This is a genomic window from Umezawaea sp., assembly GCF_057122925.1.
Genome location: NZ_DBNGPQ010000010.1, coordinates 55,952 through 104,144 on the forward strand (window position 1 = coordinate 55,952; position 48,193 = coordinate 104,144).

Here is a 48,193-nt window from a genome sequence, read left to right on the forward strand (position 1 = left end):
CCGGTCGCCCCGCACGCGGCGGCGAGCGCGGCCACGTGCTCGCCGGGGTCGTCGCGGTCGTAGTCGGAGCGCACGGTGGCGTTGAGGACCCAGTTCCGCTCGCCGAGGCCGCCACCGTGCACGGCGGACGAGATCGCCAGCCACGGCCGGTCGGCCCGCCACAGCAGCACCGGTCGGCCCTCGACCTCGTGGTGCTCCAGCCTCACCCGGCTCCCCCCGCCCGGACCCGGAACGCCCGGTGGGCGAGCAGCACGCGGGCCGCCGTCCAGCCCGGCATCTCCGGGAGCGGCACGAAGGCGGTGCCGCCCAGCGGCAGCGGCACCGTGACGAGGCCGCTGACGGTGACGAACGGGGACTCGCGGGAGCAGGCCGTCATCCGGGCCCGGTCGGGTCCTCCGCAGGTCGGCGGCGGCTCGCCGAACGGGAAGCAGGCCTGCACGGCCGAACCGCCGGCCCCACCGCCGACGTCGAGCAGGCGCGCACCGCGTCCGAGCCGGGCCCGCCCGCCCACGGCGTGCGGCGCCGCGCCGGGGAGGTCCTGCGTGCGGTGCTCCGGCGCGAGGTCCTCGGTGGGGCCGGCGGCGGTCACGCCCGGAAGCCGAACGACGCGACGAAGGCGAAGTTCTCGGACGAGTTGCTCAGCCGCACCAGCAGGAAGTCGTCGTACAGGCCGGGCGGCACGTCGGTGTCGACCTGGACGCGGACCCCGACGAAGGCGGGGAACGCCAGCCCCGAGAGGTCGACCTCCACCTCCTTGACGTTGTCGTCGGCGCTGGTGAGCCGTTCACGGGCCAGGACGGTGCGGTTGGCGTGGTTGGGCTGGGTGGGGTCGGGCACGTAGGCCGCGACGGTGATGAGGTGGCCGGGGTAGCCCTGGAACGTCTGCACGTCCCTGGTGCGCACGACGAGCGTCGTCGTGTCCGGCGCCGACTGGTCGGTCTTGTCTAGGGTGATGGGCAGTTCGACGCCAAGGCCGCTGTAGGCGGCGTCGCCGTGGATCCCGGGCTCGTCGCCCAGGTGCGTCCGGCCCTGCCAGATGAGTTCCGCCTGTGCGCTCAACGCCATGATGTCCTCCTGGTTCCGTTGTCAGGTACCTGTCCGTCGTCGGGGTGGGGTCGGGCCGCCGCCGGGCAGCCGCGCGGGACCGTCGGCGCGGGTGCGGTGTTCCACGGCGGGCCTCCTCGGGGTCAGCGGGTCCTGACGGGCACGACCACCGGCCGGTCGTCGGCGTCGATCACCCGCACCCTCGCCTGGTAGTGGGTGGCGAGCACCTCTTCGGTGATCACCTCGCGCGGTGTGCCCTCGGCGACCACTCGGCCACCGGCCAGCAGCACGACCCGGTCGGCGTACGCGCCCGCGGTCGACAGGTCGTGCATGGTCGTCAGGACGGTCAGCTCGTGGTCGTGGCGCAGGTCGTCGACGAGGTCGAGCACGTCCTGCTGGTGGCCGATGTCGAGGGCGCTGGTCGGTTCGTCGAGCAGCAGGAGCCGCGTCTGCTGCGCGAGGGCGCGGGCGAGGAACACCCGTTGCAGCTCGCCGCCGGACAGCGTCACCAGCACGCGGTCGGCGAAGTCCAGCAGCTCCAGCCGGACCAGGACGTCGCGCACCACCTCCAGGTCGGCCCGCGACTCGCGGCCGAACCGGGGCAGGTACGGGGTGCGGCCGAGCAGCGCGTAGTCGAGCACCGTGATGCCCGGCGGCACGATCGGCGACTGGGCGACCGAGGCCAGGACGCGGGCCCGGTCGCGGTGCCGCATCCGCCGCACGTCCCGGCCGAACAGCCGCACGTCGCCGGTCGCGGGCACCAGCCCGCTGACCGCGTTGAGCAGGGTCGACTTGCCCGCGCCGTTGGGGCCGATGACGGCGACCCACTCGCCCGCGGTGACGGTCAGGTCGATCCCGTCGAGGATGCGGCTGCCGCCCAGCTCCACCCGCACGTCACGGGTGGCGATCACCGGTTCGGGGGCGGTCACGACCGCGTCCCCGTGCTGGTGCGCAGCACCAGGACGAAGAACGGCGCGCCCAGGAACGCGGTGACGACGCCGATCGGGATCTCGGCGGGCGCGGCGGCGGTGCGCGCCACCAGGTCGGCCAGCACCAGGAACGCGCCGCCCACCAGCATCGAGACCGGGAGGATGGTGCGGTAGCCCGCGCCCGCGAGCAGCCGCACGGTGTGCGGCACGATGATGCCGACGAACCCGATCAGGCCCGAGACCGACACCGCCGCCGCGGTGCCCAGCGACGCCACCGCGGTCAGCACGTACCGCGTGCGCCGCGGGTCCAGCCCCAGCCCGGAGGCCTCGGCGTCGCCCACCGACAGCACGTCCAGGTCGCGCCGGTGCAGCAGCACGACCACGGCGGTCACCACCGCGTAGGGCAGCACCAGCAGGACGTCGCGCCAGCCCGCCGTGCCGAGCCTGCCGAGCAGCCACGAGTAGACCTCGCGGATGGCGTCGGCGTCGCGCTGCATCAGGAACGTCTGCCCGGCGGACAGGAACGCGGACACCGCGACGCCCGAGAGGATCAGGGTGGCGGGCGACCGGTCGCCCGCCGCGCCGCCCCGCGCGGCCAGCGCGTAGGTCAGGGCCACGGCGGCGACGGCGCCGACGAACGCGGCCAGCGGGGTGGCCAGCGGCAGCACCGTGGCCGCACCGCCGTCCGCGCCGCGGCGCAGCGTGATCACCGCGGTGACGCCGAGCCCGGCGCCCGCCGCCACACCGAGCAGGTGCGGGTCGGCCAGCGGGTTGCGGAACACGCCCTGGTAGCAGGCGCCCGCCAGGGCCAGCAGCCCGCCGACGAGCAGGCCGAGCACGACCCTGGGCAGGCGCAGGTCGAGCAGCAGCGCCCGTTCCCGCTCCGACAGGCCGCTGTCCAGGTCGACGCCCGGCAGCAGGCTGAGCAGTTCCGCGGCCACGGAGCCGGGCGGCAGGGTGACCGGGCCGGTGCTCACGCCCACGAGCAGCGCGGCCACGACCACCACCAGACCCGCCACCAGCCACACCGCGCGCAGCCGAGGGGGCCGCAGCGGGACCGGAGAGGGGACCCGCCGCGCGGACGTGCCGTCCGCGAGCGGCTTCACCACGACGAGCGGCCGTTCATCGGACCTCGCCCGCCGCGTCCGCGATCGTCCGGACCAGGTCCACCACGCGCGGGCCCCAGCGCGAGGCGATGTCGTCGTCCAGGGGCACGACGCGGTTCGTGCGCACCGCCGTGATGCCGCTCCAGCCCGGCCGGGCCTTGACCGTGTCCGGGGTCTGCCCGCAGCACTTCGTGTCGGCGAGGAAGATCAGGTCCGGATCGGCCTGGAGCAGGAACTCGGCCGACAGCTGCGGGTAGCCCCCGTTGACCTGGCTCGACTCGACCGCGTCCGCCACGTTGACCAGCCCCAGCCTGCCGAACAGCTCCCCGATGAACGTCTGCCCGGTCACCGAGTACAGCGCCTGGTCCAGCTCGTAGTAGTAGGTGGGCTTGTCCTGCCGCTGCGGCGTGTCCGCGACGATCTTGGCGATGTCGTCCTTCATGCGCGTGACGACGTCGGCCGCCTCGGCGGTGTGGCCGGTGAGCCTGCCCAGCTCGGTGATCTGGGTGTAGCTGTCGTCCAGGGTGCGGGCCGGGGGCGCCAGGTAGACCGGGATCCTCAGCGTGCCGAGCTGGTCCACGATCTGGTTGAGGTCGTTGGAGATCACGACCAGGTCGGGTTCGTGGCCCGCGATGGCCTCGGCGCTGGGCTGGAAGCCCGACAGCGCCGACCTCGGCGCCTCGGCCGGGTAGGTGGAGTTGTCGTCGACCGCCTCGACCTGCTCGCCCGCGCCGATCGCGAAGAGCATCTCGGTCGCCGACGGCGCCAGCACCACGATCCGGGTGGGCTTCTCCTCCAGCGTCAGCGTGCCCGCGGTGACCGGGAACCCGGCCGACCCGGCGGGTGGCGCGGGCGGGCGCGCGGGCGTGGACGAGCCGCACGAGCCTGCCAGGACGGCCAGCGCCACCACGAAAGCGGACACGCGGACGTGCTTCACCATCGGAACGTTCTCCCCCTGTCGAGCCGACCACCGCGAATCCTCACGGACCGGGTTCGCCACGTCGACACCTCCCCGAGCACGTCATCATCCCCGATCGGATCCGGCGGTGCCACTTCGGTTCGGCCTACTCACCTTCGCCCGAACCGACGCCCCGCCCGTGGTCGGAGCCGTGCGACGCGGTGGTGCGGTTCCGCACGTACCGTGTGCCGGACCGCTCAGCCGTCCCGGAGGTTCGACGATGCACTCGTTCCGCACGCCCGACGGCGTCACGCTGGGGGTCGAGCACTTCGGCGACGCGTCGGACCCCCTCGTCCTGCTCGCGGGCGGCACGACCATGCTCTCCTGGCCCGACGCGCTCTGCGGGGCGCTCGCACTCGGCGGGCGCCACGTCGTGCGCTACGACCTGCGCGACTCCGGCACCTCGACGACCGTCGACCCCGAGGCGCCCGCCTACTCGCTCCGCGACCTCGCGGCCGACGCCGCCGCGCTCGCCCGCGGCCTCGACGACCGGCCCGCGCACCTGGCGGGGATCGGCGTCGGCGGGATGGTCGCCCAGGTCGCCGCGCTCGACCACCCCACCGCGTTCTCGGCGCTCACCCTGGCGGGAACGCGGCCCGTCGCACCTGGTCCGGTCGACGACGACCTGCCCGACCACGACGCGGCGGCGATGGGCCCGCTGTTCGCCCTCCCGATGCCCGACTGGTCCGACCGCGGCGCCGTGGCGGAGTTCGCCGCCGCGAGCGCGGAGGTCCTCGGCGACGACCCCGCCGCGGCACGGGCGGTCGCCGAGCGCGTCTTCGACCGCACTCCGGGCACCGACCCCGCCGTCCGGGTGGCCAACCACCTGGGCGTGGTGTTCTCCAGGCTCGACTGCGCGCCGCGCTGGCGCGAGCGGCTGCCGGAGATCGCGGTGCCGACGCTCGTCGTGCACGGCCGCCGAGACCCGTTCTTCCCGCTGGGCAACGGTGAGGCGCTCGCCCGCGAGATCCCCGGCGCACGACTGCTGGTGCTCGACCGGGCCGCGACCGCGATCCCCGGCTCGGCCGCCGACGAGGTCGCCGCGGCGATGCTCGCGCTCTAGGCCTCCACGTCCGTGACCAGGCGGTCTCAGAGCGCCAACCGTCCGGCCCGGTGCAACGTCCGCACCGCTTGGACCGTGGCGTAGCCACGCCACTCCAGCGCGGCGGCCGGGGAGAAGCTGGCGAAGTCGACCTCCCAGCCGCCGTCGTCCCGCTGCCGCTCGGCGAGCCGGTCCAGCTCGGCCTCGATCACGCCGGGGCGCAGCAGCGCGCCCGCCGGGGTCCCCGGTACCGGCGCGAAGTTCAGCGCGCGCATGGTCTCGCCCTCGCTGCCGCCCGCGACCGGGGCCAGCCCGGTGTCCGGCACGAACCTCCCCAGCCGTTCCAGCAGGGTCGCGGCCTCCGGGTGGCGGTCGTGGGCGGCGTCGAGGAACCGGATGGCGAACGACAGCTCGATCGCGTGCGGCCGGGCCTCCACCGCGGCGATGGCGTCCAGGCAGAACGCGGTCGCCCGCGCCAGCCACGGGTGTGCGGCGACGGCGGGGTCGTGCGCGGCGACGCGGTGGGCGACACCGGCGGCGAACGCGGTGCTCTGCAAGGCCGACACCGACGGGTCTGCCTGGGCCCAGAACGTCGCGCACCCCGTGGCGTCGGCGACCGGCAGCGCGAACGGCAGCCCGCCGTCCGGCAGCGTCACCGAGTCCAGCCAGTCGCACAGCTCGACCGCGCGCGGGGTCGTCACCGGCGCGACGTCCTCGAACACCTCGAAGGCGTGCAGGGCTCCGGCGGGCTGGCTCTCCGGGGCCCGCAGGTCCGGTTCCAGTCCCCAGCCGTAGCCGCCGTCGGGGTTGCGGTAGCCGTCCACCGCGGCCAGCACCGCGTCCGCACCGGCACGGCCCAGGAGCAGGTCGAGACAACGGCGGTCGAGCACCCGGCCGTGGCCTGCCAGGAACGCCGCCGCGCGGGAGAGGTCAACAGTCATGACGCCAGCATGGGCCGTCCGGCGCGCGGGTGTCTTGAACGAAACGGACGTCGGACCGGTCGTGATGCGGTGGTGACGCGCTCGCGACGCGTCGGGTGCGATCGTTCGGGGCGCTCCAGGGCTGTGACAGGAGGAGCCGCACCGGATGCCCGTTCCCGTGAAGGCACGTGCGCCCGCGACCTCGGCGACGCCGTCGCCCGAGGCGGACGTGGCACGGGCTCGGGTGCCGTCGGGCGGAACGGCGATGGCGCGCGGGTCGAGCGACGTGGTGGCGGCGCGGGCGTGGGTCGGCAACGCGGCGGTGACCTCGGTGCTGGGGGCCTCCGCGCCGGGGGTGCTCCCCCGCGGAACCGGGCCGGACCCGTCGGGCTGGACCGGGCGGATGATGCTGGCCGGGCAGGACCTGGTCGGCAACCAAGTGGTCGCGAGGCAGGCCACCGCACCGTCCCCGGTCATCCCGCGACGGCCCGCACCATCCGTTCAGCGCAGGGCGAAGGTGCCATCCGCACCCGCACCGGACCCCAAGGACCTGCGGCGCGAGGAGAAGGCGGAGGGCGCGGAGAAGGAAACGAGGGGCAGGACGGGGACGCGGTCCCCCAGCGCCGATCCGAAGTTCCGGGCGCTCAAGCGGGACGTGCGGGCGACGACGAAGCGGATCGGGTCGAGCCACCCGCCCGCGGCGGCGGAGGCGGGCGCAGCCCAGGCCGCGTCCGTGCCGCCCGCCGACGACCGGGAGGCACGGGGCAAGGCCGCGCACGCCGAGGACATGGACGCCGCGAAGCCCAGGGAGTTCGACAAGGCCGCGTTCGTCAGGGCGGTCGAGGACGCCATCGCGAAGCGGGCGCCGAAGAACCTCGACGAGGCGGACGAGTTCGGTGGGTCCGGCAAGGCCGACGAGGTCAAGGCTGAGGTCCAGGGCGAGGTGGAGGCGGGCAAGGAGGGGTCAGCCAAGGAGATCGCGGACACGACCGCGGCCGTGCCGGAACCCGCGCCGGACGCCAAGCAGGTCGTGCCGCTGACCCCGGACCAGCGGCCGGGCAAGCCTGCCCCGCCGAACCCGACCCAGGCCGTGCCGGACGCGTCGCCACCGTCGGCGACCGACATGTCGGCGGGTCCAGCGCGGGTCCAGGGCCAGATGGCCGCGGCGAACGTCACGGAGCAGCAGTTGGCGTTCACGAACTCGCGCGAACCGGCGTTCGACGGGGCCGTGCGGGACAAGAAGGCGATGGACGCGCACGCGGCGACCGCTCCCGGCGAGCTGCGCAAGGGCGAGGCGCGGGAGTTCGATGAGGTCAAGAGGACGGCGGCGGCGAGCGGGGCGACCGCGGTGGGCGCCATCCACGCCACCCGCGCACGGACCGGCGATCGGGTGATGACCGGCAAGGTCGACCGCAAGGGGCAGGACCAGGACAAGCGCGCCCAGGTCACCGCGCTGCTCCAGACGGTGTTCGACCGCACCAAGACCGACGTCGAGAAGATCCTGTCCGACCTGGACGGAACGGTCGACCAGCAGTTCAGCAGGGAGGAGAAGCGCGCCCGCGACAGGTTCACCGAAGAGCACACCGAGGGGATGCGCGAGTACAAGAGCCGCCGCTACTCGGGCCTCGACGGAAAGGCGCGCTGGGTCAAGGACCTGTTCGCCGACCTCCCCGAGGAGGCGAACCAGATCTACGTCCGGGCCAAGGACAACTACCTGACCGCGATGCGCGGTGTCATCTCCGGCATCGCCGACACCGTCGAGCGCGAGCTGCGCAGGGCCAAGGACCGCATCGCCAGTGGCCGCGAGGAGCTGAAAGCGGCCGTCGACAAGCTCCCCCAAGACCTCCGGGCGATCGGACGCGAGGCGGCGGCGGAGTTCAACGGCCGGTTCGACGAGCTGCGCGACTCGGTCGACGACAAGGGGACCGAGCTGGTCGACACGCTCGCGACGAAGTACACCGACGCCGTCAAGGCGGTCGACGCCGAGATCGCCGCGGAGAAGGAGAAGAACAAGAGCCTGTGGTCCAAGGCCGCCGACAAGATCGGCGGTGTCATCAACACCATCAAGGAACTCGGCCGCCTGCTCCTGGGCGTGCTCCGCAAGGCCGCGACCGCCGTCGGTCTGATCCTGCGCGACCCCATCGGCTTCCTCGGCAACCTGATCACCGGTGTGGGTGGCGGCCTCAAGCTATTCATGAAGAACGCCGGACGCCACCTCCAGCAGGGTGTGCTGGCGTGGCTGCTGGGCACCGGCGTCGGCGCGGGCCTGCAACTGCCCACGACCTTCGACGTGCTCGGCATCCTGGTCATGATCGCCGGCCTGCTGGGCCTGTCGTGGCCCAACCTCCGCGCCCGCCTGGCCCGCAAGGTCGACCCGCGCGCGCTGGCGGCGGCGGAGACGGGCGCGGACGCCGTTCCCATCGTCGTGGAGGCGAGGAAACGCGGGGTCGCGGGCCTGTGGTCGGACCTCAAGAGCCGCGTGGGCGACCTGAAGAAGGAGCTGATCGGCAAGCTCGTGTCGTACCTGCTGCCGACCATCATCATCGCGGGCGTCACCTGGATCGTGTCCCTGCTCAACCCCGCGTCGGCGTTCATCCGCGCCTGCAAGATGATCATCGACATCATTCGGTTCATCGTGACGCAGGGGCGTCAGATCATCGAGTTCGTCAACGCGGTCCTGGACTCGGTGATCGCCATCGCCCGCGGGGCCACGGGTGGGGTGGCGGCGCTGGTGGAACGGGCGCTGGCCAGGTCGATACCGGTGCTGATCGGGGCGCTGGCGGCGATCCTGGGGATCGGGGGGATCGCGGGGAAGGTGCGGTCGATCTTCCAGCAGTTGGCGCGGCCGGTGAACCGGGCGATCGACTGGGTGATCGACAAGATCACCGGGTTGCTGAGGAAGCTGTGGGCGAAGCTCAAGGCCCGGATGGACCGGCGGAAGAAGCCGAAGGAGCCGAAGGAGCCGCGGAAGGACAGGGACCGGAGGACGGCACGTCCGCGCCAACGCCGGCGGCCACGACGGGGGAGGAAGCCCGGCGCGGACCGGAGGAGACGGCCGGACCGCGAGCGGGACCAGACGCCCACGAAGAAGAAGCGGAGGCTGGACGCCGCCCTCGAGGAGGCGGAGAAGCTCTTCGACGACCGGCTCCCGCCCGCCGACATCAAGGCCGCGCTGCCCTCCATCCGCGCAAGGCACGAGATCACGTCGCTCGTGCTCGTGTCCAGGGATCGCGACGGCGTCTCGTCGCTGCGCGTCAAGGGTCGGGTCAATCCCTCGGACAGCACACCCGAGCACCCGTACGGATTCGAGGTGAAGATCCACATCTACGAGAACGAGGTCTCCGGTGTGGAGATCCTCCGGCAGGTGCGGGCCGAGTACGCGGGCAGGTTCCGCGAGCAGATCGTTCCCCTGCGGAAGAAGGTGGCGGTCATCCGCATGAAGCCCGCGCCGAGCGCGGAGTGGCAGTGGAGGGCCCGCATGGAGGCGTCCGCGGTCTCGGCGCGGCAGAAGGAGCGGATCACCACGGCCCTGGGGTTCATCCCCGAGCACGTGGAGCTGGACCACAACATCCCGGTCGCGGAGTTCGCCGCCGTCATCCGCGGCTACAACTCGGACCCGTCCGTGACGGCGATCATCGTCCAGCTCCCGGTGCGGCAGCGGTACCGGGCGGCCGTCAACCTGATCGACCCCCGCAAGGACATCGACTCCATCCTCGGGCCCGCGCGGTCGGAGTTCCCCGTCGGCGCGACCTCCGAGGGCGTCGTCCGGGTCGCCGAGCCGTTCCTCGGCGACAAGCCGGTGGTCGCCGTGGTGGGCGCGAAGGGGTTCGTGGGCAGGGGCGTCGTGAGCCAGCTCGGGAAGTTCGACGTGAGGATCATCGAACTCGACGTGGGCGACAGCCTCGCGCGGGTCAGGGACGCGGCGGTGGTGATCTCCGTGACGGGGCAGGAGGGGATCCTGACACCGGAACTCGTCCTGCCGAGCCACCGCCTGGTGGTGGACTCCGGCTTCGTGCCGAAGCGGACCGGCCCACCCGCCAGCGACGTCGACCCCAGGGCGAGGCCGATACCCAGGCAGGTCACGCCGGTACCGGGCGGGATCGGGCCGGTGGAGATGGCGATCCTCGCGGAACGGTTGGTGCGCAAGGAGCTGGGCTCGCGCGCGGAGGTGCCGACGTGGCGGCTCACCGACCCGGAGGGCCGCATCCGGAGGTGACGTCAGTAGGTCCAGCCGAGGTCGCCCAGCACGTCGGGCACCGGCGCGAACTCGACACCCGCCAGCAGTCGGGCGGCGTCATCGCCCTCGAGTATGTGGTGATCCTCCAGGTCGCCGTGGTACCGGGCTCCGTCCCAACGCAGGTCCACCCGGTCGAGGTCCTCCGGAGCGGCGTAGGCGTCGTAGGAGGAGAACTCGCCGTAGTGCGCCAGCCAGGTCACGTCCTCCGGCGCCACCTCGACGTCGGGCGGGAGCGCGGCCAGCACCGCACCGGCCACGACCGGGAACTCGGAGCCGATCCCCAGTTCGTCGGGACTGCTCCTGATCTCCGAGACGATCGCCACCGGCCTGGCCGAGAGCTGCACGCGCGCCAGGCAGTGGGCCGGTCCGAACTCGTGCCGCCAGTGCACGACCGCCTGGAACTGCCGTTCACCGGACCGCGTCGTGATCACCCGTGAATGCGGTTCGCCGCCCACGCCCAACCTCACCAACGGACACACGCTCGACAACACCGTTCCGACCGAAAATCCACCCTAATCACGGGTTCGCCCCGAATCAACCGCACCCGAACCGCGAAGCTGGTGTCGCACCCGTCCGAGTGGCGGGACGCCGCGCCCGCGCCGGTCCGGCGCAGCGCGTCACAGCCCCGGCGTGCTCTCCTTCTTCGGCACCGCCATGGGGATCGTGCGCATCGCCGCCCCCGCCACCGCCGCGTTCCCCACCCGGTCCTGGCCCGCCGCGAAGGTGGACGCCACGTGCGAGGGCAGCGTCCTCGCCGAGGAGTCCATGGCCGTCTTCGCGGCCTGGGCGTTGCCGATGACCGCCGGAACCAGGACCAGCGGCTTCTTGCCGTGGTCCGAGGCCGCCGCGGTGCGGAGCTCCCGCGCCGTCACGGGCACGGCCGGTTGGTGTTGCGGTGGCAGCAGTTCCGGCATCACCGATCACCCCGATCCCCGTTGTCGGCCAGTAGTTCAGCATACGGGCCCAGCTCGGACGGGCGGAACAGTCTCGCCTCGCGCTGGAACTGTCGGGAGATGCCGCGCACCACGTGGGCCATGCCGATGACCGGGCTGCCGGTGTCGGCCGCCGTGAGTGCGGCGGCGCGGGCCGCCGCGGCGATGCCCGCGCCGGTCATGTCGAGGCGGCACAGGGCTTCCAGGTCGATGTCGGCCGACAGCGGGGCCTCCGGTGGGAACGCGCGGTGCCACAGGCGGCGGCGTTCGGGCGCGCCGGGGCGGGGGAAGTGGACGACGAACTGGAAGCGGCGGGTGAAGGCGGTGTCGATGTTCTCCTTGAGGTTGCTGGTGAGGATGACCAGGCCGTCGCTGGACTCCAGGCGTTGCAGCAGGTAGCCGACTTCGAGGTTGGCGTAGCGGTCGGTGCCGTGCTTGACGTCGCCGCGCTTGCCGAACAGGGCGTCGGCCTCGTCGAACAGCAGCACGGCGTGGCTGTCCTCGGCCTGCTGGAAGACGGCCTCCATGTTCTTCTCGGTCTCCCCGACCCACTTCGACACCACCTGCGCGAGGTCGACCTTCAGCAGTTCCAGGCCCAGCACGCCGGTGATCACCTCGGCCGACATCGTCTTGCCGGTGCCCGGTTCGCCGGTGAACAGGGCCTTGATGCCGCCGTGCGCCGTGCGCCTCGCGAACCCCCACGCCTCCGCGATGCGCGGCCACGCCCGCGCGGCCGACGCGATCTCGGTGATCAGCCGGGTCTGGGCGTCGGGCAGGACCAGGTCCTCGCTGGTGCGGCGCGGGATGATCGACCGCACCGCGCTGCTGTGCCTGCCGCGGATCACGGTGGCGACGGCGGGTTCCAGGTGGTCCGTCGCCCGGTCGTCGCCGCTCAGCCGGGCGTCGACGTCCGCGACCGCCGCGACGGCGCGGAGTTCGCCGCCGCTCATGCGGTAGCGGGCGGCGTGGTCGGCGACGGCCTCCCGGTCGAGCAGGGGGAACGCGGCCCGCCACATGGCCTTGCGGGCCGGGAAGTCCGGTGCGGGGATCGTCAGCTCGGCGTAGGCGCGGGCGGCGAGCAGCCGGGGCGGGCGCCACGGGGTCACGCCGGTCAGGCACACGGGCACCCTGGACCGCAGCAGCGCCTCCTCGTGGCGGGCCGGGTCGTCTGTGGTGAGCCACAGGACCGCGCCCAGGTCGGCCGCCGTGCGCAGGTCGCCCACGGGGTCGGACGTGGCGCGGCGCAGCGGTCGGCCCGCCGCCGCGGCCAGCGCCCCCGCGACGTCGACCTGGCCGTCGGGTGGGCAGCCCCACAGGCCGACCAGGTCCACGTCGCCGTCGCCCAGCGCGCGGCCGAGGCGGGTGAGGCGGGTGAGGCCGTCGGACGCCGGGTCCGGGACTGCCGAGGTCGCCACCTCGCCCGGATCGTGGCCCAGCAGGCCGATGTCACCGCCCCAGCCCATCACGAACTCGAACACGCCCTCCCCCGGTGCCAGCTCCCCCGCCTCGCCGCGGACCAGGCCGTAGCGGCGCAGCCTCCCGGTCGCACCGAGGTCGCGGCGCAGGGCGAGCCTGCCGGACGGGGTCCGCGCGCACACCGAGACCAGCAGCTCGACGCTGGGGGCGCGGTCGTTGAGGTTGTCCACGACGTAGGCGTAGATCCGCCCGTAGGCCGCGTCGAGTTCCGGGGCCGCGACCAGCAGCAGCGCGTCCTGCTCCGACCGCGACAGGCCGAACCGGGTGCGGAGCGCGTCCAGCGGCAGCGTCACGCCGCGCGCGGCGGCCAGGCGGCGCAGGTGCTGTTCGGCCTCCGAGTCGCCGCCCGGTGGATCCGGGGGCTCGGTCATCGCCTCGGTGACCGCGTCCACGCGGCTCAGCAGCGCGCTCACCTGCTCGTCGGTGACGCAGAACGGCGTCAGGTCGGGGCGGCTGAGGGCCGCGGCCTCCCGCGCCTGGCGGTCGACGGCCACCCGCAGCGCCTGGTGCAGGTCCGCCAGCCGGAGGCGGAGGTGTTCGAGCGCCAGAGCACCCACGTCAGCCCCCGGAGAAGGTCAGGGTCCGGCCGCCGAGCCAGACCACGTCGTGGACGTCCGCGAGCGCGCCGCCGTCCCGCAGGTCGGCGTGCCTGCGGCCCAGCGGCAGCCGGACGTGCACGGCCCGGTCGGTGTACCGGACCGTCGCCTCCAGGTCGGCGAACCGCGTCAACGCCGCCACGGGATCGGTGGTCTCCCGGTCCCGCCACAGCGTCCAGGCGACCACGCCGAGGCCGAGGGACGCGGCCAGCGCCGCGCTGCGGTCCAGCGCGTCCGCCCCCGGCACGGCACGGCGGTCGGTGAACAGCTCCCGCACGAGGTCGGCGACGCGCTCGGCGTGGCCGGGGAACGCGGCGGCGACCGGCGGGGCGACGTCGCCGGCCGTCCACAGCGGAGCGGGCAGGGGCAGCCTGGTCACCGGGTCGCCGCGCAGGGGCCGGACGTCGGTCGCGAACCCCACGCCCGCGGCGGCCAGGTCCCGCAGGCAGGCGGTGGGCAGCGGGCTGTCGCGGACGAGCACGGGCGGCCGGCCGCACGCCGCCCAGTGCGGCAGCAGGCCCGCGACGTCCGGTGCCCAGGCGATCGGGAACACGCCCCGCGCGTCGACCAGCAGCAGGCCGCCGTCCACGCCGGTGACGACGAGCGGATCGGCCGGGTCGTGGCCCCGGCACACCGACAGCGCGAGCACGCCGTCGAGCACCGGAAGCGCCCGTCGCACCCGTCGGGCGAACGCGCCCAGGTCCGGCACCGCGTCGAGCCCGGCGAACGCCGCCGCGGCGACGTGGTCCGCGCCCGCTCGGCGCCACCCGCGTTCCGGTGCGCCGAGCACCTGGTACGCCAACGCCGCCGCGAACAGCGGCGCCTCGCCGAGCAGGTCGATCCCGGCGAGCGCCGGACCGATCGCGCCGAGGTAGCCGGTGCGGGCCAGCGGTCCCACGAGCAGGAACGGCAGCGCGGCGCAGACCCGCGTCTCCCCCACCGCGATCGGAACGACCCCCGCCGAGGCGGTCGCACCGGCGTCGGGGGGTTCCGCGGCCTCCGGAGGGGGCACCCCGGTCGGCAGCGACCCCAGGAGCCGCAGGAGACCGGCGCGGTCCGCGGGCACCGACGGCTCCGACGGCACCAATGGCTCCGACGACCGCGCGGACGGCGGGGGCGACCACCGCCGGGCGACCTCGGCCACGACGACGCGCGCGACCGTCCCGTACGCGGGACCCGGCGCGCGGCCGAGCAGCGCGGTCACGTAGGTGGCCAGCACGGTGTCGGGGAGCAGGGCCAGCAGTGCAGCCAGGTCACCGCGCTCGGCGAGTTCGGCGAACAGCTCCAGGGGCGTGGCGGCGTCGGCGGCGGGCACGGACGGCGCTACGGGCTCGTGCTCCGGTCCACTCGGGACGACGGTGGCCACGGGCTCGACCTCGACGTCGACGCGCGGGGGCGCACCGGCCACCGCACCGCCACCACCACCACCACCACCCGAGCGTCCCCAGTGGACGGTCAACCGCACGGGCTCGGTGATCTCCAGGTCCGGCCCGTCGCCCGCGAGGTGCTCGGCGAACCGGTCGGCCAGCAGGTCGGGCAACGCGTCCACCACCTGCCGCACCAGGCTCCGGGGGTCGGGTCCCCAGCTCCACCCACCGCGCCGGACCACGCGCACCAGGCACCGGTGCACGGTGATGCCGACGGCGGTGGGGGTGCTCACCTCTTCGTCACCGGCTCCAGCCTGCCCGCCCACCCGGCCACCAGCACCAGCACGCCGTGCGCCCCGGTGTCGACGGTCACCGGGAGGGTCACGCCCGTGCCCCCCGGCGCGATCGTCCCCGCCAGGAGGTGCGTCTCCTCGCCGGCGGCGACCAGGGCCAGCACGGTCGTGCTCGCGGCGGTGTTCGCGACGGGCACCGCGACGACGAGGCCGTTGGCGTCGAACTCCAGCGGGGTGGACCACGGCGCGAGCCGCAGCAGCGCGGGCTTCGCCACCACGGTCCCGTCCGGCCCCTCGACCTGGTCCACCCCGAAGGCCAGCGGATCGGCGAACGCCCCCGGCTCGTCGTCGGCGGCGAGCGCCGCGAGCTGCCTGGCCCGCAGCGGCAGGACCGCCGTCCCCGCCCCGTCGACCGCGACCCGCACCGGCAGCGCGGACCCGACGAGCGCGCCGACGTCGTCCGGGGCGCTCTCCCCGGTCACGCCCAGCGCGCCGACGACGTGGCCGGTGTCGGGCACGTACACCACGGACAGCGCCACGTCAGCCACCACCGTTCGTCGCCGCGACCGTGACCAGCACGAGGAAGTCGACCGCGCCGGGGTGTTCGAACACCTGCGGCGGGGACGCGGTCGGGTCGTAGAGGCGCAGCCTGCACCGGACCCTGCGGTCGTCGTCCACCGAGGCCTCCGCCGGGACCTGGAGCGCGGTGCCGGTCGATGAGGGCGGCACGCGCGGCGTGACGTAGGTGTGGACCAGGACGCGGCCGTCGGCGACCTCCTCCGGGCTGACCCCCGACGGCAGGGGCAGCAGCATCCCGTCGGTGGCGGTGCCGGAGGTGGCGAGCACGCTGCCCGCCGAGATCCGGCCGGAGAAGCTGCCCGCGACGGTCAGGTTCCCGTTGGCCGCCACGGTCATCAGCGGGCTGACCGAGCCGGTTCCCCGGTAGAGCCCGAAGACCAGGTTCGGCGGGTCGTCGCCGGACAGCACCAGCGCGGGCTGCCCCTCCCGCGCCTCGGGGCGGGTCCTCAGCACCAGCTCGCCCGACCGCGCGGACACGGTGTCCGCCCGCACCCCCGAGTACCGCACGGTGACGCCGCGCGCGGTGGTCGTGGTGCCGGTGAAGTGCCCGTCGGTCCACTGGACGTACCCGAGCAGCACCAGCCACCGGATCGGCGGGTCCGCCGGTGGGGCGCCGACGGCGGGTGGCCGCTGCTCGGCGACCAGGAGTTCGTCGCCCAGCCTGCCGAACAGGACCTGGTAGGACTCCTCCACCCTCGTCGGTTCGGCACCGCCGCCGCACGACGTGGTCCCGGCGGTGGTCGGGACCCGTTCCGCCGCGGCGAGGAACACCGGGTACGGCTCGGCCGTCGGCTGGTCGGCGCCGTTCACGGCGGCGAAGTCGGCCTCGGCGAGCACGACCGGCTCCGGGACGACGAGTTCGCGCCCCGTCCCGTCGACCGCGACCCCGGCGGACACGGTCACCTCGACGAACCGGGCGCCGGTCGCCGGGTCGGTCCGGTTCTCCTCGGTCAGGCCGAGCCCGTCGGCGATGCCCCAGTCGTGCAGGAGCCGGGCGTGCCGGGCCGCCGCGGCCCGCGCGTGGCCGACCGTGGCCGCGAGGTCGGCGGCGGCGAGGACCTGCCCCTCGTGGAAGGACGGGCGCACCGGCGCGGTCACGACGACTCACCCGAACGGGGCTTCTGCGTCCTGGCGGACGGCCGGGCGCGGCGGGCCGGTGGTTTCGCGGGCTCGGCCTTCTCCCGGGCGGGTGGCGGCGGTGCGCTCTCCAGCTCGTCGAGGCGTTCGCCGAGCCGCTCGGGCAACTGCTCGCGCACCTGCCCGACCTGTTCGCGCGCGGTGTCGAGCTGCGCGTGCAGGGTCTTCACGGTGTCCGTCAGGTCCCGGACCTGCGCCCGCAGCACGCTCAGCTCGTGCAGGCTGTCGGTGACCTCGCTGGGCACCGTGTAGACCTGCTCGTGCAGCGGCTTCGGCGGGGTCTCCCCCGGCGCGGGCCGGAGCAGGAGGTTCCACATCGTCTCCAGGTCGCCGGTGCGCCGCCACGGGCCGAGCAGCCCCGGCACGCAGGGCCGCGGCACCGCGCCCTCCGGTGGCACGGTCGGTGGCCGGTACACCGCGGCCGGGTGGCAGCACAGCCGCTCGGCCAGCTCGCGCAGCCGGTACAGCTTGGGCAGCCACTCGCCGTACGCCGACCCGCCCGGCAGCACCTGCTCGCGGGTCGCCGAGCACACCCGCAGCACGTCGCAGCCGTCCAGCTCCAGGTGGGCGAGCAGCACGTCGGTGTCGGTGCGGTCGATGCACGGCGGGGTGAGCGTCGCGCACGCGGCGTCGGTGACGAACCTGGTCAGCGCGGCGGTCAGGCGCGCGGCGGCCTCCTCGACCTGCGCGAGGTCGGTGCTCGTGAGCCGCCGGTCCCCCTCCTGCTCCGGAGCGGGCAGCAGTCTGGGGAGCGGGGTGCTCCGGACGAGGTCGCGCAGCGAGCAGTCCGCGACGCCCGGCGCCCGGTCGAGCCGACCGAGGAGCCACTCGCGGATCGTGACCAGGTCGTGGCGGAACTCGACGTGGAGCGCGTCGCTCACGGGCGTGCCCTGCGCGAGCAGGCGCACTTCGAGCGGCGCGTCGGTGCCGGGCTCCTCCGGCACGACCCTCGCCCTGGTCTCGGCGATCACGGCGAGTCCGAGGGACCGGCGCGCCTCGTCGGGCCACACCTCCTCCGGCTTGGCCGCCGCCACCCGGTCGCAGACCGCGCCGAGCACCGCGCGGGCCTCGGCGACGTCACCGAGCCGCCCGCCGAACTCGCCCCTGATCCGCTCCTGCCCGGCGGCGTCGTGGGTGTCGTACCGCGCCACGGCGCTCGCGAGACCCCGCACCTGCTCGGTCATCGCGGCCGCGACGTCGGGCGCGGGCGTGCCCTCGCCGCTCTGCCGCAGCAGGCGGAGGGAGGTCTCGTACCGCTCGGCGTCGGCCGCGTCGAACCGGATCGGCCGGACGCCGACGGCCCTGGCCACGACCATCGCGTCCAGGTACAGCTCGAACCGCGTGCTCCTGGCCCGGACGGCGTCGTACGCGCCGAGCGGTCCGATGCTCGTGAGCAGCCGGGTGCCGGGGTTGTACCGGTGGTCTTCGGTGTCGGCGCACTTGACGACGAACCGGACGCCCTCGCGGATGCGGGACGGCACGCAGCCGGGGCTCGGGCACGGCTCCTCGGTGGCGTACGGGGCGACGGGGTCGACCGGCAGCTCCTCGTAGCGGACGTAGAGCCCGTAGCGGCGCTCCCCGTCGTCGCACCCGTCGCCGCAGTCGACGCCGACCGAGCTGACCCGCTGCTCGCGCACCAGCGCCGCCACGTCGACCTTCTCCTTGCAGGCCAGCACGATGTCGTTGCCGCGGCAGTCGAGCGCGTGACCGGGGTGGACCACGACGGAGCCGCCGCCGCACGGGTCGCAGGCGACCTCCAGCCCGCAGACGACACCGGGGCCGGACACCGTCCTGTTGTGCAGGCGCGCCTTCCCGGTCACGTACTCGACCAGCAGGCCCAGGTCGTCCTCGGTGAGCAGCTGGCCCGCGAAGAACCTCGGTCGGACGAACGCGGAGGGCCGCGTGGACGCGCCGCCGCACCCGCAGCCGCAGTCCGCCTTCCCGGTCGTCGCCATCGACGCGGTCATCGACGCTCCTCCGTGATGAAGAACCAGCTCTCGAAGACGTCGCCGCCCGCGCCGGAGCCCGAGGTCCACGGGCCGACGCCGCCGGGCGGCAGCGCGCAGGGGCCGCGCCCGCCCCGCTCGTCCGGTTCGGGCTCGGCGTCCGCGCCCGCCTCGCGACCCCTGCCCACGTACGGGACCTTGCCGCCGACGTTGGTCCCGTCGACGGGGCGGCAGCAGCGGTCGAGGATGAACGCGGCGCGGACGGTGACCATGACCCGGTCGCCGTCCTGGAGCGTCTCGCGGGTGGTCTGGCGGTAGCGGAAGTGCCGGGTGAACTCGTCCTCGGTCTCGCCGGGTTCGGCGAACGTCCCGCCCATGTACCAGGTGTCGGCGTTGCGACCGGCGCCGCCCTCGATCACCTGGACCTCCACGACGCCCGGCTGGAGGCTGTCCACCCGGACGTCGTCGGAGAAGTGGACGACGAGGCCGCCGGTGTCCTTCTGGGTGCCGAGCAGCTCCTTGGCCTCGGCGACGGTGTAGGTGTGGCCGTGGACCCAGTTGATGCCGGTGATCACGGTCGGCACGCGCCTGCCGAACGGGCGGCGGACGTCCAGGTGGACGTGGCGAGGGCGAAGGGGCCCGTGCCCGCGGAGGCCGTCGATCCTGGCCAGCCACAGCACCTTGTGCCCGCAGCGGGTGCGGCACGTGTCGCACCGGTCGTCGTCGGGCGGCCGTTCGGTCGTGACCCGCACGACGTGGCTCTCGTCGGTCCAGCCGAACTCACAGTCGGAGGTGTCGGCGCAGCTGCTGTTGTAGACGGTCCTGGTCGGTTCGACGGCCCGTTCGGCGTACTCGACCCCGATCCACACCGTGTCGGCGTCGCGCTCGCCCTCGGGCAGCGCCTCCCACAGGTCGACCACGCAGCCGCCGCGGACGACGACCTCGTTGCCGTCGCAGTCGACCCCGAGGCCGGGGGTGATCCGGACCTTCCTCCTGCGCCGCCCGGAACCCGGGGTGTCCTCCCCGGACTCGGTCGGCGTGTCGGCGCCCTCGTCGGTCGGGGCGGTGTCGTCGGCCCCGGCGGTGTCGTCCGCCTGGTGGTCCGGGGCGACCGGCTCCACGAGCAGCCCGCACACCACGCCGTACCCGAGCAGGCAGCGCATCCGCAGCTTCAGCTTCTCGCGGAAGTACTCCTGCTCGCGCTGGAAGTCCCGCGCGGAGAGCAGCTGCCCGTGGAAGTACCGCAGCCGTCGCAGCGGCGGGACGTCGAACTCGGTGCTGCCGGTCTGCGTCGGTGTCGATACCTCGGTCATCGCCTGTGTCCTCTCAAGAAACCTGTGTGTGGATGCCGACCGCGGAGACCAGCCCGACGGTCACGCCGTGCCGGGCACCTCGCGGTCCCGGTCGCAGCACCCCGTCGTGGCCGAGGCGGAAACCGCCCACGACGGGAGCGGGCAGCGGTGTGAACGCGGTGTCGACCCCGACCGCCGACCGGGTGCCGACCACGAACCCCGCGCCGCCGGTGCGGACCGACGCCCTGGTGTGCGCGGGCGCCTGCCGCGTCACGAGCCGACGCAGCGCGTCGGTGTCGACCCCGCCCGCGGGCACCAGCACGCGGAACCGGTGCGCGTGCTCGGTGAACGGGTCGGTGTCGGGGTCGCCGAAGGCGCGCAGGGGCGCGGCCCCCAGGGCCGAACCGCCGACGCGGAACCGGCTCGCGGAGCGGCCGAACAGCCGCACCGACCCGAGGCCCGGCGCGCCCGACGGGCCCGCGGTCGCGCGGACCTGCGCCCAGCGGCGCTCGTCGGCCAGTTCGTCGAGCACCGGCTCGACGCCGAACACGATCCGCACGGCCTCGGCCACCGCCCACGGGGTGCCGCGCCGCCGGTACAGCTCCGGTGCCCCGGCGAGCAGCGCGCGCCGGGTGGCGGCGTCCCAGCCGGACTCGTAGGTCAGGCCGAGCAGCCCGGCGAGCCAGGGCAGCGCGCGGTCGGGGACACCGGCCGGGTCGAGCAGCGCCGGGTAGCGCTCCAGCACCTCGTCGACCTCGCCGAGCGTGGCGTCGAACAGCGACAGGAACCGCTCGGTGAAGTCGTCGGCCGCCGGGTCCTGCCGGAACGCGGCGGGCAGCAGGTCGGCGCTGGTCGACCTCGGGAAGTCGAGCCGGATCCGGTGCAGGACCGGGGTCGAGGAGGTGTCGCCGGACAGCCGGACGCGGGCGGTGAGGTAGCGGCCGGGCGGCTGGTCGACGAGGAAGTCGGTCGTGCCGACCGGCGCGGTCTGCCAGTCGCTGTCGGCGAAGACGCCGTCCTCCGACACCACGACCGAGACCGACACCGCCGTGCCCTCGGGCACGTCCGCGGTGACCCGGACGCGGTGCCAGCGGCAGCGCGGGACACCGCTGTCGATCTGCTCGGTGACGAAGTCGCCGTCCGGCGCGTACCGGCCCGCCGGCGGCGGCCGTTCGGCGAGGGGCTCGCCCAGCCAGGTGCGGCAGCTCGTCGTGACGCCGTCCGGCCCGTTCTCGCGCAGGCAGAACCCGTGCTCGTCCGCGGCCACCAGCGCGCTCGGCGGCAGCGCGGCGGCCAGTTCGTCCACATCGGACTCCTCGAACGGGTGTCCGCGGTAGAGCCGCAGGTGTCCGCCGTCGTCGGTGAGGAGCCAGACGTCGCACCCCGGTCCGGTGCGCAGTCCGATGATCTCGCCGCTCACGCACGTGTCCAGCACCCCGCGCGGCCGTCCGTCCGACCCGTACCGCCACAGGCGGGTGTCGCGGGCGCGCGTGACGAGCACCTGGTCGTCCGGAGCGGGAACGGCGAGCCGCGCGCCCCCGAGGCGGACCACGCCGACGAGGTGGTCACCCCCGTTGCGCCACACGAGGACCCGGTCGGAGTCCACGACCACGAGCCGGTGGCCGCGGGAGCCGACCGCGATCGGCGCGCGCGACAGCCGGGGGTCGCACCACGGCTCCCACACCGGTCGCCAGCCGCCGGAGCAGGTGTCGCGGCGCAGCAGCCGCCGTCCCGCGACCAGGTACCACGCGCACGGTCGACATCCGGGTGCCAGGCGCGGGTCGGGGAACCACGGCAGCAGCTCGGCCCTGGTCGGCCCGTCCGGGGACGGCCCGCTGCCCGCGAGGCGGACGCCGTCGGGCGAGGTGAACCCGACGAGGTCGCGCACCTCGGCCTGCTCCCACCCGACGACGTCGTCGAGCAGGCGGAACGTCGCCGCGGTCGGCGCGCAGGTCATGGCAGGACCCCTTCCTCGACCGGGATGAGCAGCGGGCGTTCCGGCCAGACCAGCGCGGTGGGCGGGACGGTGAGGTCGGTGCACGGCGGCAGCCGGACCCCGTCGACCGCGAGGGACAGCCCGGACACGGCCAGGACGCCGTCGACGGCGAGGAGCCTGCGCACGAGCGGGGTGTGCCGCACCGCCGCCCCGAACGGCCAGCCCGCGCCGTCCTCCCCGCCCCGCAGCGGGTCCAGGTAGGTGGTGACGGCGTCCGCCGCCCTCGTCAGCACGCCTGCGCGCTCCTGGTCCGGGTCGAGCGCCACGCGTGCCTCCACGGCGACCCGGCGGTACCGGACGGGCGCGGCGACGACCGTGATGCCCGCCGGTGCCGCCTCGCGGGTGAGGAAGTCGGCGACGGCGCGGAGGGTGGCCGCGGTCGGTTCCGGTGGCGCGTCGCCGGTGGTGTCGTCGCGGGGCGGCACCACCAGGACGCCGACCACACCGGGGATGGGGGTGCCCGCGAAGTCCGGGTGCAGGCCGGGCACGCCGTGCGCGCGGGCGACCGACGCCCCCGGCGCGCGGGTGGCGAGCAGGCCGTAGTCGGTGGGGGCGACGGCCCTGCCTCGGGCGCGCAGCTCCCCCGCACCGCGCCGCACCACGTCGGCGTCGGCCTCCGCGTCGGTGCCGCCCGACGCCGGGAACGGGTTGGTGACGCGGGTGACGAACGGCAGCGCGGTCACCACGCTGTTCACGGCTCCGGTGGGCACCGCGCCCGCCGTGCCACCGCCGACGCGGTACCGGACGGCGCGGACGTTGCGGAAGCCCGGCGGCACGGCCGCGCCGGTGACGCCGTCGCCGAACGCGACCTCGCCGGTCGCGTGGTCGACGGCGAAGACCCGGTCGTCCGGCCCGAACCCGGCCAGGCCGGCCACCTCGCGCCACCGGGACGCCGATCCGGTGGTGGTGCCGAACAGGTCGGTGCCGAGGTCGTCGTCGACCTCGATCACCAGGCTGCCCGCCAGGATCGGCACCTGGCTCAGGCGCATCCGCCGCCGCGCGGGGGTCGTCGGGTCCTGGATCGGCTCCAGCGGCTCGTTGGTGACCGTGCGGGCGGCGGTGGCGCTGACGACGTTGAGCCGCAGCCCGGTGAGCACCGGCGCGGGCGGGGTGAACGCGCCGTGGGCGATCCGCAGCCGCAGCCACCGCAGCGGGGGTCCCGGTCGCAGCGCGGGCGGGGTGCCGGGCGCCCACGTGCGCGGTACCCGCAGCCGCACGGTCCCGCTCGCCCGCAGCCCGCCGGTCCCGTCGCGCTCCACCTCGGCGGGCACGAACCGCCCGCCGTCCAGCAGGTCCCAGCGCAGCAGCGGCGCGGGTGGGAGCGGCAGCGGCCCGAGGCCGCCCGAGGCGACCGGGGTGGGCGGCACGGCGGCGACGACGAACCCGAGCGACAGCGACGGGAACGGGTTGGCGGTGCCGGTGAGCCCGATCCACAGCGCGTTGCCGGGCGCGGGGTCGCGGCCGAACGGCTCGAACGCCCGGCCGGGCCCCGCCGGGCCGAGCGGGACCGGCTCCACGGCGCCGCCCCGCTGCACGGCGAGGGCGCCGACGGTGGCGGGGGTGGCGACCAGGTCCTGGTCGGTCTCGAAGACCACTCGCCCGGTCGGGCGGTTCGCGGCGGTCTGGAAACCGGCGGGGACGAGGACCGAGGAGCCGTCGGGCGGGGTGACGGTGAACTCCAGCAGCGCGACGGCCGCGGTCGCGGGCGCGCGCCGCACGCCCGCCGTCCGCAGGTGTTCGGCCAGCACCTTCTCCGGGAGCCGGTTGACCCGGTCCAGCACGGGCTCGACCTGGGTGCCGAACAGCCGGACGAGCGCGACGCCTGCGTCCTGGCGGTCGGGGTTGGTCCAGTCCGGGGTGTAGCCGGGGATCCGGTCGCGCACGGCGGCGCGGACCGCCTCCCTGGAGGCGTCGACCAGTTCGGGCTGCCCGCCCGAGGGGCCCGGCCCCGGCACGATCCGCGCTCGGCCGTCCGAACCCCGATCCCACCACACGACGTCGGTCACGTGAGCCCCTCCCCCGGTTCGGCGCGGGCCGCGACGCGGGTCCGGACCTCCCGCACGGCGGGGAGTTCACCGGCCCGCAGCGGCACGTCGAGGCACGACTCGGCGGGGTCGGCCCCGTCGAGGGCGATGGCGACGGCGCCGACGTCCGCGAGGTCGCCGAGAGCGCGCTGGGCGGCCCGCAGCAGCGCCGACGGCCGCAGCGCCCCGCCGAACGGCCAGCCCGTGCCGTCGTCGCCGCCGGTCAGCGGGTCGAGGTACCCGCGCAGGGCCGCGTCGACCGCGGCGGACACCCGGCCGCGGTCGGCGGGACCGCCAGCCAGGTCGACCCGCAGCCGGACCTCGCGGTAGGCGGGGGCGCGCACGAACACCTCGGTCGTGATCAGCCGCGCGGCGTCGAGCCGGTCGGCGACCTCGCACAGCAGGCCGGGGTCCGGCCGCGGCGCCGTGACGCCGGGCGGTACCGACGGGACGACGTGGACGGTCACGGCGCCCGCGACCCGCGCGCACGGGAAGCCGGGGTGCTCGCCGACCGCCGCGTGGGCCCGGCCGACCGCGACGCCGGGCGTGGTCGTGGCCAGGGTGGCGAAGTCGTCGGCGGTGACGGCGCGGGTCACCTCGCCGAGCGCTCCCGCGGCCCGATCCCGTGCCTGGGCCACGGTTTCCGGGTCGGCGCCGTCCGCCGCCTGGACCAGGTTGGCGCCGGTCACACCGAGGGAGGCGATCTCGTCCTCGACGGGCAGCCAGTTGCCGGTCAGTCCGCCGTTGCCCGCCCGGCCGCCGCCGAGGGTGTGCTCGACGACCACGTCCTCCGGCGCGGCGACCGGGATGCGGCCGGTGAGGCCGTCGCCGAAGACGAGCGCGCCCGCCGTCCGGTCGATTCGGAAGACCCGGTCGCGCGACGAGCCGAACGCGAAGTCGGCGACCGGTGCCCAGTCGTCGCCCCCGATCCGCAGGTCCGCGGTGAGGAGCAGGCCCGCCGCGTCGGGCAGCACGAGCCGCTGGCCGGGCAGCTTCCGCCAGGCGGTGATCTGGTCGGCGAGGTCGGCGCCGGTCACCGCGCGCCGTTCGAGTTGGCGGGCCGTGGACGCGTTGAGCGACAACCGGAGCAGCCTCGGCGGGGTGGAGTACGTCGCGGCGCGGGTGGACACGACGACACCGCGGTCGGCGGTGCTCCACCCCCGCGGCGGCAGCAGCCGCACGACGCCGGAGCGCCGCAGCCCGGCCGTTCCGTCCTCAGTGGACTCGAACTCGCCCGTCGCGCCGGTGTCGGGGTTGACCCACGACCACGTCAGGTCCGCGGGTGGCCGCACGTCGGCCACCGCGCGCGGCGACCACGACGGCGGCGCCGGGGAGTCGAGTTCGACCAGCAGCGACAGCGGTCCGGGCGCGGCGTGCGCACCGGTCAGCGGCAGCGTGAAGCGCGCCGACGCGGCCCCGCCGTCGGAGCCGAGCAGCGGCACCCCGCGGCGGGCGACCAGGTCGGCGGTGCGGTCGCGGTCGGTCCACACCTCCACGTCGGCGCCGCTCACGGGGAACACGGCGACCTCGTCGAGCGAGAACCTGATCAGCCCGGTGGGGTCGCGGGACACCAGGGTGCCCTCGGGCAGAACCGGGACCGGGGTGCCCGGCCGGTCGGCGGTCAGCTGGAGCACGGTCGCGGCGGGCACCGCGGGACGCGGCGGACCGAGGCCCAGCAGGCGCAGGATCGCGACGACCAGCTCGTCCGGCACCTGGTCGAGCCGGTAGACCCGCTGCTCCAGCAGGTAGGCGAACAGTTCGAGCAGCGTGACGCCGGGGTCGACGGGCGCGTGCAGCGTCCACGCGCCGTCGGACTCGGCGGGGATGCGGCGGCGGACGGCCGCCATGAGGTCGGCCCAGGTGAGGTCGTCCAGCTTCGGCGCGGGCAGGGTCACGGCGCGCTCCCGGTGAGGCCGAGGTAGAACGGGAACACGAGGTTCTGCTTGGTGTTGGTGCGCCGGATCCGGTACTCGACCGAGACCGTGACCCGGAACTCGTCGACCGGGTCCGCCTCGGCGCGGACGCCGTCCAGCTCCACGCGCGGCTCGTGCGTGCGGACGGCGGTCGCGATCGAGTTCTCCAGTTCGCGCAGGTTCTGCACGCTGCCGGGCGCGAACACCGAGTCCTGCGCGCGGGTGCCGAGGTCGGGCCGCATCACGCGCTCGCCCGCCGCCGTGAGCAGCAGGGCGCGCAGGCAGTGCTCGATGCTCTGCTCGCCTGCGGCGTAGGAGAGCCTGCCCGCCTCGTCGGGGAGGATCGGGAACCGCCAGCCGGTGCCGAGGAACGGTTCGCTCATGTCGTCCTCGACGTCTGGGAGAGCGCGCCCGGGGGAAGCTGCGGCAACGGCGTGGCGGTCGTTCCACCGGGCGCCACGTGGGTGTGGGTGTTGAAGGCGGTGAGCAGGCTGTCGCCGAACACGAGCGGGTGGGTCGCGCCGCCACCGAGGTCGATCGCGTCGGCCTTGACGGTGACCTTGGCGGCGTCGAGGGTGATCTCGCCGGTGGCCGTGACGGTCAGGGTGCCGCCCTGCGCGGTGGTGATCCGGATCTCCTTCGCGCCGTCGTCGAGCAGGACCTCGTGGCCCGCCCTGGTGCGGACCACCTTCTGGTCGCGCCCGTCGGTGCGGGCGGTCGGCGGCTTGTCGACGCCGTTGTAGAGGCCGCCGAGGACGACCGGGAACCGCATGTCGCCGTGCACGAACGCGACCAGCACCTCGTCGTCCTTCTCGGGCACGAACACCGACCCGTAGCCGCTACCGGCGTGGAGCTGGCTGACCCGGCACCACTCGGTGACGGTGGCACCGCCGTCGAACCACGGGAACTTGAGCTTCACCCGGCCCTCGTCGTCGCCGTCGTTCTCCACGACGATCGCCTCGACGACGCCGTAGTAGCGGCGGTCGGTGCTGCGGGCGCGGGGCGCGGTCCTCGTCACGGGGCGTCTCCCTGGAAGATGCGGCGGCCGGTGAAGGTGGTGAAGAACCCGCTCGTGCCCAGCGTGTGCTCGACCCGCTTGACGAAGTAGGTGCCGGAGAACCGCCGTCCGAGGCCGAAGATCTCCAGGTTGTCGCCGGGCCGCAGCTCCGGCAGGCCCGCCACCCGCCCGGTGGCGGTGATGAACTCGTAGGACCGTTCGCGCAGCAGGCTGATCGCGAGTTCGCGGGCCTCGTCCTCGCTGGTGATCGGGGCGTCGACCACGACCTCCTGCCTGCCGCCCGCCGCGCTGTCGGCGGCCTGCGGCCCGCTCTCGCCGTCGGCCGAGGCCTGGCCGGCGGGCAGGTTCTCGACGGTCGCGGTGAACGCGATCCGCTGCTTGGTGCGCGGGTCCCAGCCGCGGACGGTGAGCTTGCTGACCTGCTTGGAGATCGTGAGGGTCGGGGTGAAGTCGAGCAGGTTCGGCACGAGCCCCTCGGGCAGCGCGGTCGGTCCGGTCGTGAGGCCGGGCTGGTAGGCGAGGCGGAACAGCCGGATCGGGCGGCCGTCGCGGCCGTCGGTGGGCCTGATGAAGTAGAGCGTCTCCTCGCCGGTGGTGGGATCGGGCAGGATGTAGCAGTCGAAGTCGACCCGCTTCGCCCGCTCCACCAGGAACTCCGCGTCGGACTGGTTCTTCTGCACCACGCGGTCGTGGACCGGCCCCTCCCGCGTGGTCACGATCGCCAGCTTGTTGCGCTGCGCCACGGCCGTGGCGATCTGCCAGTCGGCCTGGTTGCGGTAGACCTTGTCGACCGCCGCGTCCGGCTTGTTCTCCTTGAGCCGCAGCATCCCGTCCACACCGCTGACCGACACGGTCGGCGAGGCGCCGTCGGGGAACTTCGGCGCCAGGGTGCTGACGGTGCCGGTCGCGACGGTCATCAGCCGGTCGGCGTAGCCGAGCCGCACGGAGACCCTGGAACCGAGCTTGAACTCGCGCGAGTCGCTGTGCTTGAACCGCAGGTTGACGTCGTCCCAGTTGTTCAGCTCCAGGTCGAAGCCGGACATCTCGTCGATGTCGCGGTGCACCTTGATGTCCAGGATGTCGTTCTTGGTGGACGGGTCGGCCTCGACGCCCTCGATGACCACCTCGAACTCGGGGGCGTACCGGTCGGGGTCGGCGACCTCGGGCTGGGTGGTCGTCGATCGGGTGGTGGTCGGCACGGTCATGGCCCGCCCCTCACATCAGCCGGGGCACGGTCAGCACCTGCCCCGGCCTCAGGTCGCGGGGATCGGTGATCCCGTTGGCGCGGGCCAGCGCCCGCCACTCCTCCGGCCGCCGGTAGACGGCCGCGGCGATGCTCGACAGGGTGTCGCCGACGCGCACGACGTAGCTCTTCTCGACGGTCGGCGAGGAGCGCGGGTTGTCCGCGACCTGCTGGGCCGCGGGCCGGTACTCCTTGAGGGTGAGGTCGAGCTGGGCGCGCAGGGGCACGCCGTCGGAGTGGAAGAGCACGTAGTTCACGTCGAGCTTCTCCACCACACCGGTGAACACGGCCTCGTCCCACACGAACTGGACGATCGGCGGCGCGTGCTCCCTGCTGTCGGGCCGCATCAGGTTGCGGATGGCGTCCACGTAGGACGTTCGAACGTTGTCCAGCGTGTCGGAGGTGTCCACCAGCGCCTGCACGGTGAGCGTCTCGCTGCCGCCGCGGACGTACTGGAGCGGCGGGGTCTCCAGGCCGGGGATGGTGATCTCGGCGAAGGTGTTGCTCTTGCTGAGCTTGTAGTCGGTGGGGTTGAACCGCAGCGGGATGCGGCGCTGCCGCTCGTCGGCGATCACCGGGCGGACGATGTGCAGCCGGGCCCGCGCGCCCAACCCGGCGAACGAGACGGGAGTCGTGCTCACCAGCCCTCCCCGTCGCCGAGCCTGCGGTCGCCCTCGGCGTGCTTCGCGCGTGCGCACTCCTGCTCGTACAACCGCGCCCACGCCTGGATGTGCTTGTTGAACAGGCGGGTGAACACGGCCCCGTCGTCACCGTCCACCTGGAACCGGACTTCGAGGTTGTGGATGACCAGGTTCTTCGGCACGCTGTCTCCTACAGGACGTTCGTCAGGCCCTCGTGGGCGATCTCCAGTGACTCGATGGCGACGGCGCTCTGCTCGCCGTGCAGGTCGGGGCCGCTCCACTTGGCGGCCAGCCCGCCGTGGAACGCCCACGCCATCGCGGGCAGGCCCTCGTCGCCGAGCAGGATCACGGCTCCGTCGCGGCGGGCACCGAGCGAGTCGGCGAGCCCGGTCCGGTACCAGGACCACAGCACGCGGTCGCGGACCACGCCGCGCTTCAACGTGATCCGGTTCCAGGTGTTGCGCAGCGGCAGCTGGTGGACCGAGTCGTTGCGGCCCCCCTCGGCGTAGCCGACCACTTCGAGGGTCCCGCCGAGGCCGGTGACCTCCTGGAACCCGCCCGCCGCGACGAGCGGCAGCAGCAGGGCCTGCGCGGGGGGCAGGTACGCGTCGCCGGGGTCGAGGGTCACGACGAAGCGGAACTTCAGCAGCGGCTCGGTGAGCGCGCGCACGACGTCCACGGGGGTGGTCACGACTCCACCACCTCCAAGCCGCGGTCCTGGCCCAGCACGAGCCGCAGCCGGACGAACTCCATCGGCACGGCGGGCGCGACGTCGATCTCGCACACCACCAGGGCGGGGTCCTGCTCGGGCGGGTTGTTCGTCTCGTCGCACACCACGCGGAACGCCTGCTCGGGCCGGGCCCCCGCGAGCGCGCCGGACCGGAAGGTCTCCAGCAGCACCGAGGTGAGCGAGCGGACCAGCGCCAGGCGCAGCTCCGGGGAGTTCACGTCGAACACCAGCGGGCTCGCGACCCGCCGGATCGCCCGCACCAGCAGGTGCAGCAGGCGGCGGTGCGCGACGTAGCGGCGGCGCGGGTCGGCGGACAGCGTGCGCCCGCCCCACACCACGAGACCTCGACCGCGCACGCACCGCACGAGGTCGACGTTCGCCTCGAACAGCCGGACGAGCTGCGGTTCCGGGTGGTCGACGGCGAGGTCGACGGCGTCGAGCACGACGGCGTTGGCCGGGGTGTGGTGCGGACCCCGTTCGGCGTCGAGCCTGGCCACGACCCCGAGGACGTGCCCGGAGGCGGGGACGTCCCGCAGCCCGGTGCCCGCGAGTTCCGGGGCGCGCAGCGGCGGGTGGTAGACGGCCGCGGTGGACAGCAGCACGTCGTCGCCGTCGCCCGTCAGCCCGCCGGTCCACGCCAGCACCTCGTCCACGGTGGACAGCTCGGGCGGCACGTCGAGCACGACGAGCCGGTCCAGCAGCGGCGCGGTCGTGCGCAGCAGCTCCAGCACCAGGTCGCCGCGGTCCGCGCCGACCAGGTCGGCGCCGAGGTCGGGCAGCGCCACGAGCGCGGGCTCCGGCAGGTCGGCCTGGTCCCGCACGGCGGTCGAGTACTCGGCGCGACCCGGTGCCGCGTCGGTGCCGCCGGTGAGCGCGAGGTCCCAGGTCGCCGAGATGGCGCCGCCCGCGCCGGGCGGGGCGCCGTCCGGCACGAACCGGACCAGGCGGGACGTGGTGAGCCGATCGGCCACCGCCTCCGGAGGCAGGCCCGCGAAGGTCTCCGCCCGCTCGCCCGGCACCACCACCCGGACGGTCGTCGTCGGCGGTCCGGCGACGGAACTGGCCTGGTAGCGGATGGTGACGCGACCGCCGTTCGCCCAGGCTCCGGGACTCGTGGCGACGACCCGCCACCCGTCCGCCCACTCCGCGCCCGCGGTCTCGGCGGGACCGGAGACCCGCAGCACCCACGCCGTGCGACCGCCGTTCTCGAAGAACCCGCGCAGCGCGTACGGCGTGGCCGCCGAGCCGTCCGGCGGGCCGAACGCGCCGACCACGTCGTTCCAGCTCTCGACCCGGACCGGGGTGCCCACCGGTCCGCGCCTGGTCCGGCCGAGGAACGCCGCCACGTCCGTGCGCAGCGGCTCGGTGTCCGAGCCGCGCGGCACGGAGGTGAGGGTCACGCCCGGCAGGGCTGCACTGGTCATGTCCGCGGTCCCCGTCGTCTCACGCGTCGACCAGCAGGCTCTCGACCGCCAGCACGAGCGTCTCCATCGCGATCTCGTTCTTGGTGGCGTTGAACGACGGACCGGTGTACTTCGTGGGCCACGCCCGGTCGAAGTTCCAGCGCATGGCTTCCTGCCGGTTCTCGTCGAGCATCACGATGGAGCCGGACGTGCGGCGCACCCGGCCGTCGAGCGCCTCCTTCACCCAGTTCCAGAAGCCGACGTGGCCGGTGACGCCGCGCTTGAGGGTGAGCGCGCTCGGGAACTTCTTCAACCCCACGAGCTTGCGGACCGTGATGTCCTCGCTGCCGGTCCGGTACTCGATCACCGGGAGTTCCACGTCCAGCCCGCTGACCTCGGTGAAGGACCCGCTCACCGCCACGCCGTCATCGCTGACGTTCGTCACGATGACGAGGAAGTTGTAGGCGGCGTACGGATCGTCCCGCGTCACAGGTGGCATCGCTCTTGCCTCTCAATCACGTCGTGGTGTCAGACGAGCTGCTGCTCGCGGGTCTTCTGCTGGATCCGGAAGACGACGAACTCCGCCGGGAACACCGGCGCCACGCCGACCAGGCAGATCAGCCGCCCGTTCGCGACGTCGTCCTCGGTCATCGTGGAGCGGTCGCAGGTGACGAAGAACGCCTCGTCGGCCGTGGTGCCCGCGAGCGCCCCGGTGCGCCAGACCGTGGTGAGGAAGTTCGAGACCGTCTGGCGCACCAGCGCCCACAGCGACTCGTCGTTGGGCTCGAACACGACCCACTGCGTGCCCTCGTCGATCGACTCCTCGATGAACAGGAACAGCCTGCGCACGTTGACGTACTTCCACGTCGCGTCCGACGACAGCGTCCGCGCGCCCCACACCCGCTGCCCGAGACCGGGGAAGAACCGGATCGCGTTGATCCCCTTGGGGTTCAACAGGTCCTGGTGCCGCTTGGTGACGTCCTGCGCGATGCCGTCGGTGAGCCGGATGCCCCGGATGACGGCGTTCGCGGGCGCCTTGTGCACCCCGCGCTCGGAGTCCACGCGGGCGTAGATGCCCGCCAGGTGGCCGGAGGGCGGCACCTCGACGAACCGGTTGGTCGACGGGTCGTTGGCGACCAGCCACGGGTAGTAGAGCGCCGCGTACCTGGTGTCGAGGGGTTCCCGGAACGTCTGGACGCCCTCGATGTCGAGCCCGTCCTGCGGGTCGAGGATCGCGAACCGGTCCCTCAGCAGTTCGCAGTGCGTGACGAGCGCGGACTCGACGGTGCCGGACCACACGCCGGGGACCGCGCAGATCGAGACCTCGTCGACGTCCTCCAGCGCGACGATGCCGGTGCGCTTGCCGCTGCCGCCGTCGGTCCCGACGAAGTCGCCGACCGAGAGGTCCTCGAAGCCGTCGGTGCCGCCGTCGGACAGCGACAGCCACGGGCCGCCGGTCCTCGGGGTGGGGAACCGGGCGGGGTCGGTGGACAGGTCCGGCAGCGCGGTCGCGGTCACCAGCCGCGACTGGCGCGCCAGCACGGCGGACACGCTCGCCGGGTCGGTGTCGGGGGTGAGCCGGAGGTCGCGGAACGTCTCGGTGACCGCGGTCCCGCCCGGATCGGTGTACCGGGCGTCCAGCACGCCCTCGACGAGGACGAGCTTCGCGGACTCGAACACCTGGTCCGGGGTGTTGGCGTCGAAGGTGACGCGGTCCTCCTCGATCGACACGACGCGCAGCGTGGTCAGGGCGTCGCCGGTGTCGAGCTGGGCGACCGCGTTCTCGTACAGCCTGTTCACCCCGCCGATCCGCAGCTCCGGGCTCGCGCCGCCGTTCGCCAGGCGCACGCGGCGGACACCGAGCCCGACCGGCCAGGCGGGGTGGCTGGTGTTCGCGGGCAGCGTCAGCGTGACCCGTCCGCCCGTCGGTTCGCCCACCGCCACGGGGAAGCGCCGGTTGCCGATCAGGATCCACACGTCGTCGGGCAACGGGTCGGGATCGAGGCCCGGCACCGCGTCCACGACGACCGTGCCGCTGTCGGCGGGCGACTCCACGGCGAGCCGGGTGGTGAACAGCGGGCCCTCGTCCGGTGCGGCCAGCACGGGCAGGGTGGCGCTCGCCGCCGCCTGGAACCGCACCCGCACGGCCGAGCCCCACGCACCGGGGCTGGACGCGGAGAAGCGCAGGCTCGGCGTGTCGGCGCGGGGGCCGACCTGCACGTAGTCGCCCCGCGCCGCCTTCACCTCGACGGCCAGCGGGGCGGCGAGCCGGACCCGCCGGGCCGTCGCGTCGTAGCCGGTGACGGTCGCGGTGCCGATCTCGGTGTCGTCGCCGCCCCGGACGATCGTGAGGGCGTCGGTTCCGGTGAAGCCGATGACGTGCCCCAGTTCCAGCGACGTGGCACCGACGGCGGCGTCCCGCGCGATGGCGCTCACCAGCCCCTGGCCCAACGTGCCCGACGCGGCCACCGCGCCCGAGGAGGCCACCCGCTTCACGTAGAGGCGCTGGCCGCCGTTGTCGAAGAAGCCCTTGACCGCCAACGGGAACAGCCACCACCGGCCGCCCTCGCCGGGGTCGTTCGCCCACGCGTCGCGCACCGTCCGCTCCGGCTCGGCCAGGAAGCCGCCGAACGTGGTCTGGAACTCCAGGAAGTTCGTGACGAGCTTGGGCTTGCCGTCCACCGGTCCGCGCCTGGTGACCCCGACCATGCCCGCGGTGCTGGTGCTCACCCCCGCGATCGGCCGCGGCCCCGCGTCGATCTCCTCGACGTAGACGCCGGGGCTGAGGTACTCGGGCATGGCTGGCTCCTAACTTTCCCTGCTGTTCGGCTGTGCTGGACGGTCGGATCCGGTGATCTCGATGACGTGCCCGCGACCTCGGTCCGCGGGCAGTCGGACCAGAACCGACCCGGTGCGGCCCGGCCGCTCGGTCGCCACCAGTCGGAAGGTCTCGTCGGCGCCCTCCGCCCCGCCCTCCCACCGCAGGGCGAGGCGGAACGCGCCGCGGCCGTCGGTCAGGGTGCGCTCCCGCCAGGGCACGCCCTCGACACCGCTCACGCCCTCGGCGGCCACCAGCGCGTTCGCCACGGGGACCCGCGTCGCCGCGTCCACGGCGACGCCGTACGCGGTGCGCACGCCGGGCCCGTAGGGGAAGGCGGTGCCCGGCAGGAGCCGGACCACCCTCGGCGCGGCGAGTTCGACGGGCGGCCGGTCCTCGTCGTAGGGGAACGTCCGGAACTCGACGCCGACGACGTCGGCGGCGAACGGCTCGTCGTCGGCGGGGTACAGCGGCGCGAACCCGGCCGCGGTGAAGCGGGCCCGGAACCGGGCCGGGGCACCGCGCCTGCCCAGCCCAGGGTAGGCGATGGCCGCGCTGGGCGTGCGCACCGCGCGGACGTCCTCCGGCAGCCACGCGTTCGCGGCGGCGTCGAAGCGGTCCAGCTCGACGGCGACGCCCGCGGCCCGCACGCGCCCGGTGAACTCGTCCACCGGCACGAACCAGGCCGGGCTGTGCAGCACGGACCTCTCGACGCCGTAGAACCGGGTCATGGCGACGGCACCCCGTTGACGGTGCGGCTGGTGACCAGCCGGAGCGCCGACACGTCCAGGGAATCCAGGTTCACCACGCGGATCTCGTAGTTCAGCGAGAGCCGGTAGGGCTTCTGGATCGCGTACCAGACCCACGACTTCTGGTCGAGCGTCAGCGGTGCCAGGGTGACGTGCAGCGCGTCGGTGCTCGCCGCCAGGCTGCCGGTCAGCTCCTCGCCGTCGAGGACCGCGTCGTCGTAGAACGCTTGCAGCGCCCGGCCGATCATCCGGTGCTGGGTCATCTGGTCGCCGCCCCACGGGGTGACGAGGTACCGCAGCAGCAGCGCCATCGGCGGTTTGCGGCTGGTGGGCGCGTCCGGTGGCAGCGAGCGGACCGGGGGGCGGTTGCGGGAGGTCGGGTCCTCCGCGACCTCGTAGAGGAACACCGTCAGCTTCGGCACGTCCAGCTGCACGGGCTCGGAGAGGTCGTGCAGCTCCGCCCTCGGCGGTTCGGCGCTCAGCCCGTCGAGCGCCCGGTTCAGCCGCTCGACGACGATGGCCGACACGTCGGCCACCACACCGAAGTCTCCCACCGGACCCCCTCCTCCCCGCACCACCGGGCGAGCCGCGGTGGCACCAGGGCAGGATTCCAGCAGCGCGTGTCGGGTTCGCGATCCGACCGTCGCGGTGGCGTCACCGCCCCGTTCCACCCCGCCCGCGTTGACGCGCCGGGAACGCGGCGGTGACATCGGATGTGCATCCTTGCCGCTTGTGGACCCCATGGACGCTCCCGAGGAGCGCACCGGCAGCATGATCATGCGTGCCTGGTTGGAGGACGGACGGCCGGACCGCCTGCGCGTGCGGATCCTGTCCTCCGTCGGCTCGCGGCAGGCGCCCCCCACCGCCGTGAGCTCCGAACACGCCGTGCACGCGGCCGTCGACGACTGGCTGCGCACGCTCAGGACCAGGCCCGACAACGTTCCGGTGACGCCGTGACGACGGCCGTGGGCCACAATTCGCGGTGACGCCCGCGGGGAGATCGACGACAATCGTCGAGGAGAGGGCGTTCCCGGTGCTGAGGCGTCGCCTTGGGGGACCGATGCGGACTGAGGTACGACAAGCCGTCACGTTGCGGCTGCTCAAGGGTTTCGCGCTGCTCGTGGGGGACGAGCGGATCGCGCTGTCGTCGAGCGCCCAGCAGCTGCTGGCGTTCCTGGCGCTCCAGGGCAGACCGCGAACACGGGCCTACGTGGCCAGGACCCTGTGGCCCGAGGCCACCACGACCCGTGCGAACGCCAACCTCCGATCCTCGCTGTGGCGGGCGCTGCGCACGGAACCGGGGATCATCAAGGCGTCGTCGCAGGAGGTCGCGCTGGCCGCGGACATCCGCGTCGACTTCCACGACGCCACGGCCCGCGCGCACAAGCTGCTCGACAGGTCCACGGTGTGCGAGGACATCCTGACGAAGCAGACCTGGGACGACCTGTCGTCCGACCTGCTGCCGGAGTGGTCGGACAGCGAGTGGGTGCTGCTGGAGCAGGAGCAGTACCACCAGCTCCGGCTGTACGCGCTGGAGGCGATGGCGCGGCGCCTGACCGCGGCGGGCCGCCACGGCGAGGCGGTCGCGGCCGGTCTCGCCGCCGTGCAGGCCGAGCCGCTGCGGGAGAGCGCGCACCGCGTGCTCATCAACGCCCACCTCGCGGCGGGCAACCGCGCGGAGGCGCAGCACCAGTTCGAGCAGTGCCGCCGCGCGCTGCGGGACGAGCTGGGCCTGGAACCCCCGGTCGCGCTGCGGGAGCTGGTGACCCAGGCGATCCTCCGGTGAACCCGGTGGTGCGCCGGTCGGACCGCCGCACCACCACCGCCGGGTCAGATCTGGTTCTCGCCGCCGTCCACGTACAGGTTTGCGCCCAGGACGTAGCTGCTGTCCGGCGAGGCGAGGAAGGCCACGGCGGCGGCGATCTCCTCGGGGCGGCCGATCCGGCCGATCGCGACCCTGGCGCCCTCGCGCGCCTTGAAGGCGGTCGCGTTCTCCTCGCCGACGAGTTCGGTGATCCCGGAGGTGTCGGTCGGTCCGGGCGAGATCGCGTTGACGCGGATGCCGCGGCCCCTCAGCTCGTTGGCCCACGTCCTGGCGAACGTCCGGATGGCGGCCTTGGACGCCGCGTACAGGCCGAACATCTCCGTGCCGCGGTCGGCGCTGGTCGAGGCGTTCAGGATCACCGAGGCGCCCTCGTTGAGCAGTGGCAACGCCTTCTGCACGGTGAACAGCGTGCCCTTGACGTTGACGGCGAGGATCCGGTCGACCTCCTCCTCGGCGATCTGCTCCAGGGTCGCGAGGGAGGCGGTGGCCGCGTTGGCGAACACCACGTCCAGGCCCTTGCCCCTGGCGCGGACCGCGTCGTAGAGCCGGTCGAGGTCGGCGGGGTCGGTGATGTCGCCCGGCACCGCGGTGACCGACGGGCCGATGGCCTCGACGGCCTCGTCCAGCTCGGTCTTGCGCCTGCCGGTGATGAACACGTGCGCGCCCTCGGCCACCAGCCGCGCGGCGGTGGCCCGGCCGATCCCCCGCGTGCCGCCCCCGGTGACGACGGCCGTCTTGCCTTCCAGCGTTCCCATTCCGACCTCCACAGCTCTCCGTACCGATCGGTACTGAAGTCGACCGTAGCACTTCCGAACCGAACGGTACGGAAGGGGTACGATGGGGCCATGAGCGATGTCCGGAAGCCACCGATCGGCAGGCCGCGGGGGTTCGACGCCGACGAGGCCCTCCAGCGGGCCATGGTGGTCTTCTGGGAGCAGGGCTACGAGGGCGCCAGCCTGACCGACCTGACCGGGGCCATGGGCATCACGAAGACGAGCATGTACGCGGCCTTCGGCAACAAGGAGGACCTCTTCCGCAAGGCGCTGGACCGCTACGCCGACGGCCCGGCGGCGTACGTGGCCAGGGCGCTGGCGCTGCCGACGGCGCGGGAGGTGGCCGCGGCGCTCCTCGCGGGCGCGGTCGCGGCCAGCACCACGCCCGGCTGCCCGGCCGGGTGCCTCGGCGTCCAGGGCTCCCTCGCCGCGGGCGAGGGCGGGCGGACCGTGCGCGACCTCCTGGCCGACTGGCGCGACCAGGGCCGCACGCACCTGCACGACCGGTTCCGGCGAGCGGTCGACGAGGGCGACCTGCCGCCCGACGCCGACCCGCGCGTCCTCGCCCGCTACGTCACGACCGTGGCCAACGGCATCGCCGTCCAGGCCGCGGGCGGCGCGAGCCGCGACGAGCTCCAGGAGGTCGCCGACGTGGCCCTGCGGAACTGGCCCTGAGCGGGGTGGTCCCTCCCCCGGTCACGGGAGCCGTGGCGCGGGTCAGCGGCGCAGTGCGTCCACCAGCAGCGCGTAGGTCTCCGACACCGCTCCCGGCACGCTCGGCACCACCACCGCGTCCGGACGCAGGCGGACGACCTCCACCAGGTCGTCGTACATGGTCCCGAGCGCGGCCGGCCCGCCGCGCGCCGTGACGAGGCGGTGGTGGTGGAGGATCCACGGGTCGTCGCTGTCGCGCGCCCTGCGGTCGAACCGCTCCGCCGACGCCTCCCGGCCGTCGAGCAGCACGACCTCCCGGAAGTCGGCCCCGTGCTCGCGCGCCAGGTCCTCGAACGCCGCGATCTCGTGCAGCCGGGCGTGGTACTGGGGCAGCACGACGTCGTGCCCGCCGCCCAGGTGGGTCGCCGCCATCGCCCGGACGAGCGACCACACGGCGGGCCACGTGTCCGTCTCCTCGTCCCGCCACCCGCCGACCAGGCGGTGCACGAGGTCGACGTCGAGGTTCAGCGTGCCGGGCTCGCGATCGGCGAGCAGCGCGGAGAGCGTGGACTTGCCGATGCCCGGCGGACCGTTGAGGTGGACCAGTCGTGCCACACCAGCACCCTAGCGCCCCGACCGGCGCTAGATCACCGACCGGGCCAGGCCCCGGAACAGGCTCTCCAGGTCGTGCTCGCCGTCGCGGGTCTGCGCGCCGTGGGTCAGCCCCGCCCCCATCAGCTCCGCCGTGGCGGGGCGGAAGACCAGACCGGCCCAGGCGTCGTTCTCCCGCACCAGGCCCTCGGTGAGGTCGCGGGGGGCGATGGCGTGCTTCACGGCGGCCACGACGCCGTCCGGGAGCGCGGCGATGTGGCGGGCGAGGCGGTCCACGACGTCGTCCAGCTCGTCGGCGGGCACGGCCCGGTTGACCCAGCCGTAGCGCTCGGCGGTCTCGACGTCGAACAGGTCGCCGCCGAGCACCACCTCCAGGGCGCGGTTGCGGCCGATCCTCTCGGCGAGGTACTGCGTGGCGCCACCGCCGGGCACGATGCCCATGAGCGCCTCGACCTGGCCGAGCCCGGCCCGGCCGATCGCGGCGAACGCCATGTCCGCGGCCACGACGAACTCGGCTCCACCGCCGCGCGCCTTGCCCGCGAGCTTGACGATCGTCACCTGGGGCTGGTGGCGCAGCTGCTCGCCGAGTGCCTGGAAGACGTTGACGCCCTCCGGCAGGCCGGCCGCCAGCGCGGCGAGGGCCTCCGGTGTGGCGGTCATGTCGACGTGGGCCAGGAAGAAGTCCGGGTCGGCGCTGTCGAAGACGATCACGCGGACCGCGTCGTCGGCCGCCAGCGCGGTGAGCAGGTCCCGCAGGTCGGTCATCAGGGCGACGCCGAGGAGGTTGACCGGCGGGTTGTCGATGGTGACGTGGGCGACCCCGTCCTTCCTGATCACCCGCAGGGTCTGGTGGGAGTCGTGGTCCATCATGTCTCCAGTAGGTGTCCGGGACGATCTCGGTTCCTGTTCACACCTACTGTGAAACCACTCCTGAGCTGCGTCAACAAGGCACTGTGGGGATACTGGGATTGTGGAGGATACCGCCGTGACCGCGTCCGAGAGCGATGTCGAGAGCTTCTACGGGGCCATCTCCGAGGGCGGCCTGGTGTTCCGGTCCGACTGCGCGAGCAGGCCGATCCTCGACCAGATCGCCGACAAGTGGTCGATGATGGTGATGGCGGTCCTGAGCGAGCCGCGCCGGTTCAACGAGATCAGGCGCCGCCTCGACGGCGTGACCCAGCGGGTCCTGACGCAGACGCTCCGCCGCCTGGAGCGCAACGGGATGGTCCGGCGCCGCGTGCTGCCGACGTCGCCGATCGGCGTCGAGTACTCGCTCACCCCGATCGGGGAGTCGCTGCGCGAGCCGTTCGGCCACCTCTACGACTGGACGGTCGCGAACGCGCCCGCGATCCAGGCGCACCAGCGCGACTACGACGGCAGGCAGCGGGCCCGGCCGTCGAGCTGAAGCACCGGTTCCGGCACGCGCCGGTCGACCCGGTTCCGCGCGCGCCTCCGGTGTCCCCGTGGTGATCACGACCGAGGCCCGCCGGGGCCGCTCCGGCACAGCGGTCTTCTCGTCACGCCACCTCGGGCCGGGCCGTGACGAGGGTGGGAGGGCCCCGCGGCGCGGGACCCTCCCACCGCGGATCAGCTCGCCTGGCAGGTGACGGTCGGCCAGGCCCAGTTGCCGTTGTGCTGCACGGTGAAGCCGAACGAGTTGCCGCTGCCGTTGGGGCGCGCGGTCATCACGTTGCCACTGGAATCCCAGCTGGCGCTGGTGTTCCAGGTGGCGATGATCTTCTGCGGCGAGCTGACGGTGACCGTGACCGTCCAGTTGTCGCTGCCCGAGACGGAGACGAGGCCGTTGAAGCGGTCGTTCCACTTCTCGCCCTCGGAGTACGTCGCGCTGCAACCACCGGGGTTCGGGTTGGACGTGGTGGTCGTGGTCGTCGTCGGCGGGGTGGTGCCGGTGCCGGTGTTCAGCACGGAGAGGACCGAGTTGTACGCGGCCTTCTTGTTGCCGGAGCCGTCGAACAGCAGCGGGGTGCCCGAGGCGCGCCACGAGTCGGTGTCGCGGATGCCCCACACGGTGATGCCGGTGCAGCGGGCCACGGACAGGCAGGCCTGCACGACGCCCTGGTACTGCTGGGCCTGGCTGGAACCGGAGCCCTCGATGTCCAGCTCGGTGATCTGGACATCGACGCCGAGCGCGGCGAAGTTCCCCAGGGTGGTGTGGTAGTTGGACGGGACGGGGTTGCCGCTGTTGAAGTGGGCCTGGAAGCCGACGCAGTCGATCGGCACGCCGCGGGACTTGAAGTCCTGCACCATCCGGTACACGCCCTGGGTCTTGGCGTGCGACCAGTTGTCGGTGTTGTAGTCGTTGTAGCAGAGCTTGGCGTTCGGGTCGGCCGCCCGCGCCGCGCGGAACGCCGCCTCGATCCAGTCGTTGCCCGTGCGCTGGAGGTTCGAGTCGCGACGACCGCCGGAACTGCCGTCGGCGAACGCCTCGTTCACCACGTCCCAGGCGTAGATCTTGCCCCGGTAGTAGCTCGCGACCTGCGTGACGTGGTTGAGCATCGCCGAGCGCAGGGCGCTGCCGCCCATGTTCTGCATCCACCCCGGCTGCTGGGAGTGCCACGCCAGGGCGTGGCCGCGGACCCGCTTGCCCTGGTTGCGGGCCTGGTTGACGATGCGGTCGGCGTTGCCGTAGCTGAACTGCCCCTGGTTGGGCTCGGTCGCGTCCATCTTCATCTCGTTCTCGGCCGTGACCATGTCGAACTCACGGTTCAGGATGCCCGTGTAGGTCGAGTCCGAGAGCTTGTTCGCCGCCACGGCCGTGCCGAAGTAGCGGCCGCTCTGCTGCGCCGCCGCCGCGAGCGTGGAGGCGGCGCCGCTGGCGGGTGCCGCCGCGAGGACCGCGACCCCCGCGGCGACGGCCACCAGGGCCGACACGAGCGCTGTTCGTGAGACCGACTTCGCTGTCAGCGTCATGGATGTCGCTTTCTTGGAGGCACCCGTGGAGGTGCGTGGGTGAACGGGGTGGAGACCCCCGGAGCCGGGTGCTCCGAGGTACAGGGGGGTGGGGACCGCTACGGGGCGTCGAGCGGACCGTGTTCGAACCAGTCGGCCCACGCGGTGCCCTCGGTGGCGTACAGGCCGATGACCCGGCCGGTGAAGCCCGTGGCGACCTCCGTGGACAGGTACCGGCCGTCGAGTTCGGCGAGCAGGTCCTCGCCGACGTGGAAGGCGATGAGGTCGGGGGCGGCGACGTGGAGGCCCGTCGGCTGCCCGTCGACCGGTGGCCGCTCCCCCGCCGGGCCGGTGGTGATCACCAGCGTCACCGGGCCGGGCGGCACGGGACGGGTCGCCACCCGGTGGCGCAGCGGGCCGATCCGGGCGATCACGTCGACCTGCCCGTCGGCGACCTCCAGGTCGTAGTGGTGGCCCTCGTCCACGCGGATCGACAGGCCCGCCCGACCGGAACCGGGGTCCAGCAGCGCCGCGGTCCGGCTCTCCTGGTGCTCCTGGCGGCGGCCGAGGAGGGTGCAGCCCGGTCGGTCCAGTGTGGACCCGGTGGCGTGCAGGGCCAGCCACCCCGGCCGTTCGACCAGCGACCAGGAGTCGTCGGGGCGCGACCGCGGCGAGATCCACCGCGGGTCGAGCGCGGGCGCGTCGAAGTCGTCCCGGCGCGCAGCCCGCTCCACCGGCCGCGGGCTGCCCGGTCCCCGTTCGCGGAGGTTGACGGGGCCGACGACCGGCCAGCCGTCCTCCCACGCGACGGGGGTGAGGAACGTCTCCCGCCCCAGCACGTGGAAACCGGGGCTGTAGCCGCGCGGACGGGTGGCGAGCAGGACCATCCAGTACTCGCCGTCGGGGCCGATGACGAGGTCGGCGTGGCCGGTGCTCTGGACCGGGTGGGCGGTGCCGCGGTGGGTCAGGACCGGGTTGGACGGCGCGGGTTCCCAGGGACCGCGGGGGGTCCGGGCGCGCGCCATCGCCACGGTGTGGCCGCGTTCGGTGCCGCCCTCGGCGATCATCAGGTACCACCACTCCCCGATCCGGTACAGGTGCGGCGCTTCCGGCCACTGCAACCCCGTCCCGGACCAGGCGGCGATCGGCCCCTCCAGCACCTTCCCGGCCTCGGGGTCGATCCGGGCCACGCCCACGCCCTGGAAGGCGCACCAGCAGTCGCCGTCCTCGTCCCACGCGAGGTCGGGATCGATGCCGGGCAGGTCGATCCACACCGGGTCCGACCACGGGCCCTCGGGCCGCTCCGCGCTGACGATGAAGTTGCCGCCCTCGGAGACGTTCGTGGTGATCAGCCAGAACCTGCCGTCGTGGTGGCGGATCGTCGGCGCGTAGATGCCGTCGGACGCCGACGCGTCGGGCGGCAGCGGGAGCTGGGCAGGCCGGTCGAGGACGTTGCCGATCTGCCGCCAGTGCACCAGGTCGCGGCTGTGGAAGAGCGGTACGCCGGGGAAGTACTCGAAGCTGGAGCACACCAGGTAGTAGTCCTCGCCGACCCGGCAGACGCTGGGGTCGGGGTGGAATCCGGGGATGACCGGGTTGTCGTAGTACCAGTCCGTCGTTTCCTCGTGCACGGGTTCCGTCGCTCCAGGGTGTCGTGGTGCAGGGGGGTGGTGTGTCAGCCCTTGAACGCGCCTTCCAGGACGCCCGCGACCATCCGCCGTCCCACGAGGACGAACAGCACGACCAGCGGGGCGGTGGCCAGGAACGAGCCGGACATGGCCAGCCCGAGGTCGACGTCGTAGCTGTTCTGGAGGGCCTTGATGGCGATCTGGGCGGTGTAGCGCTCGGGTGTCTTGAGCACGATGAAGGGCCAGAGGAAGTCGTTCCACGCCGTGACGAACCCGAACAGGCCGAGCACGAACGCCGCGGGGCGCACGATCGGGAAGGCGATGCGCCAGAACACCTGCCACGAGTTCGCGCCGTCGATCGTCGCCGCCTGCACCAGTTCGTCGTCGATCGTGGCGGTGATGTGCTGGCGCATCCAGAAGATGCCGAAGGCGCTGGCCAGTCCGGGCACGACCAGGGCCTGCAGCGTGTCCACCCAGCCCAGCGACGACATGATCATGTACTGCGGGATGACGGAGAGCTGGGTGGGAACGGTCATGGTGAGCACGACGACCAGGAACAGGGTGTTGCGGCCGGGGAAGCTCAGCTTGGCGAACGCGAAACCGGCCAGCGCGCACAGCACCGCCTGGCCCGCGCCGATGGCGGTGGCCACGAACAGGCTGTTGAGCAGGGACTGGACGAACGGCACCGTGTCCAGCACCAGGCCCAGCAGGTGGAAGAAGTTGTCGCCGGGCACGACCGCGGGCGGCATCCGCGTCGCGGTCGCGGTGTCGGTGGTGGCGACGACGAACATCCAGTACAGCGGGAACAGGCACGCGGCGGCGGCCCCGGACAGCAGCAGGTAGGTCCACCAGCGGACCCGGCCGTGGGGTCGGCGGCGCGCCGCGGCGGCGGTCACCGGTCCGCCCTGATCCGCGCCGACAGCAGGTAGTTGACCGCGGCGATCACCACGACCACGACGAACAGCGCGACGCCGACCGCCGAGCCGTAGCCGAACTCGAACTCCCCGAAGCCCTGCTCGTAGAGGAACAGCGTCAGCGTCTGGCACTGCCGGACCGCGCCGCACGTCAGCGGTGCGCCCGCGGCGATCAGGAGCGGCTCGGTGAAGATCTGGAGTCCGCCGATGGTGGACGTGACGACGGTGAAGATGATCACCGGCCGCAGGGACGGGATGGTGATGTGGCGGAACCGCTGCCACGGACCGGCTCCGTCGATGGCCGCCGCCTCGTAGACCGCGCGCGGCACCGCCTGCAACGACGCGAGGTAGAGCAGCGTGGTGTAGCCGAACCACCGCCAGGTCACCATCGTGGCGATCAGGACGTGGCTGCCCCAGGTGGACTGGACGAAGTCGACCGGTGCCACGCCGACCAGGCCCAGCAGCCAGTTGAGCAACCCGTAGTCGCGGTCGAACAGCTGCGCGAACACGATCGCCGTCGCCGCCACCGACGTCACGTAGGGCACCAGCACCGACATGCGGAAGAACAGCGCGAACCGCAGCCGGGCGTGGTTGAGCACGTGCGCCAGCAGCAGGGCGATCAGCAGTTGCGGGACGGTGGACAGGAACCAGATGCTCACCGTGTTGCGGGCGGCGTTCCAGAAGCGGGGGTCGGAGGCCATGCGGGTGAAGTTGTCCACGCCGATGAACACCTGGTCGCCGATGGGGTTCCAGTCGAACAGGGCCACGTAGAAGGTGAAGGCGAACGGGAACAGCCCGAACACCGCGAAGAGGACGAAGAACGGGGCGATGTAGGCGTAGGGCGCCAGGCGCTCCCCCAGCCCGCGAGCCGTTCGGGGGGCCAGGGGCGGCGGCGCGACCCGCGGTGCGGGGACGAGCGTGATGGCCACCCGGTCACCCGCCGATGGCGGTCTTGATGTTGCGGACCGCGTCGTCCCACGCGGTGGCCGGGTTGCCGCCGCTCTGCTCGACGTTGGTGATGGAGTTGAGGAACTCCTGGCCGATGGTGGCGCTGTCCGGTCCGATGTAGAACGGCTTCAGCCCCAGCAGCGAGTCGGTGTAGACCCGGCCGATCCGCGCGTCGGAGAAGAACGGGTCCTGCCGCGAGGTGAGCTTCTCGTCCTGGTAGACCGACGGGGTGGAGGGCAGGGCCCCGACGCGGACGAAGTGGTCGAGCTGCCCCTGGGGCGACTGCATCTCCTTGATGTAGTTCCAGGCGGCCTGCGGGTTCTTCGCGCGCTTGGGGATGGCCAGGTAGCTGCCGCCCCAGTTGCCCGCGCCGCCGGGGATCTTCGCGATGGCCCACTTGCCCGCGGTGTCGGGTGCGGTGCTGCGGATCGTGTTGAGCATCCACGACGGCGCGGCCACGGCCGCGTACTGACCCTGCGCCAGGCCCGCGCTCCACGCGCTCTCGAACGACGTCTGCCCCGCGGTGATCCCGGCGGTGGCCGCCGCGACGCCGAGGTCGAACGCCGCCCGCACCTGGGGGTTGCGGTCGTAGACCAGGTCGCGGCCCTCGCTGTAGTACTTCTCCGACACCTGGTTGACCGCCTGGTAGAAGACGCTGGTGGCCGCGTTGTCGATGAAGGCCTTGCCGGTGGCCTGCTTGTAGCGCTTCCCGGTCTCGATGAACGCCTCCCACGAGGGCCACAGCGCGCTGACGGCCGCCGGGTCGGTCGGGAGCTGGGCCGCGGCGAACAGGTCGGTCCGGTAGGCGATGGCCATCCCGCCGACGTCGGTGGGGATGCCGAGCACCTCGCCGTCCTTGGCGACGCTCTGCTTCATCACCCAGTCCAGGTAGTCGTCCGTGATGTCGTCCGCGCCGAGCGTTCTCAGGTCGACGAAGTTCTGGGGCTGCTGCACGAACTTCGGCAGGTTGTCGCCCTGGATGAGCACGAGGTCCGGCACCTTGCCTCCCGCCAGCGCCGTCGTGAGCGCCTGCGCGGTCTCCGTCGAGGTGCCCACCTCGGTCAGCTTGACCTCGACGTCCGGGTGCTTCTCCCGGTAGGCGTCCACGGACAGCTTCTGGTTGATGGCGGCGAACGACCAGAACTCGAACGACGTGCCGTCGCCTCCCCCGCCACCACCCGTGCCGGGTGTGCAGGCGGTGGTCAGGACGAGCGCCGCGGCGGCGAGCAGCGTGGGCAGGCGGAGGGTCACGTCGCGTCTCCAAGGTGATCGGGGCGAACAGCAACACCGGTCGACGAACTCGAAACTTTCGACATATTTTCCGAATGTTAGCGCTCACGACGGTAAGCTGAGTCACATCCGGCGTCAAGGGCGTCACGTCGCTGTCACCTGGAGGACCCACGTGCCCGGACTGCGACGGCGGCCCGACGTCGACCGTCACAACCGTGCCCGAGGAAGCGCCGAGAGGGCCGGGGCACCGACCCGCGCACCCCGAAAGTACTTTCGTAACCCGCTGAACAGAGGCAACAAGGGGGTCGCGCGCACCGAGAGGACGCCGTGCCACGAGGGTTGGACCGAACCGGGTGGAGGTCCGCGCTCGACCCGACCGGACCGACCGCGACAGAGGTCTGTTAGCGCGAACATGGCGGGTGCGGCAACTCGATACTTTCGACGCTTCTCGCGCAAGAAATGGATCGGCAGGATGTGGGTCGACCTCGCCCCCTTCGAGAGGAGACCCCCGTGGCAGCACCTCCCACGACCCGCCGCGCCCTGGCACTGGTGGTGATCGCCGTCGCGGCGGGCGCGTCGGTGATCACCAACGGGTCGGCCGCCGCGGCGGACAACCCGTGGACCAGGGCCGACAGCGGGGTCGTCGCGTCGCGCTCGGCCCAGCCGGGAGACGTCCGGGCGGAGGGGTTCGCGGGGTTCACCCTCGACCGGCCCGCCATGGCCGCCGCCCTGGCGGGGGCCGACACCCGCGAGGTCCTGCTGCCGACGCCCGCGGGCACGTTCGAGCGGTTCGCGCTCGTCGACACCCCGGTCATGGAGCCGGGGCTGGCCGCCCGGCACCCGGAGATCAGGACCTTCGCGGGCCGGAGCCTGGACGACCCGACGGCGACGCTCCGCGCGGACCTGACCCCGCTGGGCTTCCACGCCTCCGTGCGCTCCCAGCGCGGGCAGTGGTTCGTCGACCCCTACAGCCACCGCGACCAGGGTCTGTACGCCAGCTACTTCGGCCACGACCTCGCGCCCGCCGCGCCGCTGGAGGAAGGCGGTGTCGAGTACGCGACGACGCCGTTCCGGCCCGCGACGGCGGCCCCGAGCCCCGTCGTGCGGCTGCGCACCTACCGGCTGGCGATCATCTCGGACCCGTCGTACGCCCGGTACTTCGGCGTGGAGAACGTGATCGCGGCCAAGGCCGCCCTGGTGAACCGGGTGGCGCAGGTCTACGAGGACGAGCACGCGATCCGGCTGCTGCTGGCCGACGGCAGCGACCGGACGAACCTCAGCACCGACGCGGAGGCGACCGGTCCGAACGGGCCGTGCGGCGCGGCGCCGTGCTTCGAACCGTCCGAACTGGAGGGTTGCGTGACCGGGACCCTCGGTCGCGCCGCGACGGTGCTGGGCCAGCTCATCGGCGCGGGCGGCTACGACGTCGGGCACGTCGTGCTGGGCGTCCGGGGCGGCGGAGCCGGGGTACCGGGCGTGGGCGGGCCCGACAAGGCCGCGGGGTGCACGGGCATCACCACACCGACCGGCGACCACTTCGCCGTGGACTACGTGGCGCACGAGATCGGGCACCAGTTCGGCGCGGAGCACACGTTCAACGGCGACCAGTGGGGCTGCGGCACCGGCCAGCGCCGGGCGGAGTCCTCCTACGAGCCGGGCAGCGGCTCGTCGATCATGGCGTACGCGGGCATCTGCCAGCAGGACAACCTCCAGCGGCACAGCGACCCGTACTTCTCGCACCGCAGCCGCGTGGAGGTCGCCGCCTTCACCACGTCGACCAGGTGGGACGCGACCGAGGTGCAGAACGTGTCCCTGCGGGACTTCGACGACGGCGACTCGTTCACGCTGACCCACGACGGCCGCAGGTCGGACCCCGTCACCCGCGCAGGCTACGGCCAGGAGGCGATCAGGGCGGCGGTCGAGTCGATCCTGCCCGAGGGCGCGCGGGTCGAGGTCGCGGGCTTCGGGGACAACGTGAACCGGCCGACCCCGTTCGACACCACCGGTTTCCAGGTCACGTTCCGGGGAGCACTGGAGGGGACCGACGTCGCCGCGCTGGGCATCGACGTCACGGGGGCGACCGGGCACGTCGGCGAGACGGTCAGGGGTGGCCCGCAGGGCAACCAGGGCCACGTCCGGGACACCCGCAACCACGCGCCCGTCGTGACCGTCCCCGCTCGGCACACGATCCCGGCGCGCACGCCGTTCTCGTTGACCGGCAGGGCCTCCGACCCCGACGGCGACCCGGTGACCTACCTGTGGGAGCAGGACGACCCCGGTGGCGAGACCGGAACCCCGTTGGTGGACAAC

Annotated in this window: 44 protein-coding genes (1 of these 44 only partly in view); 7 read left to right on the plus strand and 37 right to left on the minus strand. The window is 73.6% G+C overall.

Features of this window, described 5'->3' with window-relative positions:
* The 6 genes from AC156L_RS01485 to AC156L_RS01510 form a co-directional block, all read right to left on the minus strand.
* A protein-coding gene (locus tag AC156L_RS01485) for an adenosylcobinamide amidohydrolase (protein ID WP_330875367.1) crosses the window boundary here: on the minus strand, positions 1–206 show its start. The gene continues 436 nt to the left of window position 1, outside the view; 206 of the gene's 642 nt are visible here — the first part of the coding sequence; it begins with the start codon at positions 204–206; its stop codon lies beyond the left edge, outside the window.
* Positions 203–589 (minus strand): hypothetical protein, encoded by a 387-nt coding sequence (locus tag AC156L_RS01490; RefSeq protein ID WP_330875366.1) that lies wholly within the window; start codon positions 587–589, stop codon positions 203–205. The genes AC156L_RS01485 and AC156L_RS01490 overlap by 4 nt, the downstream gene beginning before the upstream one ends.
* Positions 586–1,065 carry a hypothetical protein gene (locus AC156L_RS01495; RefSeq protein WP_484406515.1) on the minus strand — a complete coding sequence of 160 codons (480 nt, stop codon included), beginning with the start codon at positions 1,063–1,065 and terminating at the stop codon, positions 586–588. The genes AC156L_RS01490 and AC156L_RS01495 overlap by 4 nt, the downstream gene beginning before the upstream one ends.
* 122 nt (positions 1,066–1,187) lie before the next feature.
* Entirely contained in the window at positions 1,188–1,973 is a 786-nt protein-coding gene (locus tag AC156L_RS01500) for an ABC transporter ATP-binding protein (protein WP_330875364.1), read from the minus strand.
* Positions 1,970–3,079, minus strand: coding sequence for a FecCD family ABC transporter permease (locus AC156L_RS01505; protein WP_330875363.1), 1,110 nt, complete (start codon positions 3,077–3,079; stop codon positions 1,970–1,972). The genes AC156L_RS01500 and AC156L_RS01505 overlap by 4 nt, the downstream gene beginning before the upstream one ends.
* Positions 3,080–3,095: 16 nt before the next feature.
* Positions 3,096–4,019: an ABC transporter substrate-binding protein gene (locus AC156L_RS01510; RefSeq protein WP_330875362.1), complete on the minus strand. Its 924-nt coding sequence runs from the start codon at positions 4,017–4,019 to the stop codon at positions 3,096–3,098.
* A gap of 238 nt (positions 4,020–4,257) precedes the next feature.
* Between AC156L_RS01510 and AC156L_RS01515 the strand changes: the two genes are divergently transcribed.
* Entirely contained in the window at positions 4,258–5,100 is an 843-nt protein-coding gene (locus tag AC156L_RS01515; protein ID WP_330875361.1) for an alpha/beta fold hydrolase, read from the plus strand.
* 26 nt (positions 5,101–5,126) lie between these two features.
* On the opposite strand, the gene AC156L_RS01520 is transcribed toward AC156L_RS01515, so the two are convergent.
* On the minus strand, positions 5,127–6,020 hold the full coding sequence (locus AC156L_RS01520) for a hypothetical protein (protein WP_330875360.1): 894 nt from the start codon (positions 6,018–6,020) through the stop codon (positions 5,127–5,129).
* A 145-nt stretch (positions 6,021–6,165) separates the two neighbouring features.
* On the opposite strand from AC156L_RS01520, the gene AC156L_RS01525 reads away from it, so the two are divergent.
* Positions 6,166–10,215: a tetrahydrofolate dehydrogenase/cyclohydrolase catalytic domain-containing protein gene (locus tag AC156L_RS01525; protein WP_330875359.1), complete on the plus strand. Its 4,050-nt coding sequence runs from the start codon at positions 6,166–6,168 to the stop codon at positions 10,213–10,215.
* Positions 10,216–10,217: 2 nt separating this feature from the next.
* Here AC156L_RS01525 and AC156L_RS01530 read toward each other — a convergent pair whose 3' ends face one another.
* The 22 genes from AC156L_RS01530 to AC156L_RS01635 form a co-directional block, all read right to left on the minus strand.
* The gene (locus tag AC156L_RS01530; RefSeq protein WP_330875358.1) at positions 10,218–10,667 is read right to left on the minus strand and encodes a hypothetical protein; all 450 of its coding nucleotides are present in this window, start codon (positions 10,665–10,667) and stop codon (positions 10,218–10,220) included.
* A 186-nt stretch (positions 10,668–10,853) separates the two neighbouring features.
* A complete protein-coding gene (locus AC156L_RS01535; RefSeq protein WP_330875357.1) occupies positions 10,854–11,150 on the minus strand; it encodes a hypothetical protein in 297 nt (98 codons plus the stop codon).
* Positions 11,150–13,201, minus strand: coding sequence for an ATP-binding protein (locus AC156L_RS01540; RefSeq protein ID WP_330875356.1), 2,052 nt, complete (start codon positions 13,199–13,201; stop codon positions 11,150–11,152). The genes AC156L_RS01535 and AC156L_RS01540 overlap by 1 nt, the downstream gene beginning before the upstream one ends.
* A gap of 1 nt (position 13,202) precedes the next feature.
* On the minus strand, positions 13,203–14,900 hold the full coding sequence (locus AC156L_RS01545; protein ID WP_330875355.1) for a hypothetical protein: 1,698 nt from the start codon (positions 14,898–14,900) through the stop codon (positions 13,203–13,205).
* Positions 14,897–15,448 (minus strand): hypothetical protein, encoded by a 552-nt coding sequence (locus AC156L_RS01550; protein ID WP_330875354.1) that lies wholly within the window; start codon positions 15,446–15,448, stop codon positions 14,897–14,899. Before AC156L_RS01550 ends, AC156L_RS01545 begins: the two co-directional genes overlap by 4 nt.
* Positions 15,441–16,577 carry a hypothetical protein gene (locus AC156L_RS01555; RefSeq protein ID WP_330875353.1) on the minus strand — a complete coding sequence of 379 codons (1,137 nt, stop codon included), beginning with the start codon at positions 16,575–16,577 and terminating at the stop codon, positions 15,441–15,443. Before AC156L_RS01555 ends, AC156L_RS01550 begins: the two co-directional genes overlap by 8 nt.
* Complete coding sequence (locus AC156L_RS01560; RefSeq protein ID WP_330875352.1) at positions 16,574–18,583, minus strand: hypothetical protein; 2,010 nt, start codon at positions 18,581–18,583, stop codon at positions 16,574–16,576. The genes AC156L_RS01555 and AC156L_RS01560 overlap by 4 nt, the downstream gene beginning before the upstream one ends.
* Positions 18,580–19,875, minus strand: coding sequence for a hypothetical protein (locus tag AC156L_RS01565; RefSeq protein ID WP_330875351.1), 1,296 nt, complete (start codon positions 19,873–19,875; stop codon positions 18,580–18,582). Before AC156L_RS01565 ends, AC156L_RS01560 begins: the two co-directional genes overlap by 4 nt.
* A gap of 13 nt (positions 19,876–19,888) precedes the next feature.
* Positions 19,889–21,811: a phage tail protein gene (locus AC156L_RS01570; RefSeq protein ID WP_330875350.1), complete on the minus strand. Its 1,923-nt coding sequence runs from the start codon at positions 21,809–21,811 to the stop codon at positions 19,889–19,891.
* Positions 21,808–23,856 (minus strand): putative baseplate assembly protein, encoded by a 2,049-nt coding sequence (locus tag AC156L_RS01575; RefSeq protein ID WP_330875349.1) that lies wholly within the window; start codon positions 23,854–23,856, stop codon positions 21,808–21,810. Before AC156L_RS01575 ends, AC156L_RS01570 begins: the two co-directional genes overlap by 4 nt.
* Complete coding sequence (locus tag AC156L_RS01580) at positions 23,853–25,769, minus strand: putative baseplate assembly protein (protein ID WP_484406516.1); 1,917 nt, start codon at positions 25,767–25,769, stop codon at positions 23,853–23,855. Before AC156L_RS01580 ends, AC156L_RS01575 begins: the two co-directional genes overlap by 4 nt.
* On the minus strand, positions 25,766–26,170 hold the full coding sequence (locus AC156L_RS01585) for a GPW/gp25 family protein (RefSeq protein ID WP_330875347.1): 405 nt from the start codon (positions 26,168–26,170) through the stop codon (positions 25,766–25,768). Before AC156L_RS01585 ends, AC156L_RS01580 begins: the two co-directional genes overlap by 4 nt.
* Entirely contained in the window at positions 26,167–26,805 is a 639-nt protein-coding gene (locus AC156L_RS01590; protein WP_330875346.1) for a phage baseplate assembly protein V, read from the minus strand. Before AC156L_RS01590 ends, AC156L_RS01585 begins: the two co-directional genes overlap by 4 nt.
* Complete coding sequence (locus AC156L_RS01595) at positions 26,802–28,010, minus strand: phage late control D family protein (protein WP_330875345.1); 1,209 nt, start codon at positions 28,008–28,010, stop codon at positions 26,802–26,804. The genes AC156L_RS01590 and AC156L_RS01595 overlap by 4 nt, the downstream gene beginning before the upstream one ends.
* 10 nt (positions 28,011–28,020) lie before the next feature.
* A complete protein-coding gene (locus AC156L_RS01600; RefSeq protein WP_330875344.1) occupies positions 28,021–28,689 on the minus strand; it encodes a CIS tube protein in 669 nt (222 codons plus the stop codon).
* Positions 28,686–28,871 (minus strand): putative phage tail protein, encoded by a 186-nt coding sequence (locus AC156L_RS01605; protein WP_330875343.1) that lies wholly within the window; start codon positions 28,869–28,871, stop codon positions 28,686–28,688. The genes AC156L_RS01600 and AC156L_RS01605 overlap by 4 nt, the downstream gene beginning before the upstream one ends.
* A gap of 8 nt (positions 28,872–28,879) precedes the next feature.
* Positions 28,880–29,380, minus strand: a complete 501-nt coding sequence (locus AC156L_RS01610; RefSeq protein ID WP_330875342.1) for a phage tail protein — start codon at positions 29,378–29,380, stop codon at positions 28,880–28,882.
* The gene (locus AC156L_RS01615) at positions 29,377–30,843 is read right to left on the minus strand and encodes a phage tail sheath subtilisin-like domain-containing protein (RefSeq protein WP_330875341.1); all 1,467 of its coding nucleotides are present in this window, start codon (positions 30,841–30,843) and stop codon (positions 29,377–29,379) included. The genes AC156L_RS01610 and AC156L_RS01615 overlap by 4 nt, the downstream gene beginning before the upstream one ends.
* Before the next feature lie 19 nt (positions 30,844–30,862).
* Positions 30,863–31,321, minus strand: coding sequence for a phage tail protein (locus tag AC156L_RS01620; protein ID WP_330875340.1), 459 nt, complete (start codon positions 31,319–31,321; stop codon positions 30,863–30,865).
* A gap of 29 nt (positions 31,322–31,350) precedes the next feature.
* Positions 31,351–33,621 carry a phage tail sheath C-terminal domain-containing protein gene (locus tag AC156L_RS01625; RefSeq protein ID WP_330875339.1) on the minus strand — a complete coding sequence of 757 codons (2,271 nt, stop codon included), beginning with the start codon at positions 33,619–33,621 and terminating at the stop codon, positions 31,351–31,353.
* Between the two features lie 9 nt (positions 33,622–33,630).
* Positions 33,631–34,371, minus strand: coding sequence for a carboxypeptidase regulatory-like domain-containing protein (locus AC156L_RS01630; RefSeq protein ID WP_330875338.1), 741 nt, complete (start codon positions 34,369–34,371; stop codon positions 33,631–33,633).
* Entirely contained in the window at positions 34,368–34,943 is a 576-nt protein-coding gene (locus AC156L_RS01635; RefSeq protein ID WP_330875337.1) for a Pvc16 family protein, read from the minus strand. The genes AC156L_RS01630 and AC156L_RS01635 overlap by 4 nt, the downstream gene beginning before the upstream one ends.
* Positions 34,944–35,130: 187 nt before the next feature.
* On the opposite strand from AC156L_RS01635, the gene AC156L_RS01640 reads away from it, so the two are divergent.
* On the plus strand, positions 35,131–35,346 hold the full coding sequence (locus AC156L_RS01640; protein ID WP_330875336.1) for a hypothetical protein: 216 nt from the start codon (positions 35,131–35,133) through the stop codon (positions 35,344–35,346).
* A gap of 103 nt (positions 35,347–35,449) precedes the next feature.
* On the plus strand, positions 35,450–36,175 hold the full coding sequence (locus tag AC156L_RS01645) for an AfsR/SARP family transcriptional regulator (protein WP_330875335.1): 726 nt from the start codon (positions 35,450–35,452) through the stop codon (positions 36,173–36,175).
* A gap of 44 nt (positions 36,176–36,219) precedes the next feature.
* Here AC156L_RS01645 and AC156L_RS01650 read toward each other — a convergent pair whose 3' ends face one another.
* Positions 36,220–36,969, minus strand: a complete 750-nt coding sequence (locus AC156L_RS01650; protein WP_330875334.1) for an SDR family NAD(P)-dependent oxidoreductase — start codon at positions 36,967–36,969, stop codon at positions 36,220–36,222.
* 90 nt (positions 36,970–37,059) lie between these two features.
* Between AC156L_RS01650 and AC156L_RS01655 the strand changes: the two genes are divergently transcribed.
* A complete protein-coding gene (locus tag AC156L_RS01655; protein WP_330875333.1) occupies positions 37,060–37,662 on the plus strand; it encodes a TetR/AcrR family transcriptional regulator in 603 nt (200 codons plus the stop codon).
* 42 nt (positions 37,663–37,704) lie between these two features.
* Here AC156L_RS01655 and AC156L_RS01660 read toward each other — a convergent pair whose 3' ends face one another.
* Positions 37,705–38,256: an AAA family ATPase gene (locus tag AC156L_RS01660; protein ID WP_330875332.1), complete on the minus strand. Its 552-nt coding sequence runs from the start codon at positions 38,254–38,256 to the stop codon at positions 37,705–37,707.
* Between the two features lie 27 nt (positions 38,257–38,283).
* Positions 38,284–39,120 (minus strand): enoyl-CoA hydratase/isomerase family protein, encoded by an 837-nt coding sequence (locus AC156L_RS01665; RefSeq protein WP_330875331.1) that lies wholly within the window; start codon positions 39,118–39,120, stop codon positions 38,284–38,286.
* 118 nt (positions 39,121–39,238) lie between these two features.
* On the opposite strand from AC156L_RS01665, the gene AC156L_RS01670 reads away from it, so the two are divergent.
* On the plus strand, positions 39,239–39,658 hold the full coding sequence (locus AC156L_RS01670) for a winged helix-turn-helix transcriptional regulator (protein WP_330875330.1): 420 nt from the start codon (positions 39,239–39,241) through the stop codon (positions 39,656–39,658).
* A 182-nt stretch (positions 39,659–39,840) separates the two neighbouring features.
* Here AC156L_RS01670 and AC156L_RS01675 read toward each other — a convergent pair whose 3' ends face one another.
* The 5 genes from AC156L_RS01675 to AC156L_RS01695 form a co-directional block, all read right to left on the minus strand.
* Positions 39,841–41,184 (minus strand): glycoside hydrolase family 10 protein, encoded by a 1,344-nt coding sequence (locus tag AC156L_RS01675; protein WP_330875329.1) that lies wholly within the window; start codon positions 41,182–41,184, stop codon positions 39,841–39,843.
* A gap of 98 nt (positions 41,185–41,282) precedes the next feature.
* Entirely contained in the window at positions 41,283–42,794 is a 1,512-nt protein-coding gene (locus AC156L_RS01680) for a glycoside hydrolase family 43 protein (RefSeq protein ID WP_330875328.1), read from the minus strand.
* Positions 42,795–42,838: 44 nt separating this feature from the next.
* Positions 42,839–43,687 (minus strand): carbohydrate ABC transporter permease, encoded by an 849-nt coding sequence (locus AC156L_RS01685; RefSeq protein WP_330875327.1) that lies wholly within the window; start codon positions 43,685–43,687, stop codon positions 42,839–42,841.
* Entirely contained in the window at positions 43,684–44,634 is a 951-nt protein-coding gene (locus AC156L_RS01690; RefSeq protein ID WP_330875326.1) for a carbohydrate ABC transporter permease, read from the minus strand. The genes AC156L_RS01685 and AC156L_RS01690 overlap by 4 nt, the downstream gene beginning before the upstream one ends.
* Before the next feature lie 4 nt (positions 44,635–44,638).
* A complete protein-coding gene (locus AC156L_RS01695; RefSeq protein ID WP_330875325.1) occupies positions 44,639–45,904 on the minus strand; it encodes an ABC transporter substrate-binding protein in 1,266 nt (421 codons plus the stop codon).
* Between the two features lie 489 nt (positions 45,905–46,393).
* On the opposite strand from AC156L_RS01695, the gene AC156L_RS01700 reads away from it, so the two are divergent.
* Positions 46,394–48,193 (plus strand): reprolysin-like metallopeptidase (locus AC156L_RS01700; protein WP_484406517.1); only part of this gene is annotated, 1,800 nt, incomplete at its 3' end.

Coding starts and splice junctions, on each gene's coding strand:
- AC156L_RS01495 (WP_484406515.1), bottom strand. CDS start 1,065: ATGGCGTTGAGCGCACAGGCGGAACTCATCTGGCAGGGCCGGACGCAC.
- AC156L_RS01510 (WP_330875362.1), bottom strand. CDS start 4,019: ATGGTGAAGCACGTCCGCGTGTCCGCTTTCGTGGTGGCGCTGGCCGTC.
- AC156L_RS01515 (WP_330875361.1), top strand. CDS start 4,258: ATGCACTCGTTCCGCACGCCCGACGGCGTCACGCTGGGGGTCGAGCAC.
- AC156L_RS01520 (WP_330875360.1), bottom strand. CDS start 6,020: ATGACTGTTGACCTCTCCCGCGCGGCGGCGTTCCTGGCAGGCCACGGC.
- AC156L_RS01525 (WP_330875359.1), top strand. CDS start 6,166: ATGCCCGTTCCCGTGAAGGCACGTGCGCCCGCGACCTCGGCGACGCCG.
- AC156L_RS01535 (WP_330875357.1), bottom strand. CDS start 11,150: ATGCCGGAACTGCTGCCACCGCAACACCAACCGGCCGTGCCCGTGACG.
- AC156L_RS01560 (WP_330875352.1), bottom strand. CDS start 18,583: ATGACCGCGTCGATGGCGACGACCGGGAAGGCGGACTGCGGCTGCGGG.
- AC156L_RS01565 (WP_330875351.1), bottom strand. CDS start 19,875: ATGACCGAGGTATCGACACCGACGCAGACCGGCAGCACCGAGTTCGAC.
- AC156L_RS01570 (WP_330875350.1), bottom strand. CDS start 21,811: ATGACCTGCGCGCCGACCGCGGCGACGTTCCGCCTGCTCGACGACGTC.
- AC156L_RS01585 (WP_330875347.1), bottom strand. CDS start 26,170: ATGAGCGAACCGTTCCTCGGCACCGGCTGGCGGTTCCCGATCCTCCCC.
- AC156L_RS01595 (WP_330875345.1), bottom strand. CDS start 28,010: ATGACCGTGCCGACCACCACCCGATCGACGACCACCCAGCCCGAGGTC.
- AC156L_RS01615 (WP_330875341.1), bottom strand. CDS start 30,843: ATGACCAGTGCAGCCCTGCCGGGCGTGACCCTCACCTCCGTGCCGCGC.
- AC156L_RS01620 (WP_330875340.1), bottom strand. CDS start 31,321: ATGCCACCTGTGACGCGGGACGATCCGTACGCCGCCTACAACTTCCTC.
- AC156L_RS01625 (WP_330875339.1), bottom strand. CDS start 33,621: ATGCCCGAGTACCTCAGCCCCGGCGTCTACGTCGAGGAGATCGACGCG.
- AC156L_RS01630 (WP_330875338.1), bottom strand. CDS start 34,371: ATGACCCGGTTCTACGGCGTCGAGAGGTCCGTGCTGCACAGCCCGGCC.
- AC156L_RS01640 (WP_330875336.1), top strand. CDS start 35,131: ATGGACGCTCCCGAGGAGCGCACCGGCAGCATGATCATGCGTGCCTGG.
- AC156L_RS01645 (WP_330875335.1), top strand. CDS start 35,450: ATGCGGACTGAGGTACGACAAGCCGTCACGTTGCGGCTGCTCAAGGGT.
- AC156L_RS01650 (WP_330875334.1), bottom strand. CDS start 36,969: ATGGGAACGCTGGAAGGCAAGACGGCCGTCGTCACCGGGGGCGGCACG.
- AC156L_RS01655 (WP_330875333.1), top strand. CDS start 37,060: ATGAGCGATGTCCGGAAGCCACCGATCGGCAGGCCGCGGGGGTTCGAC.
- AC156L_RS01665 (WP_330875331.1), bottom strand. CDS start 39,120: ATGGACCACGACTCCCACCAGACCCTGCGGGTGATCAGGAAGGACGGG.
- AC156L_RS01675 (WP_330875329.1), bottom strand. CDS start 41,184: ATGACGCTGACAGCGAAGTCGGTCTCACGAACAGCGCTCGTGTCGGCC.